The organism is Nocardia sp. CA-120079, from assembly GCF_050955745.1.
In the GTDB taxonomy this organism is placed as follows: domain Bacteria; phylum Actinomycetota; class Actinomycetes; order Mycobacteriales; family Mycobacteriaceae; genus Nocardia.
Genome location: NZ_CP192088.1, coordinates 8,296,677 through 8,354,347 on the forward strand (window position 1 = coordinate 8,296,677; position 57,671 = coordinate 8,354,347).

Annotated in this window: 53 protein-coding genes and 2 tRNA genes (2 of these 55 cut by a window edge); 18 read left to right on the forward strand and 37 right to left on the reverse strand. The window is 65.3% G+C overall.

Translation table 11 applies throughout. The features are described 5' to 3' along the window. The 19 genes from ACQPYR_RS37750 to argS all read right to left on the reverse strand — a co-directional run. Nucleotides 1-794: the 5' portion of a F0F1 ATP synthase subunit gamma gene (locus ACQPYR_RS37750; RefSeq protein WP_327095760.1), read on the reverse strand. Its footprint begins 178 nt before the window's first position; 794 of the gene's 972 nt are visible here — the first part of the coding sequence; its start codon is at nt 792-794; its stop codon lies off the left edge, out of view. Between the two features lie 131 nt (nt 795-925). After that, a complete protein-coding gene (atpA, locus tag ACQPYR_RS37755) occupies nt 926-2,563 on the reverse strand; it encodes a F0F1 ATP synthase subunit alpha (RefSeq protein ID WP_063047770.1) in 1,638 nt (545 codons plus the stop codon). Between the two features lie 67 nt (nt 2,564-2,630). Next, nucleotides 2,631-3,440, reverse strand: a complete 810-nt coding sequence (locus ACQPYR_RS37760) for a F0F1 ATP synthase subunit delta (protein WP_063047769.1) — start codon at nt 3,438-3,440, stop codon at nt 2,631-2,633. A gap of 19 nt (nt 3,441-3,459) precedes the next feature. Continuing rightward, a complete protein-coding gene (locus ACQPYR_RS37765) occupies nt 3,460-4,020 on the reverse strand; it encodes a F0F1 ATP synthase subunit B (protein WP_364393234.1) in 561 nt (186 codons plus the stop codon). Nucleotides 4,021-4,027: 7 nt separating this feature from the next. Continuing rightward, on the reverse strand, nt 4,028-4,276 hold the full coding sequence (locus ACQPYR_RS37770; protein ID WP_063047767.1) for an ATP synthase F0 subunit C: 249 nt from the start codon (nt 4,274-4,276) through the stop codon (nt 4,028-4,030). Between the two features lie 72 nt (nt 4,277-4,348). Beyond that, complete coding sequence (gene atpB, locus ACQPYR_RS37775) at nt 4,349-5,197, reverse strand: F0F1 ATP synthase subunit A (protein WP_387294043.1); 849 nt, start codon at nt 5,195-5,197, stop codon at nt 4,349-4,351. A gap of 243 nt (nt 5,198-5,440) precedes the next feature. Next, the gene (locus ACQPYR_RS37780; protein ID WP_433624121.1) at nt 5,441-5,896 is read right to left on the reverse strand and encodes a hypothetical protein; all 456 of its coding nucleotides are present in this window, start codon (nt 5,894-5,896) and stop codon (nt 5,441-5,443) included. Nucleotides 5,897-5,999: 103 nt separating this feature from the next. Beyond that, nucleotides 6,000-7,142, reverse strand: a complete 1,143-nt coding sequence (locus ACQPYR_RS37785; RefSeq protein WP_040687108.1) for a glycosyltransferase family 4 protein — start codon at nt 7,140-7,142, stop codon at nt 6,000-6,002. 40 nt (nt 7,143-7,182) lie between these two features. Then, the gene (locus ACQPYR_RS37790) at nt 7,183-7,848 is read right to left on the reverse strand and encodes an L-threonylcarbamoyladenylate synthase (RefSeq protein WP_433624123.1); all 666 of its coding nucleotides are present in this window, start codon (nt 7,846-7,848) and stop codon (nt 7,183-7,185) included. A gap of 72 nt (nt 7,849-7,920) precedes the next feature. Next, nucleotides 7,921-8,793 (reverse strand): peptide chain release factor N(5)-glutamine methyltransferase, encoded by an 873-nt coding sequence (prmC, locus tag ACQPYR_RS37795; protein ID WP_433624125.1) that lies wholly within the window; start codon nt 8,791-8,793, stop codon nt 7,921-7,923. Nucleotides 8,794-8,941: 148 nt separating this feature from the next. After that, the gene (prfA, locus tag ACQPYR_RS37800; RefSeq protein ID WP_433624127.1) at nt 8,942-10,012 is read right to left on the reverse strand and encodes a peptide chain release factor 1; all 1,071 of its coding nucleotides are present in this window, start codon (nt 10,010-10,012) and stop codon (nt 8,942-8,944) included. Nucleotides 10,013-10,096: 84 nt separating this feature from the next. Then, the gene (rpmE, locus tag ACQPYR_RS37805) at nt 10,097-10,327 is read right to left on the reverse strand and encodes a 50S ribosomal protein L31 (RefSeq protein ID WP_387294037.1); all 231 of its coding nucleotides are present in this window, start codon (nt 10,325-10,327) and stop codon (nt 10,097-10,099) included. A 430-nt stretch (nt 10,328-10,757) separates the two neighbouring features. Further along, entirely contained in the window at nt 10,758-10,880 is a 123-nt protein-coding gene (locus ACQPYR_RS37810) for a hypothetical protein (RefSeq protein WP_433599478.1), read from the reverse strand. A 76-nt stretch (nt 10,881-10,956) separates the two neighbouring features. Beyond that, the gene (gene rho, locus ACQPYR_RS37815) at nt 10,957-12,993 is read right to left on the reverse strand and encodes a transcription termination factor Rho (protein ID WP_433624130.1); all 2,037 of its coding nucleotides are present in this window, start codon (nt 12,991-12,993) and stop codon (nt 10,957-10,959) included. Nucleotides 12,994-13,338: 345 nt separating this feature from the next. Beyond that, nucleotides 13,339-14,295: a homoserine kinase gene (gene thrB / locus ACQPYR_RS37820; RefSeq protein WP_433624132.1), complete on the reverse strand. Its 957-nt coding sequence runs from the start codon at nt 14,293-14,295 to the stop codon at nt 13,339-13,341. A 25-nt stretch (nt 14,296-14,320) separates the two neighbouring features. Continuing rightward, a complete protein-coding gene (thrC, locus tag ACQPYR_RS37825) occupies nt 14,321-15,415 on the reverse strand; it encodes a threonine synthase (RefSeq protein ID WP_433624134.1) in 1,095 nt (364 codons plus the stop codon). Continuing rightward, nucleotides 15,412-16,767, reverse strand: coding sequence for a homoserine dehydrogenase (locus tag ACQPYR_RS37830; protein WP_433624136.1), 1,356 nt, complete (start codon nt 16,765-16,767; stop codon nt 15,412-15,414). Before ACQPYR_RS37830 ends, thrC begins: the two co-directional genes overlap by 4 nt. Then, the gene (gene lysA / locus ACQPYR_RS37835) at nt 16,764-18,185 is read right to left on the reverse strand and encodes a diaminopimelate decarboxylase (protein WP_433624138.1); all 1,422 of its coding nucleotides are present in this window, start codon (nt 18,183-18,185) and stop codon (nt 16,764-16,766) included. The genes ACQPYR_RS37830 and lysA overlap by 4 nt, the downstream gene beginning before the upstream one ends. 79 nt (nt 18,186-18,264) lie before the next feature. Continuing rightward, nucleotides 18,265-19,923, reverse strand: coding sequence for an arginine--tRNA ligase (gene argS / locus ACQPYR_RS37840; RefSeq protein ID WP_433624140.1), 1,659 nt, complete (start codon nt 19,921-19,923; stop codon nt 18,265-18,267). Between the two features lie 111 nt (nt 19,924-20,034). Between argS and ACQPYR_RS37845 the strand changes: the two genes are divergently transcribed. The 3 genes from ACQPYR_RS37845 to ACQPYR_RS37855 all read left to right on the forward strand — a co-directional run bounded on the left by ACQPYR_RS37845 (nt 20,035) and on the right by ACQPYR_RS37855 (nt 21,871). Then, nucleotides 20,035-20,943 carry a DUF3105 domain-containing protein gene (locus ACQPYR_RS37845; protein ID WP_433624142.1) on the forward strand — a complete coding sequence of 303 codons (909 nt, stop codon included), beginning with the start codon at nt 20,035-20,037 and terminating at the stop codon, nt 20,941-20,943. Beyond that, nucleotides 20,944-21,669: a DUF305 domain-containing protein gene (locus ACQPYR_RS37850; protein ID WP_433624144.1), complete on the forward strand. Its 726-nt coding sequence runs from the start codon at nt 20,944-20,946 to the stop codon at nt 21,667-21,669. It begins immediately after the preceding gene. Between the two features lie 126 nt (nt 21,670-21,795). Next, nucleotides 21,796-21,871 (forward strand) — tRNA-Arg (locus ACQPYR_RS37855). A gap of 769 nt (nt 21,872-22,640) precedes the next feature. Here ACQPYR_RS37855 and ACQPYR_RS37860 read toward each other — a convergent pair. Then, a complete protein-coding gene (locus tag ACQPYR_RS37860) occupies nt 22,641-23,390 on the reverse strand; it encodes a GntR family transcriptional regulator (RefSeq protein WP_433624146.1) in 750 nt (249 codons plus the stop codon). Nucleotides 23,391-24,402: 1,012 nt separating this feature from the next. Between ACQPYR_RS37860 and ACQPYR_RS37865 the strand changes: the two genes are divergently transcribed. The 4 genes from ACQPYR_RS37865 to ACQPYR_RS37880 are packed head-to-tail and all read left to right on the forward strand — an operon-like array spanning nt 24,403 to nt 27,924. Then, nucleotides 24,403-25,419 carry a helix-turn-helix domain-containing protein gene (locus ACQPYR_RS37865; RefSeq protein WP_433624148.1) on the forward strand — a complete coding sequence of 339 codons (1,017 nt, stop codon included), beginning with the start codon at nt 24,403-24,405 and terminating at the stop codon, nt 25,417-25,419. Further along, entirely contained in the window at nt 25,416-26,129 is a 714-nt protein-coding gene (locus ACQPYR_RS37870; protein ID WP_433624150.1) for a hypothetical protein, read from the forward strand. The genes ACQPYR_RS37865 and ACQPYR_RS37870 overlap by 4 nt, the downstream gene beginning before the upstream one ends. Then, entirely contained in the window at nt 26,126-26,791 is a 666-nt protein-coding gene (locus ACQPYR_RS37875) for a helix-turn-helix domain-containing protein (RefSeq protein ID WP_433624152.1), read from the forward strand. Before ACQPYR_RS37870 ends, ACQPYR_RS37875 begins: the two co-directional genes overlap by 4 nt. Continuing rightward, nucleotides 26,791-27,924 carry a tyrosine-type recombinase/integrase gene (locus ACQPYR_RS37880; RefSeq protein WP_433624154.1) on the forward strand — a complete coding sequence of 378 codons (1,134 nt, stop codon included), beginning with the start codon at nt 26,791-26,793 and terminating at the stop codon, nt 27,922-27,924. Before ACQPYR_RS37875 ends, ACQPYR_RS37880 begins: the two co-directional genes overlap by 1 nt. A 649-nt stretch (nt 27,925-28,573) precedes the next feature. On the opposite strand, the gene ACQPYR_RS37885 is transcribed toward ACQPYR_RS37880, so the two are convergent. The 3 genes from ACQPYR_RS37885 to ACQPYR_RS37895 all read right to left on the reverse strand — a co-directional run bounded on the left by ACQPYR_RS37885 (nt 28,574) and on the right by ACQPYR_RS37895 (nt 31,076). Further along, on the reverse strand, nt 28,574-29,323 hold the full coding sequence (locus ACQPYR_RS37885) for a nucleotidyl transferase AbiEii/AbiGii toxin family protein (protein ID WP_433624156.1): 750 nt from the start codon (nt 29,321-29,323) through the stop codon (nt 28,574-28,576). Continuing rightward, complete coding sequence (locus tag ACQPYR_RS37890) at nt 29,323-29,961, reverse strand: type IV toxin-antitoxin system AbiEi family antitoxin domain-containing protein (RefSeq protein WP_433635351.1); 639 nt, start codon at nt 29,959-29,961, stop codon at nt 29,323-29,325. The genes ACQPYR_RS37885 and ACQPYR_RS37890 overlap by 1 nt, the downstream gene beginning before the upstream one ends. Before the next feature lie 302 nt (nt 29,962-30,263). Beyond that, entirely contained in the window at nt 30,264-31,076 is an 813-nt protein-coding gene (locus tag ACQPYR_RS37895) for a helix-turn-helix domain-containing protein (protein ID WP_433624157.1), read from the reverse strand. A gap of 102 nt (nt 31,077-31,178) precedes the next feature. On the opposite strand from ACQPYR_RS37895, the gene ACQPYR_RS37900 reads away from it, so the two are divergent. The 6 genes from ACQPYR_RS37900 (at nt 31,179) to ACQPYR_RS37925 (ending at nt 38,266) form a co-directional block, all read left to right on the forward strand. Continuing rightward, on the forward strand, nt 31,179-32,111 hold the full coding sequence (locus ACQPYR_RS37900; protein WP_433624159.1) for an alpha/beta fold hydrolase: 933 nt from the start codon (nt 31,179-31,181) through the stop codon (nt 32,109-32,111). Nucleotides 32,112-32,467: 356 nt separating this feature from the next. Continuing rightward, nucleotides 32,468-33,103: an Rv0361 family membrane protein gene (locus ACQPYR_RS37905; RefSeq protein ID WP_433624161.1), complete on the forward strand. Its 636-nt coding sequence runs from the start codon at nt 32,468-32,470 to the stop codon at nt 33,101-33,103. 14 nt (nt 33,104-33,117) lie between these two features. Next, entirely contained in the window at nt 33,118-34,518 is a 1,401-nt protein-coding gene (locus ACQPYR_RS37910; protein WP_433624163.1) for a metallophosphoesterase, read from the forward strand. A 126-nt stretch (nt 34,519-34,644) separates the two neighbouring features. Beyond that, complete coding sequence (locus ACQPYR_RS37915) at nt 34,645-35,664, forward strand: iron ABC transporter substrate-binding protein (protein ID WP_433624165.1); 1,020 nt, start codon at nt 34,645-34,647, stop codon at nt 35,662-35,664. A 2-nt stretch (nt 35,665-35,666) separates the two neighbouring features. Then, a complete protein-coding gene (locus tag ACQPYR_RS37920; RefSeq protein WP_433624167.1) occupies nt 35,667-37,220 on the forward strand; it encodes an ABC transporter permease in 1,554 nt (517 codons plus the stop codon). Next, nucleotides 37,217-38,266: an ABC transporter ATP-binding protein gene (locus tag ACQPYR_RS37925; RefSeq protein ID WP_433624169.1), complete on the forward strand. Its 1,050-nt coding sequence runs from the start codon at nt 37,217-37,219 to the stop codon at nt 38,264-38,266. Before ACQPYR_RS37920 ends, ACQPYR_RS37925 begins: the two co-directional genes overlap by 4 nt. Before the next feature lie 66 nt (nt 38,267-38,332). Here ACQPYR_RS37925 and ACQPYR_RS37930 read toward each other — a convergent pair. Further along, nucleotides 38,333-38,407, reverse strand: a tRNA-Cys gene (locus ACQPYR_RS37930). A 158-nt stretch (nt 38,408-38,565) separates the two neighbouring features. On the opposite strand from ACQPYR_RS37930, the gene ACQPYR_RS37935 reads away from it, so the two are divergent. Both ACQPYR_RS37935 and ACQPYR_RS37940 read left to right on the forward strand, forming a co-directional pair. Then, nucleotides 38,566-39,114, forward strand: a complete 549-nt coding sequence (locus ACQPYR_RS37935) for a MarR family winged helix-turn-helix transcriptional regulator (protein ID WP_433635352.1) — start codon at nt 38,566-38,568, stop codon at nt 39,112-39,114. Between the two features lie 119 nt (nt 39,115-39,233). Next, nucleotides 39,234-40,301: an Hsp70 family protein gene (locus tag ACQPYR_RS37940; RefSeq protein WP_433624171.1), complete on the forward strand. Its 1,068-nt coding sequence runs from the start codon at nt 39,234-39,236 to the stop codon at nt 40,299-40,301. A 54-nt stretch (nt 40,302-40,355) separates the two neighbouring features. Here the strand turns inward: ACQPYR_RS37940 and ACQPYR_RS37945 are convergent, their stop codons facing one another. The 10 genes from ACQPYR_RS37945 to ACQPYR_RS37990 form a co-directional block, all read right to left on the reverse strand. Next, entirely contained in the window at nt 40,356-41,183 is an 828-nt protein-coding gene (locus ACQPYR_RS37945) for an enoyl-CoA hydratase (protein WP_433624173.1), read from the reverse strand. A gap of 3 nt (nt 41,184-41,186) precedes the next feature. Further along, a complete protein-coding gene (gene mmsB / locus ACQPYR_RS37950; RefSeq protein ID WP_433624175.1) occupies nt 41,187-42,083 on the reverse strand; it encodes a 3-hydroxyisobutyrate dehydrogenase in 897 nt (298 codons plus the stop codon). Next, a complete protein-coding gene (locus tag ACQPYR_RS37955) occupies nt 42,080-43,159 on the reverse strand; it encodes an enoyl-CoA hydratase/isomerase family protein (RefSeq protein WP_433624177.1) in 1,080 nt (359 codons plus the stop codon). Before ACQPYR_RS37955 ends, mmsB begins: the two co-directional genes overlap by 4 nt. Further along, the gene (locus ACQPYR_RS37960) at nt 43,156-44,295 is read right to left on the reverse strand and encodes an acyl-CoA dehydrogenase family protein (protein ID WP_433624179.1); all 1,140 of its coding nucleotides are present in this window, start codon (nt 44,293-44,295) and stop codon (nt 43,156-43,158) included. Before ACQPYR_RS37960 ends, ACQPYR_RS37955 begins: the two co-directional genes overlap by 4 nt. Before the next feature lie 28 nt (nt 44,296-44,323). Further along, nucleotides 44,324-45,823, reverse strand: coding sequence for a CoA-acylating methylmalonate-semialdehyde dehydrogenase (locus ACQPYR_RS37965; RefSeq protein WP_433635353.1), 1,500 nt, complete (start codon nt 45,821-45,823; stop codon nt 44,324-44,326). 215 nt (nt 45,824-46,038) lie between these two features. Further along, nucleotides 46,039-47,004 (reverse strand): DUF2157 domain-containing protein, encoded by a 966-nt coding sequence (locus ACQPYR_RS37970; protein ID WP_433624181.1) that lies wholly within the window; start codon nt 47,002-47,004, stop codon nt 46,039-46,041. Between the two features lie 44 nt (nt 47,005-47,048). Then, nucleotides 47,049-47,975, reverse strand: coding sequence for a hypothetical protein (locus ACQPYR_RS37975; RefSeq protein WP_433624183.1), 927 nt, complete (start codon nt 47,973-47,975; stop codon nt 47,049-47,051). A 22-nt stretch (nt 47,976-47,997) separates the two neighbouring features. Further along, complete coding sequence (locus tag ACQPYR_RS37980; protein WP_433624185.1) at nt 47,998-48,837, reverse strand: hypothetical protein; 840 nt, start codon at nt 48,835-48,837, stop codon at nt 47,998-48,000. 190 nt (nt 48,838-49,027) lie between these two features. Then, a complete protein-coding gene (locus tag ACQPYR_RS37985) occupies nt 49,028-50,083 on the reverse strand; it encodes a hypothetical protein (protein WP_433624187.1) in 1,056 nt (351 codons plus the stop codon). Next, nucleotides 50,080-51,063, reverse strand: a complete 984-nt coding sequence (locus tag ACQPYR_RS37990; RefSeq protein WP_433624189.1) for a hypothetical protein — start codon at nt 51,061-51,063, stop codon at nt 50,080-50,082. The genes ACQPYR_RS37985 and ACQPYR_RS37990 overlap by 4 nt, the downstream gene beginning before the upstream one ends. 242 nt (nt 51,064-51,305) lie before the next feature. On the opposite strand from ACQPYR_RS37990, the gene icmF reads away from it, so the two are divergent. Next, nucleotides 51,306-54,524, forward strand: coding sequence for a fused isobutyryl-CoA mutase/GTPase IcmF (icmF, locus tag ACQPYR_RS37995; protein WP_433624191.1), 3,219 nt, complete (start codon nt 51,306-51,308; stop codon nt 54,522-54,524). 14 nt (nt 54,525-54,538) lie between these two features. Here the strand turns inward: icmF and ACQPYR_RS38000 are convergent, their stop codons facing one another. Then, nucleotides 54,539-54,940, reverse strand: a complete 402-nt coding sequence (locus ACQPYR_RS38000; RefSeq protein WP_433624193.1) for a Dabb family protein — start codon at nt 54,938-54,940, stop codon at nt 54,539-54,541. A 100-nt stretch (nt 54,941-55,040) separates the two neighbouring features. Here ACQPYR_RS38000 and ACQPYR_RS38005 point away from each other — a divergent pair, with 100 nt between their 5' ends. Both ACQPYR_RS38005 and ACQPYR_RS38010 read left to right on the forward strand, forming a co-directional pair. Beyond that, entirely contained in the window at nt 55,041-55,670 is a 630-nt protein-coding gene (locus ACQPYR_RS38005; RefSeq protein WP_433624195.1) for a TetR/AcrR family transcriptional regulator, read from the forward strand. Between the two features lie 73 nt (nt 55,671-55,743). Beyond that, entirely contained in the window at nt 55,744-56,817 is a 1,074-nt protein-coding gene (locus ACQPYR_RS38010) for an amidohydrolase family protein (RefSeq protein ID WP_433624197.1), read from the forward strand. A gap of 64 nt (nt 56,818-56,881) precedes the next feature. Here ACQPYR_RS38010 and ACQPYR_RS38015 read toward each other — a convergent pair whose 3' ends face one another. Together ACQPYR_RS38015 and ACQPYR_RS38020 are read right to left on the reverse strand one after the other, a co-directional pair. Further along, nucleotides 56,882-57,643 carry a helical backbone metal receptor gene (locus ACQPYR_RS38015; RefSeq protein WP_433624199.1) on the reverse strand — a complete coding sequence of 254 codons (762 nt, stop codon included), beginning with the start codon at nt 57,641-57,643 and terminating at the stop codon, nt 56,882-56,884. Further along, nucleotides 57,640-57,671: the final stretch of a hypothetical protein gene (locus ACQPYR_RS38020; RefSeq protein WP_433624201.1), read on the reverse strand. Its footprint extends 127 nt past the window's final position; 32 of the gene's 159 nt are visible here — the last part of the coding sequence; its start codon lies beyond the right edge, outside the window; it ends in the stop codon at nt 57,640-57,642. The genes ACQPYR_RS38015 and ACQPYR_RS38020 overlap by 4 nt, the downstream gene beginning before the upstream one ends.

Below are 57,671 nucleotides of genomic sequence, written 5' to 3' on the forward strand. Positions count from 1 at the left end.
GCTGCCTCGAGCAACGATGAGTAGATGCGCGTGTTGATGTACTTGGGCAGCAGCGCCGCCAGCAGCACATCGGCATCGGGCTCGAACTCGTACTGCGCGGTGAGTTCCGCGGTCGGCGAGTCGGTGAAGCTGTCCTCACCCATGTCGTAGTCTTCGTCGACATAGCTGACCTGGATCGGCGCCAGGCGACGCACCTCGGGGGTCTGGGTCAGCATCGAGACGAAACGGGTGTACACGATGTGCAACTCGTCGACGCCCTCGATATTGCCCACCCCGTTCGGGGCCGGAACCTCAGCCTCGGAGCCCGCCATGAATGCGTCCACCAGGTGGTGGCATGCGGCCGTGGCATCGTTGTACTTCGGCTGCTGGGAGAACCCGGTCCACGCGTTGACCACCGGCCGATTCCGGAAGGTGTAGTACGTGAGGCCCTTATTGCCCATCACGTACAGCACCGGCTCCTTGCCCTCGCCACGCAGGGTGACCATGAGCTCCTCGGCACGCTTGAGCACGTTGGAGTTGTAGCCACCACACATGCCGCTGTCACTGGTGATCACCAGGACGGCGGCGCGGCGCGGGTTGGCCCGCTCGGTCAGCAGCGGGTGCGACAGATTCGTCGACGCACTCGCGAGTTCACCGAGGACCTTGGTGATCTCCTCGGCAAACGGCTTCGCGGCCGCAACCCTGGCCTGGGCCTTGGAGATTCGCGAGGTCGCGATCAGCTCCTGGGCCTTGGTGATCTTCTTGATCGAACTCACACCACGAATGCGGGAGCGCAATTCACGCAAGCTTGCCATCAGCGGTTCACACTCCCTTCATTCGACGGTGTCGGATTGCAGCATTCACGGGGCACTGGGTGGTCACGCAAGCTACCGCCTCCGTGCCCGTCGCTCATGCTGCGGATCGAATAACGCATCAGCGGGCTCGATTACTTCTCGACGTGCTTGCGGGTCACCGACAGCGATTCGACCTCTTCGTGGTCGAGCTCACCGGCGGCGGCCTCGTTCACGACGCGCGAGCCGTCGGAAGCGAGGAAGCCCTGCTTGAACTTGTCGGTGGCCGCCTTGATGGCATCGCCGTTCTCGTTGTCGAGGACCTTGCCGCCCTGGATCGACTTGAAGGCGTCGGCCGCACTGCGGTGCAGATCCTCGAGCAGTTCCGCGTTGAAGCGACGGATGTCGGCAACCGGAACCGAGTCGAAGTAGCCGGCGTCGACCAGGAAGATCGAGACGATCTGGTCCTCGACGGGAACCGGCGAGTACTGGTCCTGCTTGAGCAACTCGACCCAGCGGGCACCGCGCTCCAGCTGTGCGAGCGAGGCGGCGTCGAGGTCGGAGGCGAAGGCGGAGAACGCCTCCAGCTCGCGGTACTGCGCCATTTCCAGACGCAGCGAACCGGCGACCTTCTTCATGCCCTTGGTCTGGGCGGCGCCACCGACACGGGAGACCGAGGTACCGACGTTGATCGCCGGACGGACACCCTTGTTGAACAGGTCGGACTCGAGGAAGACCTGGCCGTCGGTGATGGAGATGACGTTGGTCGGGATGAACGCCGAGATGTCGTTGGCCTTGGTCTCGATGATCGGCAGACCCGTCATCGAGCCGGCGCCCATCTCGTCGGACAGCTTCGCGCAACGCTCCAGCAGACGCGAGTGCAGGTAGAAGACGTCACCCGGGTAGGCCTCGCGGCCTGGCGGACGACGCAGCAGCAGCGAGATGGCGCGGTACGCTTCGGCCTGCTTGGTCAGGTCGTCGAACACGATCAGGACGTGCTTGCCCTGGTACATCCAGTGCTGACCGATCGCCGAACCGGTGTAGGGCGCAAGCCATTTGAAGCCGGCCGAGTCCGAGGCAGGGGCCGCGACGATGGTGGTGTACTCCATCGCACCGTGCGATTCCAGCGCGGTCTTCACGCCCGCGATGGTGGAACCTTTCTGGCCGATCGCGACGTAGATGCAGCGAACCTGCTTGGTCGGGTCGCCGGTCTCCCAGTTCGCCTTCTGCGCCAGGATCGCGTCGATGCAGACCGCGGTCTTACCGGTCTTGCGGTCGCCGATGATCAGCTGACGCTGACCACGACCGATGGCGGTCAGGGCGTCGATGGCGGTGATACCGGTGGCCAGCGGCTCCTCGACCGGCTGACGCTGCAGCACGGTCGCGGCCTGCAGCTCCAGCACGCGCTGCTCTTCGGCCTCGATCTCGCCCAGGCCGTCGATCGGCTGGCCGAGCGGGTTGACCACGCGGCCGAGGAACTTGTCACCGACGGGGACCGAAAGCACGTCGCCGGTGCGGCGAACCTGCTGGCCCTCTTCGATTTCCGCGAACTCGCCGAGGATAACCGCACCGATCTCACGGTCCTCGAGGTTCAGCGCGACGCCGAGCACACCACCCGGGAATTCGAGCAGTTCATTGGCCATCGCCGAGGGCAGGCCGCTGACGTGCGCGATGCCGTCACTGCAGTCGGTGACAACACCGACTTCTTCGATGGAGGTTTCCGGGGTGTAGCTCTGGGTGTAGCTCTCGATCGCGCTACGGATCTCATCGGTGGAGATCGTCAGCTCCGCCATAGTCTTCCTGCTCTCGCTGTCTGGTGTGGATGTCGGGGGAGGTGGGCCGTCAGGCCAGAGCGCTGCGCTATGAGGCCAAGGCCCGACGCAGCCGTTCCAAGCGGCCGGTGGCGCTGCCGTCGATCAGGTCGTCGCCGACCTGTACCACGACGCCGGTCAGCAGACTCGGATCGACCTGCACGTGCACCGTGACCGGCTTGCCGTAGATGCGCTGCAACGACGCCCCGAGATGGTCGCGCTGCTGGTCGGTCAGCGCGACCGCGGCACGCACATGCGCGACGATCTGATCGCGCCGCGCGGCCGCGAGATCGGACAGCTCGCCGAACGCGCCGCCGATATTCGTCGACCGGGTGACCACCTGATCCGCCAGGGTCTGGGTGATGGTCTCGGTCTTGCCCGCGAGCAGCCGGTCGATCAGTTCGCGCTTGGCCGCTGCGGGCTTCGCGCGATCCGAAAGCGCCTGCTCCAGTTCGGGATTGTCGCCGATGATCCGGCCCAGCCGGAACAATTCGTCCTCGACCGCCCCGAGTCGTCCGCTGTCGGCGGCGGACTCCAGCAACGCCTCCTGGCCGAGCAACACCAGGGTGTCGACCAAATCGGCGGTGCGCGACCAGTTCTGGGCCACCGCGGTGGTCAGCACCGCCAGGGTGGCGGGGCTGACCTTGCCGCTGAAGACCCGCTCGCTGAGTTCGGCGCGCGCCGAGCCGGGCACCGACACGTCCGCGAGCGCAACACGCAGCGAACGCTGGTCATCCAGCACGGCGACAACGGCGAACAGTTCCGACCCCGTCGTGGCCGCAACACTGTCGCTTCCGGTCAGAGCGGCCCGAAGTGCCTCCCGTGCCCGGGAGCTTGCCTCGCGGCTCGCTGCGTACATGCTTCTCACTTTCGCGTCGCTACCTTCCGACCCCGATGCCGGCATCCGACTGATCGAGTTCGGACAGGAACCGGTCGATCGATGCCGCTTGCTTAGCTTCGTCCGAAACCGACTGTCCGATAATCTTTTCGGCCAAATCGACGGCAGTTTTGCCGACTTCGGCGCGCAGCTCGGTCAGGATCTGCTGGCGCTGTGCTTCCAGCTGGCTGTGACCGGCAGCGACGATGCGGTCGCTTTCGGCCTGTGCTTCCGCGCGCATCTGCGCGAGGATCTGCTGGCCCTGGGTGCGTGCGTCCTCACGGATGCGCGCGGCCTCGAGCCGGGCGTCAGCCAACTGCTGCTGGTACTGCTGCAGCGTCAGCTGGGCTTCTTCCTGCGCGGCCTCGGCCCGCTGAATTCCACCCTCGATCTTGTCCGCACGTTCATCCAACACCTTGATAAGGCGGGGGATGACGTACTTGTAGAAAATGGCGCCGACGATCGCAATGCAGACCACCGACCAGACGATGTCGTAGGTCTCGGGGATGAGGGGATTGATGTCCTCCCCTGTCTCCGCCGCAAGCATAGAAAGCGTGCTCATAGCAATCTCAGAAGATGAAGCCGGCCACAAGGCCGATCAGGGCGAGGGCCTCGGTGAACGCGATACCGAGGAACATGTTGGTGCGGATGGTGCCCTGGAGCTCGGGCTGCCGGGCGATGCCCTCGATGGCCTTACCGACCACGATGCCGACGCCGATGCCGGGGCCGATGGCGGCGAGACCGTAGCCGATGGCGCCGAAGCCCTTGAACTTCTCGGTGGTGGTGGCGGCTTCCTGGGCCAGGTACGCGAGGCTCATGAGTCTTCCATTCCCTTTCTTTTGCTCACCCGCCGGTCGGCGTGGTGCAGCAGATATCCGGTAGTTGTGCGGTCAGTGCGAATCGGCGTGTTGTGCGAGTCCGATGTAAACGGCGGTCAGCAGCGCGAAAACGTAGGCCTGCAGGAAGATGACCAGCATTTCGAACAGCGTGAACCCGAGTCCGGCCAGCAGCGAGAACGGCGAGAACACCTTCATCCAGGCCGCGGCGTCGAACAGGAAGAACCAGGTGGCGCTGAAGAACAGCACCAGCATGATGTGGCCGGCCAGCATATTCGCCATGAGTCGGACGGTCAGCGTGAACGGACGCAGGATGAACGTCGAGACGAACTCGATCGGAATCAGCAACACGTGCAATGCGGGCGGAACATTCGGAACGACGATGCTGCTGCGCATGTAGGTGACGAACCCGTATTTCTTGATACCCACGAAGTTGAATGCGAGGTACGCGATGAGGGCCAGCACCAGCGGCATGCCGATTCGGGCGTTCGACGAGATGTTCAGCCCCGGAATGATGCCGGAGAAGTTGAGGAAGAGAACCGCGAAGAAGATCGTCGCGATCAATGGGAAGTACTTGCGACCGGATTCCTTGCCGAGCACCTCGTCACAGATCTGATCCTTGACGAAGACCAAACCGGTTTCGGCGATGTTCTGCAGACCACGCGGGACGATGCGAGGATTGCGGAATGCCAGCACCATGACGAGTACCAATGCGGCGGTCATCACCAGCCGGATCAGCATCAAACGGTCGAGTTCGAACGGCGTACCCTCGAACAGCACGGCTGGAGGGAAGAAGTCGGACAGCGATGGCGCGTGGAACTCGCCCGCCAAAGTGGTGACGCTCAGCGTTCTCTCCCGTGTTCGGGCCGCGGGTACGGTCATTCCCGCGGTTCGATCGGACATTGACGATCAATTGGGTCGACTAGGTCGGCTCGAAAATTCGTCAGCAGCTGTGCGGCATCCCGCCCGGGCGTCTGTACGTAGTGTCGGCGACATTCGTCGACATGCAGAACCGGAACCCCTCGGAGCCCGGCACGGCAGTAAGCATAGCGGCAGTTGGCGGGATCTCGGCGATCCCCCCTTGCTTGGTCGCTTGCTTACCAACACTTTACCAAGTTATCTACGACAGCGTGTAGGTGGGGGCGATTATTGCTGCGCAGAGGGCAAATCGGACTCACCGGTCGGTACGTTTACGTACGGAACCTTCTGCCGCAGAACGCCATACGTCTCCGCGCCGAGCACGATGAGCAAGGACCCGACCACGGTCAGGAACAGCGCCATCCGATCGTAGAAGTCGAACCGCTGCAGCACCGCGATCACGATCATCGCGACCAGCAGCTTGCCCACCCAACTCACCAGCATGACCAGGCCCGCGGTGCTCGCCGGCAGCTTCGCGCCGAACAGCACCACGGCCGCCGTGGTGAGAATGAAGCCGCCGCCGATGGCCGCGCCGAGCAGTGCGCCCCAGAGTCCGGACAGGCCCGCGACGGCCGAGGCGATGGCCACCGAAACCACCACCAACACGGCCAAACCGATCACGCCGTAGCGCAGCGCCGCCTTCAGCGGGGCGTCAGGACCGGGGACAGGGTTGATGAGACTCACGACTGCGCCTCGCTGACGCTCGGCTCCGTCGTTCCTCTGGACGCTGTGTTTATGGTTCGCTCGCTTCGCTCCCGCACGACCCGAACTTTACCTGGGCCTTGCTTTACGAATCCGCGGGCTCCTTGCGCCGCAGGCCCGGTATGGCGGTCACCACCAGCGCGAAAACCAGCCCACCCGCCATCATCAGCACCACAATCCGGCGATCATGGATCAGCGAAGTGCCGACGGCGCCGAAGGCGAGCACACCGACCCATAAATAGATCACCAGCACAACGCGACGGTGTGAATGTCCGATCTGCAACAGCCGGTGATGCAAGTGCATTTTGTCCGGTGTCGAGAAACTCACACCGGCCCGAACCCGGCGCACGATCGCCAACAGCAGATCCAATACCGGAATGAACATCACCGCACCGACGAGCAGCAGCGGCGAAAGCAGACCGACGATGTCGCGAGGTCCGTAGCCCGCCAAATTGATTCGGCCCGAGGCACCCGTCGACACCGCGGCCAACATGAGCCCGATCAACATCGAACCGGAATCACCCATGAATATCCGGGCGGGCGAAAAGTTGTGTGGCAGAAATCCCATGCAGGCGCCCGCGAGCGCGGCGGCGAGCAGGGCAGGCGGATAGGTGTCGACCGAACCACCCTGGCTGTAGAGCAAGCCGACGGTGAATACGAAGACCGCGCCCGCGCAGATCAGGCCCAATCCAGCCGCGAGACCGTCGAGTCCGTCGACGAAATTCATCGCGTTGACCAGCGTCACAGTGATGCCGACCGTGACAAGGCCGCCCTGCAGCGCGTCCAGCACCACTGTCGTGTCGTTGAACGGGTTGTAGATGACGTACCAGCTCAGGCCCATCACCGCCATCACGCCGGCGGCGGTGACCTGACCCGCGAATTTGGTCAGCGCGTCCAGGCCCCAGCGGTCGTCGACGATGCCGACGAGCACGATGAGGGTGGCTGCCACCAGTACCGCCGGAATATCCGGCGCGTAATCGAAGCCCCTTCGCAGCGCGGGCAATTGGTGCGCGAACAGCACCGCCGCGACCACCCCGACGTACATGCCGACGCCGCCCATTCGCGGAATAGGTTTGACGTGCACATCGCGCTCGCGCGGCACCGCCACCGCACCGAAGGCGATGGCGAGCACCCGGATTCCACCGGTGGCCAGGAAGGTCACCGTGCCAGAGATGAGAAGCACGAGCAGCAGCTCGCGCAAAGGAACTACCGCACCCGAACCGATCATCCGTTTATCTGATCCGCCATCTGATCACTGCGTCCCGAGGTCACCGCGTCGCGACGCTGGTCAGCGCCTCCGCGGACATTCCGAGCACATCGGCGATATCGCCGACCGGTACCGCGCCCGCGCGCAGGATCCGCGGCTGATCGGCGGTGAGGTCGACGATGGTCGACGCGACCGCATGTTCGGCCGGGCCACCGTCGAGATAGACGCCGACCAGATCGCCGAGCTGATCGCGCGCCTCGGCGGCGGTCTTGGCGGGTGGCTGTCCGGAGACATTGGCGCTGGAGACCGCAAGGGGGCCGACCTCGCGCAGCAGTTCCAGCGCAACCGGGTGCAGCGGCATCCGGAGCATAACCGTGCCGCGGGTGTCACCGAGGTCCCAGGCGAGCGAAGGCGCCTGCTGCACAACGAGACTCAACCCACCAGGCCAGAATGCCCGGATCAGCTCGCGGGCTTGCGGGCGCACCGAGAACACCAGACCGTCGATGGTGTGCCACGAGCCGACCAGCACCGGTACCGGCATATCGCGACCACGCCGCTTGGCGGCGAGCAGATCGCTCACCGCGGTGGAATCGAACGCGTCCGCGGCCAGACCGTACAAGGTATCGGTCGGCAGTACGACCAGCCGGCCGGATTTCAGGGCACTGGTGGCCGCGGTCAGTCCGGCGGCGCGCGAGTCGGGATCCGCGCAGTCGTAGACGGTACTCACGGCCACCATCCTGTCACGCGTGCCACTCGATGCCACCATCGGCGGGGTTGGTTCGATCCGATGGTCGCCGGGTCAAGCACGAGTCGCGGCGACGAAGCGGGGCTTACCCGCGAGGTCCGGATGCTCGACGATGTCGGTGAAGTCACCCTGTTCGGCCAGCAGAGCGGCGAGATCGGAGCCGTTGGTGTCATCGTGTTCGATGGCGCAGGAGCCGCCGGGACGCAGCAGACGAGTGATGGTGGGAATCATCCGGCGGATGACATCCAGCCCGTCCGGACCGCCGAAGAGGGCCAGATGCGGATCGTGATCGGCGACCTCGGGATCGAGTTCGGCGCCTTCGGGAATGTAGGGCGGATTGGCGACGACGAGATCGCCCGCACCGTTCAATTCGGTGAGCAGATTCGGATCGGTGACATCGTCGGCGTACAGGGTGATCGGGGTGTCGCCCTCGGCGATGCGCAGATCGGCATTGCGGCGTGCCCATTGCAGGGCCGCGGGATCGATTTCGATCGCGTGCACGTCCGCATCAGGGCGGGCCTGGGCAATGGCGAGTGCCAGCGCGCCGGAGCCGGTGCACAGATCGACGACGATGGGCGTGTGATCGTGCGGCAGTGCCTCCAATTGCGCCAATGCCCAGGCGAACAGCAACTCGGTCTCGGGACGCGGCACGAAGACGCCGGGCCCGACCGCGAGTTCGATCTGGCCGATCGCCGCGGTGCCGGTCAGGTGCTGCAGGGGAATTCGCTGTGCGCGGCGGTGCACCAGGGCTCGATACTCCTCGAGCAGCTCCGGTGCGACCAGTGGGGTCAGCGCTAACCGGGTCCGATCGACACCGAGTAGATGTGCGGCCAAATACTCGGCGTCGGCCTGGGGACTGTGGACGCCCGCCGTCCGCAAGGTTTCGACCGCCTGGTTGATGGCGGGTCGCAATGCCACACGGGTCATGGCTTATCCGCCTCTCCGCGTATTTCGTCGGTTGTAGGTACCCACTGGCGTCGCGCGCCGGCGGTTGCTCACCGGGGGCGCGTACCCGCGGAGTTGCCCATGTTCATACCAAATCGGTCGACGCGACGGGTACGGCGTAGAACTGCGATTATTCTGCGGCCATTCGGGCTTCGCGATCCGCCTTGCCCAGGGCATCCAGGAGTGCGTCCATATCACCGTCGAGTACGGCGTCGAGGTTGTGCGCCTTGAAGCCGATGCGGTGATCGGTGATGCGGTTTTCCGGGAAGTTGTAGGTGCGGATCCGCTCGGAGCGGTCCACGGTGCGGATCTGGGAGGCCCTGCCTGCCGCGGCTTCCTGATCGGCCTGCTCCTCGGCGAGCGCCTGCAGTCGAGCCGCGAGCACCTGCATGGCACGGGCCTTGTTCTGCAGCTGGGAGCGCTCGTTCTGGCAGGTCACCACAATGCCCGAGGGCAGGTGGGTGATGCGGACCGCGGAGTCGGTGGTGTTGACGCCCTGGCCCCCCTTCCCGGAGGAGCGGTAGACGTCGATGCGCAGATCCGATTCGTCGATCTGCACCGCTTCGACCTCGTCGGGCTCCGGGTAGATCAGTACACCGGCCGCCGAGGTGTGGATGCGGCCCTGCGATTCGGTCACCGGAACCCGCTGGACGCGATGCACGCCGCCCTCGAATTTGAAGCGGGACCAGACACCGTCGCGCGCGGCGTCGCGACTCTTGATGGAGATGGTCGCGTCCTTGTAGCCGCCCAGGTCGGAGATGTTCACATCGAGAATCTCGACCTTCCACCCATGCCGCTCGGCATACCGGACGTACATGCGGGCCAGATCCGAGGCGAACAGCGCCGATTCCTCGCCGCCCTCACCGGATTTCACCTCGAGCACCACATCGTCGCCATCGTGCGGGTCGCGCGGGGCCAGCAGATCCGCGAGGATCTGCTCCAGTTCGGTGACCTGTTGTTCCAAGTCCGGCACCTCGGCGGCGAAGGAAGCGTCGTCGGCCGCAAGTTCCTGCGCGGCGGCGAGATCCTCACGGGCGGACTTCAGCTTGTTGTAGGTGGCCATGATCGGGGCCAGCTCGGCGAACCGTTTGCCGACCCGGCGCGCGGCACCCGGATCGTTGTGCAGCGCCGGATCGGCGAGCTGCGTCTCCAGGCCCGCGTGCTCGGCCAGAATGTCATCGATCGCGGACGGTTGCGTCACGGTGCTTCCTCTCGTTATCCGTACTGGCCACACAAAAGCGCCGACGCCCGGCCTGCAGTGCAGGACCGGGCGTCGGCGGGGAAGCTACTTTGCGTCGGCCTTCTTGCCGGCACGCTTGCCGTAGCGGGCCTCGAAGCGGGCCACGCGACCACCGGTGTCGAGGATCTTCTGCTTGCCGGTGTAGAACGGGTGGCACTGCGAGCAGACCTCGACGGTGATGTGTCCCGACTCCTTGGTGCTGCGAGTCTGGAAGGTGTTGCCGCAACCACAGACGACAGTGGTCTCGACATACGACGGGTGAATTCCTGCCTTCATGGGTGTCCTCTCGATATTGGCCGCCGGGTCGCCCGCGCAGATCGCGAGGACGTGAACCGGAGCCGACTTAGGCGGGAGGCCTGCTCGTCGGAGCAGACGCAACGACCGCTCAGTATGCCAGAACGGTGGTTACGCTCCCAAAACACCCCAGACCCCCGGTTTGTTCCCGCCCCCTAGGTAGTCCCCGAGCCCTGTTGCCAATTGAACTACTGGCACGCGTTGATCGTGTTCTTACGGAACCCTTAATACAGGTAGTCAACTACTCGTGGATACGAACACCAATGTTCATAGAGTTTTAGGCCTGATGCACATCGGCGTGCCGAGACAGAAGGGAGAACACTGTGAACAGCCGCGTTGCTCTGGCGGTCTTCGTTTCGTTGATTCTCACTGTCGCGGTCGGCTGGTCAACCACTCCGGATCGCCCGGACACCTACGCGTACACGAAACCCACTGCCGCACAGTTCGACCCGGCCACTACCGCCGCGAACAGCGGTAGCCCGGCCGCCACGACCGCGATCATCCTGGCCTTCATGATCGCGGGCGCGGCAGGCATAGGTCTGGCATTCTTCAGCCCGAGAACGCCGAAGGGGAAAGCACGGGGACTCCGCCTCCGCGGAGTCCCCGTTCACTCATTCGTCCAGCGCGCCCGGCGCGGTCTTGCTGACCTGCATCAGGAACTCGAGGTTGTTCTTGGACTTCTTCAGACGGTCGATCAGCAGATCGATCGCCTGGTGCGAGTCCAGGCCGGACAGTACGCGACGCAGCTTGTGCAGCACCGCCGCCTCGTCGGGGCTGAGCAGTAGCTCGTCCTTACGAGTACCGGACGGGTTGACGTCGACGGCCGGGAACACGCGCCGTTCCGCGATCTTGCGGTCCAGCTTGAGCTCGGCGTTACCGGTGCCCTTGAACTCCTCGAAGATCACCGTGTCACCGGTCGAGCCGGTCTCGACCATGGCGGTCGCGATGATGGTGAGCGAGCCGCCGTTCTCGATATTGCGCGCCGCGCCGAGGAACCGCTTGGGCGGGTACAGCGCGGTCGAGTCGACACCACCGGAGAGGATGCGGCCCGATGCCGGCGAGGAGTTGTTGTATGCGCGACCCAATCGGGTGATCGAGTCGAGCAGCACCACAACGTCTTTGCCCATTTCCACCAGGCGCTTGGCGCGCTCGATGGCCAGTTCGGCGACCGAGGTGTGATCTGACGGCGGACGATCGAAGGTCGAGGCGATGACCTCGCCCTTCACCGAACGCTGCATATCGGTGACCTCTTCCGGACGCTCGTCGACCAGCACAACCATGAGGTACACCTCCGGGTTGTTGATGGCGATGGCGTTCGCGATGTCCTGCATGATCGTCGTCTTACCGGCCTTGGGCGGGGAGACGATCAGGGCGCGCTGGCCCTTACCGATCGGCATGATCAGGTCGATGACGCGGGTGGTCAGCTTGTTCGGCTGGGTCTCCAGGCGCAGACGCTGGTTCGGGTACAGCGGGGTGAGCTTGCTGAACTCGGGCCGCCGCTTGGCCGCGTCGACCTCACCGCCGTTCACCGTGTCCAAGCGCACCAGCGGATCGAACTTCTGGCGCTGGTTGCTCTGCTCACCGTCGCGCGGGGCGCGCACCGCACCGGTGATCGCGTCACCGCGGCGCAGGCCGTTCTTGCGGACCAGGTTCATCGAGACGTAGACGTCGTTCGGTCCGGCCAGGTAGCCGGAGGTGCGCACAAAGGCGTAGTTGTCCAGCACGTCGAGGATGCCCGCGACCGGCTGCAGGACATCGTCCTCGCGGATCTCGAGCTCGCGGGCCTCACCGCCGCCGGTGCCACCCTCGCGGTCGCGACCACGACGACGTTCCCGGAACCGGCGTCCACGCCGTCCGCGACCGCTCTCGTCCTCGTCACCGCCACGGTTGGCCTCGCCGCGGCCGCCGCCTTCGCCTCCGCGACCGCTGTTGGCACTGCCGTTCTGGTTGCGGTCGCCGCCCTGGCTGCGCTCGCGGCGGCGTTCGCCCTGCTCCTGCTCCTGCTTGGGCTCGTCACCACGGGCCTCGCCCGCGGCGGCATCGCTACCGGCGCGCGCCTGGTCGCGACCGCGACGCTGCCTGCCGCGACCGCGCTGACCGCCCTCGCGACCGGAATCCTCGGTGGTCTCCGCCGGCGCGGCCTCGGCCTGGGTCTGATCGGACTTCGACTCGGCAGACTTCTCGGCGGCCTTCGGCGCTGCGTCGGCGACGGCCTCCTTCGCGACAGCCTGTTTCGCCGGAGCGTCCTTGGCCTGGGCTTCCTTCGCCGGAGCGGGAGCATCCTTCGCCGGGGCGGAAGCGGCGGGCGTCACGTCGAGGGTGCCCTGCTCGGCCTTCGCCGGCGCCGCCTTGGCGGCGTCCGCATCGGACTTCACCTCGCCTCGCGCGGACTTTTCCGCCTTCGCCGACTTCCCGGCCTGATTTTCCTTGATGGCGGCGATCAAATCGCCCTTGCGCATTCCAGAGGTGCCTCGGATACCGAGCTCCCCCGCGAGCGCGCGCAATTGCGGCAACAGCATTCCAGTCAGCCCCGATCGTGCGACGTCGGTTTGTTCGCTCATCTTCGAAATCTGTCCGGAGTCACTTTCGCGGTCCCCTGTCGGGTTGGAATCCACCCCGGGTGTCGCGAGCAGGTCCGTATCTGTCACGGAAATCCTTTCCTTCCCTCGATTGCCGTGTGCTGTTTCGAGGGTTTCGTCCCGCAGTCCGTGCGTTCTGCCGGACTCGGATGCGAGGGCCGAGCACAAAGCTCGGACCGGCGCTTTTTGCCGTATCACCTGCCCCGCCGGACCGGCGGCTTCGCCACCAATTCCCGAAAGGTGGGAGAGATCATTCCAGTTGCGCAGCTACGCAGCACCCCCATGGCCTGGAGGCTCGAGCCTGGAGCCTGCTGGAGCGATTGCCCTGATGAAGCACCGGCGTCTGATGCGCACGATGTACGGACGTGCTCAGGATAGCTGGCAACCTGGAACATCGGCAAGGCAGACTCGCCGTCAGTGGACCTGGACGCCTTCTGCGAGTCCCGGCTCGACCACGCGGAGCCCGTCGATGGCCGCGAGTTGGCGGAGTTCGGCAGGGAATTCGCTGGTACCCAAGGCCAGCACGGTCGGTCCCGCACCGGATACCGTGGCCGCGATCCCGGCCGCACGCAGCCTGGCGATCCATTCGGTGGTCAGCGGCAGTGCGGGCGCGCGCTGGGGCTGATGCAGACGATCGGCCGTCGCGGGCAGGAGCAGGTCGGTACGTTGCGTCAGGGCGACCACCGCGAGCGCGGCGCGGCTGACATTGAACGCGGCATCGCCATGCGGCACGACCTCCGGCAACAGGCCGCGAGTATGCGCGGTCGAGGAGCGCTCTTCGGGAATCAGCACCACCGGACGCAGCGTGGGATGCGGATCGAGGCGCACCGCACGGTAGACGCGGCCGTGATCGAGCGCCACGGCACCATCGTCGGCGGCGTCGGCAGCGGTTTCGGTCCAGGACACCACGATTCCGCCGAGCACGCTGGCCGCGGCATTATCGGGGTGACCTTCGAATTCCGATGCGAGCTGGACCAATTGGTCACTGCCGATGGCCAATGCCGGATCCAATTTCGCGGCGAGCCCGCAGCCCGCGGCGAGACCGCCGACGACCGCCGAGGCCGACGAACCGAGACCACGCGAATGCGGAATTACGTTGCGGCACACCACATCGAGACCATCGGCCCAGACGCCGGCCGCCTCCAGGCCGCGCTCGATCGCGCGCACCACGAGATGTGAAGGGCCCCATGGCACATCGTCGGCGCCCTCGCCCTCCACTCGGATGGTAAGGCCGGAATCGGTAGTGCGCACCTCGATCTCGTCGTAGATGCCCAAAGCCATACCGAGCGAATCGAATCCGGGGCCGAGATTGGCGCTGGACGCGGGCACCCGCGCGGTCACGGACAGACCGGCGGGCAGCGTCCTCGTCATCAGTTGGCTTTCGCGCGAATTCAACTCAGGCCAGCTCGAGTTCGTGGGCGACCGCGATCGGGTCGACCGGAATCGCCTGCACCTGCGGCATTCCCGCGAGCGCGTTGTCCGGATCCTTGAGGCCGTTGCCGGTCACCGTGCACACGACGGTCAGCCCGGAATCCAGCCATCCCTCCTTGCGCGCGGCGAGCAGGCCGGCGATGCTGGCCGCCGACGCGGGCTCGACGAAAACTCCCTCGGTCGCGGCGACCAGTCGGTACGCCTCCAGGATCTCCTCGTCGGTGGCGGCGCGGAAGGCGCCACCGGACTGCTCCTTGGCCTCCACCGCGCCGTTCCAGGACGCGGGCGCGCCGATCCGGATGGCGGTCGCGATGGTCTCGGGATCCTTGACCGGGGCACCGTTGACCAGCGGCGCAGCGCCTGCGGCCTGCACACCGAGCATGCGCGGCAGGCCGGTGGTGATGCCGTCGGCGTAGTACTCGCGGTAACCGCGCCAGTAGGCGGTGATATTGCCCGCATTGCCCACCGGAAGGGCGTGCACATCGGGCGCCTTGCCGAGCACATCGCAGATCTCGAACGAAGCGGTCTTCTGGCCCTCGATACGGGCCGGATTCACCGAATTCACCAGACCGACGGTCGGGAATTCCGCGGTGACCTTGCGCGCCAGCTCGAGACAGTCGTCGAAATTACCGTCGACCTGGATGATCTTGGCGCCGAGCATGACGGCCTGGGCCAGCTTGCCCATGGCGATCTTGCCCTGCGGAATCAGCACCGCGCAGCTCATCCCGGCCCGGGTCGCGTAGGCGGCCGCCGATGCCGAGGTGTTGCCGGTGGACGCGCACAGCACGGCCTTCTGCCCGCGGTACTTCGCGTCGGTGATGGCCATGGTCATGCCGCGGTCCTTGAAGGATCCGGTCGGATTCAGGCCCTCGACCTTGAGATACACATCACAGCCGGTGAGGTGCGAGAGGTGCGGTGCGGGCACCAGCGGGGTGCCGCCCTCGTACAGGGTGACCGGGTCCCAGTCGGCGGCACCCGCCAGGCGATCACGGTAGGCGGCGATCAGGCCGGGCCACCGCGAGTGCACTCCCGCCTGCGGCGCAACCCCAGTCGTATTCATTCGTTGGTGCCTTCCAATCTCAGAACGCTGGTCACAGATGTGACGGATTCCATTTCCGCCAGGGCGGCGACGGTGTCCGCGAGCGCCGACTCCGACGCGTGGTGGGTGACCACGACCAGGCGCGCACCCTCGCCGTGTCCTTCCTGACGGACCGTGGAAATGCTCACCTCGTGGTTGGCGAATTCGCCCGCCACCTTGGCCAGCACCCCGGGTCGGTCCGCGACCTGCAGGTTCACGTGGTACCGCGTGGGCGTATCGCCGATCGGCGCGATCGGTAGCTCAGCATAAACCGACTCGCCCGGAGCACGGCCACCGAAGAACTTATTGCGCGCCGCCATCACCAGATCGCCGAGCACCGCCGACGCCGTCGGAGCGCCGCCCGCGCCCTGGCCGTAGAACATCAGCCGACCGGCGTTCTCCGCCTCGACGACCACCGCGTTGAATGCGCCGGTGACCGCGGCAAGGGGGTGCTTGCGCGGTATGAGGGCCGGGTAGACGCGCACCGAGACGCGCTCCTTGCCGCCCTCCTCCGGGCTCGGTTCGCCTGGACCCGCGGCCACCCGCTCGCAGATGGCGAGCAGTTTGACCGTGCAGTCCAGTGCGGAGGCGGTCTCGAGATCCTCGGCGGTGATCTTGGAAATGCCCTCGCGGTACACATCGGCCGCGGTCACGCGGGTGTGGAAGGCCAGCGAGGCCAGGATCGCGGCCTTGGCGGCGGCGTCGTAGCCCTCGACGTCGGCGGTCGGATCGGCCTCCGCGTAGCCGAGGCGGGTGGCCTCTTTCAGGGTGATCTCGTAGTCCGCACCGGTCTCGTCCATCGCGGAGAGGATGAAGTTGGTGGTGCCGTTGACGATGCCGACGACCTTGTTCACCCGGTCACCGGACAGCGACTGGATCAGCGGGCGTACCACCGGGATCGCGCCGGCGACGGCGGCCTCGAAATACAGATCGGCGCGGTGGTGCTCGGCGGCGGCGGCGAGTTCGCCGGTGTAGTCGGCCAGCAGTGCCTTATTGGCGGTCACCACGGATTTGCCCGCGTTGAGTGCGGCCAGAATGAGGCGGCGGGCCGGATCGATGCCGCCGATGACCTCGACCACCAGATCGACATCCTCGCGGGCGACCAGCGCATCCGCGTCGGTGGTCAGCAATTCGGCCGGGATGCCGCGGTCGGCGTCCAGGTTGCGCACGGCGACACCGCGCAGCACCACCGGCGCGCCGACGCGCGCACGCAGGTCATCGGCGTGGTCGCGCAGAATGCGCACCACCTCGGTGCCGACATTGCCCATCCCGAGGACCGCGACTCCGATCGGACGATCGGTCCCCCATACGCCGAACTTCGCAGCGTCCGTCATGATTCCACCTCCAGGCTGAGCAGATCCGCCACCGTTTCCCGGCGCAGAATGAGTCGCGGCACACCGCCTCGCACCGCGACGACCGCCGGCCGAGTCAGCTGGTTGTACCGGCTGGACATCGAGTAGCAGTACGCGCCGGTCGCGGCGACGGCGACCAGGTCGCCGGGGCCGACATCGGCGGGCATCCAGGTATCGCGGATGACGATATCCCCACTCTCGCAATGCTTTCCGACGACCCGGGCGACCACGGGCGCGGCGTCGGAGGAGCGCGAAACCAGGCGGCAGTCATAGTCGGCCTGATATAGCGCGGGGCGGATGTTGTCGCTCATGCCGCCGTCGACGCTGACGTAGCGCCTGCGCAGTCCGGCATCGAGCGAGACGTCCTTGATGGTGCCGACCTCGTAGAGGGTGACGGTGCCCGGTCCGGCGATGGCGCGGCCGGGTTCGACGGCGATCTTCGGCTCGGGCAGTCCGGCACGGCTCGCCTCGGTGGCGACAAGCTTGCGCAGGCTCGCGGCGAATTCGTCGAGCGGCGGTGGGTCGTCGTGGGGCAGGTACGAAATGCCAAGTCCGCCACCGAGATCCAGGGTGGCGATCTGCGCGGTGCGCTCGATGCCGAACTTGTCGATGGCCTCGCGCAGCAGGCCGAGCATGCGGCGCGCGGCGATCTCGAAACCATCGATTTCGAAGATCTGCGAACCGATGTGGCTGTGCAGACCGACGAGTCGGAGATTATCGGCCTCGAAGACACGTGCGAGCGCCTCCATCGCATCGCCGCCCGCGATCGAGAAGCCGAACTTCTGATCCTCGTGTGCGGTCGAAATGTATTCGTGGGTATGGGCTTCCACACCGACGGTGACGCGGACGAGCACATCCTGAACGACTCCGGCGCGGCCCGCGATGGCCTCCAGGCGCTCGATCTCGATCAGCGAGTCGACCACCACATGCCCGACACCCGCATCGACCGCGGCCCCCAGCTCGGCGACCGATTTATTGTTGCCGTGCAATGCGATTCGGTTCGCGGGGAAGCCCGCGTGCAGCGCGACGGCCAGTTCGCCGCCGGAGCAGACATCGAGAGAAAGGCCCTCGTCGCGAATCCAGCGGGCGATCTCGCCGCACAGAAATGCCTTGGAGGCGTAGTGAACTCGCGCGTCCGGGCCGAAGGCGGCGACCATATCGCGGCAGCGGGAACGAAAGTCGTCCTCGTCGACCACGAACAAGGGCGTGCCGAACTTCTCGGCGAGCTCGTGCACCGGCACATCGGCCAGGTGCACGACACCCTCGGCATCGCGAGAAGCGTTGCGCGGCCATACATTCGCGGGGAGATCGATCATCTGTCTCGGATCGCTCGGACGCTCCGCGAGACTGGGTGCGTGTGGAATATCTGCATGCCGCGGACCGGCGGGATGGACGCTCACGACTCCACCTCGCTGACGCTCGGCTCCGCCGTGACCGTCCGAGACGCGGTGTCTATGGTTCGCTCGCTGTGCTCGCTCACTACATTCGCTCCGGTGCACTAACGCCGAGCAGCTCGAGGCCGTTGCTCAGCACCTGACGGGTGGCATTGGCCAGGGCCAGCCTGGCGGCATTGGTCGGCGTGACGGGTTCGTCGCCGAGGGGCAGTACGCGCAGGTTCTTGTTGGTCTGGAACCGGTGGTAGGCACCGGCCAGTTCCTCCAGATACCGCGCGACGCGGTGCGGTTCGCGCAGGCTCGCGGCGCTGGCGACGGCACGCGGGTATTCGCCGATGGTGCGGATGAGTTCACCCTCTTCATCCGCGGTGAGCAGACCGAAATCCGGTGTCACCGTGTCGTATTCGAATTCGGCGGCGTTGCGCGCGATGGACGCGGTCCTGGCGTGCGCGTATTGCACGTAGTAGACCGGGTTCTCGTTGCTCTGGCTGGTCCACAGGTTCAGGTCGATATCGATGCTCGAGTTCACCGAGCTGCGCACCAGCGAGTACCGGGAGGCGTCGACGCCGATGGCCTCGACCAGATCGTCGAGGGTCACCACGGTGCCTGCACGCTTGGACATTCGCACGGCCACACCGTCTTTGACGAGATTCACCATCTGTCCGATGAGCACCTCGACGGTGGCCGGATCATCGCCGAAGGCGGCCGCGGCGGCCTTCAAACGTCCGATATAGCCGTGATGGTCCGCACCGAGCATGTAGATGCACAGATCGAAACCGCGCGAACGTTTGTTCTGGAAGTAGGCGATATCACCGGCGATATAGGCGGCATTGCCGTCGCTCTTGAGAACGACGCGGTCCTGATCGTCACCGTATTCGGAGCTGGCGATCCACCAGGCGCCGTCCTTTTCGTAGAGGTCGCCGGAATTCTTGAGCTTGGTGACCGCCTGTTCGACCGCACCGGATTCGAATAGCGAACTCTCGTTGAAGTACACATCGAAATCGGTGCCGAATTCGTGCAGCGATTCCTTGATATGGGCGAACATCAACTCGACGCCCTCGGCACGGAAAAGTTCGAGCTGCTCGTTTTCTGGCAGCGTCGACGCCTCGGGGTGCGCGGCCACGATCTCGGCGGCGATCTCGCCGATGTATTCACCCGCGTAGCCGTTTTCCGGGGTCGGCGCGCCGGTAGCGGCGGCGACCAGGGATTTGGCGAAGCGGTCGATCTGCGCGCCGTGGTCGTTGAAGTAGTACTCGCGGGTCACGTCGGCGCCCTGCGCGGCCAGAATGCGGCCGAGCGCATCACCGACGGAGGCCCAGCGGGTGCCGCCGAGATGCACCGGACCGGTCGGATTGGCCGACACGAATTCCAGATTTATCCGGGTGCCCTTCAGGGTGTCCGAGGTGCCGTAGGCCGCGCCCGCGGTCGATACCTGCTGCAGGATCGCGCCCTGCGCGGAGGCGGCGAGCCGGATATTGAGGAAGCCGGGACCTGCGACCTCTGCGGTATCGATGGCGTCCGTGGTAGCCAGCGCCTCGGCCAGCCAGGTCGCCAACTCGCGCGGATTCGTTCCGGCCTTCTTACCTACCTGCATGGCCACATTCGTGGCATAGTCGCCATGTTCCGGATTACGGGGGCGCTCCACGTTGACCTCGTCGGGCAGGACCGCAGGGTCCAGTCCACGTTCGACAAGCACCTTCGCCGCGGTCGCGCGAAGGAGATCTGCAAGGTCAGCTGGAGTCACGAGTCTCTATCCTATGGTCTGGGCAGGTGTACGCCTCGAGTGGGCACCTCGGCGGAGCCCTCCGCAACCACCCAGCACCGTGGATCAATACGTGGAAAGAGCACAGCGAGCATGCCGAGCAGCACGAGCGCCAAATCGGCCAAGGCCGTCCGGGCCGCAGGGAAGGTCGCACCGTCGCGGAAAAAAGGCGGCGGCAAGGTTCCGATGGGCAAGGGCCCGTTGAAGAAGCGCCAGATCCCCTGGTTGGTCATCGGAGCCGCCGTGGTGATCATCGCATTGATCGGTGCGCTCGCGTTCAGCCTGGTGCCGAAGTATCGGGACAAGGCCGAACTCGAGAAATTCACGCCGAGTGCACAGAAGAAGGATCCATCGGATCAGATCGCCGGAGTGACCAAGAAGGACTACCCGGCGGGACTGCACGTCGCGGGTACGCAGCGCGTCGCGTACGACCAGACCCCGCCGTTCGGCGGTCCGCACGATCAGGTCTGGGCGAACTGCATGGGCGTGGTCTACAGCAAGCCGGTCCGGGTCGAGAACGCGGTGCATTCGCTCGAGCACGGTGCGGTGTGGATCGCCTACAACCCGGACAAGGTCGACGCGGCGGGCATCGACACGCTGAAGCAGAAGGTCGAAGGTAAGCCCTTCACGTTGATGTCGCCGTTCCCCGGACTTTCCTCGGCGATATCGCTGCAGTCCTGGGGGCATCAGCTGAAGCTGGACAGCGCCGACGACAAGCGGGTCAACCAGTTCATCACCGCCTTGCGCGCGAACCAATACGCCTACCCCGAGGTGGGCGCGAGCTGCTCGAACCCCGCGTTCGACGCGAACAACCCGACACCGTACGACCCGACCCCGCCCGGACCGGATGCGGTGCCGATGGACGGTAAGGGCCTGTCGCAGGACCGGACCGAACTCGGCGGGGTCTCGGGTGGTCTGCCCGGTATGCCGAACATTCCGGGTGTGCCGAATATCCCGGGCGTGCCCGGCGGAATTCCGACCCTGCCGACGGAAGGCCAGTAGATGCCCGTGGATACCGAGATCGAGCCTGACGTGGCGAGCGATTCCACGGGTTTGGCCGCACAGGCACGGCGGCAGCGCACTCCGCTGCTGGTGCTCGGCGCGATCGGCATCCTGCTGATCGGTTTCGCGGTCGGCGTGCTGGCCCGGCTGCCGCTGGACAGCAATAGCGAACCCGATCCCGGCACAGTCGATATCGGATTCAGCCAGGACATGTCGGCACACCACGCGCAGGCCGTCGAAATGGCCGGTATCGCGCTGATCGCTTCCACCGATAACGATGTGCGCAGGCTGGCCTACGACATTCTGACCACCCAGCAGGAACAGATCGGCCGGATGCAGGGCTGGCTGCAGATGTGGGGTAAACCGAACCAGAATGTGGACGGCTATATGGGCTGGATGACCGAACAGCCGGGCCATTCGCATTCCGGTGCTACCACCGACCACGCGATGTCGGGACCATCGGCGTCCATGCCGGGCATGGCGACCACCGCGGAAGTAACCGCGCTGCGCCAGGCCACCGGTCCCACGCTGGACACGATGTTCCTGCAGCTGATGCTGCGCCATCATCAGGGCGGACTCTCGATGACCGAATACGCCGCCCAGCACGCCGAAACCACCGCGGTGCGCACACTCGCGGCCGCCATGGCGACCACTCAGCAGGGCGAAGCACAGCTCATCACCACCATGCTGACCGCCCGCAACGCGAAACCACTGCCGCAGAACTGATCGATCGCATCGGGCCGGGTACCGAAACTCCCCGGCCCGACACACTTTTTGGCGGACGCCCCGCAATGCGATACGCTTGGCCCCGCCCGAACGGCCGCCCCCACCGGCACCGTTCGAAACTATCCCGCCCTCGTAGCTCAGGGGATAGAGCGTCTGCCTCCGGAGCAGAAGGCCGCAGGTTCGAATCCTGCCGAGGGCACCAAAGGCCATCTACCAAAATCACTGGTAGATGGCCTTTTTCATGGCCGGACCATACGTCTAATCGAGTGTCCGCGATTATCCGTGATATGCCGCCTTCGACCGATGCAAAGTGCACGTGGGGTGCACGCCGAGGCACATGTTCCCCGGTGCGTATCGCACGGTTGTTGCACGGGCGCGGCCCGACGACGGGACCGCACGCACGCTGGTCTACGGCGGCACTCCAGCGACTTCTCGAGTGTGATTTGTCTCAGGATTGTCCCGGGATTGTCCCGGGATTGTCCCGGGACGCGTTAGTCCTGTCGAATCCAGGACACTCCCCCTCGATATCACGTTGACCTGCACCTTCGGTGCAGGCTCTCCCCTCACCCGCTCCCGATTCTCTATGGCTTCGCTGTTCATAGAGAATCGGGAGCGGGTGAGGGGAGAGCCAGTGGTAGTCAAGTCTGTGGATTTTGTGATGAGTTGAGATGTGGTGTGGGGGACCATAAAGAGGGGTTAGGTAGGTTGTTGCGTCAGGCGCGGATGTTGCGTTTAGAGCATCGGGTGGTCCAGTCGAGTGCGTAGGCGACAGTTTCAAGCACGCAAGTGCGAAATACAGGAGCCAGGTAGCGCGCGTACAGATAGTCCGGAGGAACTGGTGACCACAACAGGGAGGTTGGCGTTAGCCGGTTTGATGCCTAGCCATCAAACCGGTGTGTCCAGTTTTCTAGACGCATGATGCGTCATGGTGAACGGTCGGCGAGAGCCGAGCACTCGGCTCCCTTTGCCTATCACACGGTTGTGATCGGGTACTCGTTCACGATCACGGTTCTTTCAGCGGGCCAGACGTTCTCAGCAACCTCAAGAACGGTGCCGTCTTCGGCTGTCGCGCAATGAACGACGTGAACTACGGGTGAGCCAGGGGCAAGCTCCAGTACCGCCAATTCGTCGGCGGTAGCCAGCCGAGCTATCAGGCGGTCCCGAGCCCTTGCGTACCGCTTCCCCGATAGTTCCTCTATGCAGAGGAACAGCGCCTTGGGTACGACCGTGGGTTCTTCCAGGTACGTCCCGGCCGCGAACTCCATTGGTATGTAGCTCGCTCCAATCTCTTCCGGGCGGCCGGTGTCTTTGTCGAACAGGTGCCGGCGGCGCACCACAACCTGCGTCGTGCCCTCCGGGAACAGATCCGCAACATGGATGGGAAGTGGCTCAACACCTGCAGCAACGATCTCGTGTCGCAGGTGTGGGGTGAGCAGCTTCTGGTCCGCTCTCGCCCGCCCATAGTGCCGCCAGCCCGATCGTTGTAGACGATTTGTCTCCTTGACGAACGACCCGATCCCCTGACGGGACTGAATAAGTCCTTCCGAGCGAAGCACGCCGAGGGCCTGACGGACTGTCGGCAGGCTGACGTTATACCGTTCGGCCAGTTGAGGTTCGGTAGGCAACTGCTGGCCCGGACCCAGTACGCCCTCTGCGATCTCGCGCCGCAGCAGATACGCGATTTGCCGATATTTCGGAGCATATGCGCTGGTGTTGTCCACGTGTGCCCTATCTCTGCGCGGGTTCGCATCCACTCAGATTCTAAGTCTTCACGAAGACTTGACCTCCTTTAGCCCTCATGCTCTACTGTTAACCGTAGTCTTAATGAAGACTTGAAGACTACGGGCCGCAGTCGTCTAGCGGGGCCAAAAAAAGCTCCCCGGTGATTAGCCGTCACCGGGGAGCCGAGACCGAAGCAGTTACCCGCTGCTTCAGCATTCATCCACTTCAGATGGGATAGGAGTCCCTGAAGCATGTCCAGTGTAGAACGATCCGGCGATGCCTCGAATGGGTCAGCTCGTCGGCAGCCAGGCCACCCCACGGATAGGCCGGGCAGGCCTGGGGTTGGGGAGCCGGGCACTGTACTGAAATCGCTTCTGCGGGAGCGGCACCTCCAGACAGTCACGGCATTCAATCGCGAATACGACCGACTCGCGAGGAAAGTCGGCGCCGACGACCTGGTCGGCCACGGCCCCAAGAAGGCGCAGTTCTATCGATGGCTCTCTGGGAATATATCGAGCCTGCCCTATCCGGATCACTGCCGGATGTTGGAGCTGATGTTTCCTGGTACCTCGGTTGAAGAGTTGTTCACACCGTCGACAGTCCAGCCGCAGCGGCCCGCACCGAGCGTTCCGGAACGAGGAGCGGTACACGACCACGGATTCCGCATCGGCGCTCGAATCAGGAACCGTGCAGCTGTCGAACAAGCCAAGGCTCAAGCCCGAACCGAACCGGTATGCCCCGCAACGGATATCGGCGCTCGGATGCGCGGGTTGATGAGCTGGGTAGACATGACCACTCCCCTGAAAGAGCGCGACATCCACGCCGGTCATGAATCCGCACGGAATCGCGACACCTACAGCCGTGGGCACGGCGTGGAACGCAGCCGATGAACGCCCGACTCGCATATGGCCACTCAGTGTCCTGTTCTTTGGCCTTTTTTTGGCCACTCGGTTCCGGTGTCCTTGGGGGACAACGTAATTCGTCTGCTCATGCACGAAGGGAGGCCACTCGATGACTACGACCGGCGCGCAACTGGCCGAGCGTGACAGACGCATCAGGGATCTGCGCGACCTCGGAGCCACCTACCAGCAGATCGCACGCCAATTGCACATCTCGGCCCGAAAGGTCGAAACCGTCCTCGGCGAAGCCGCAACACTGCACGAATCCGGTCTCACAGTCCGGGAAATCGCGGCCCGGCTCGGGCTCCCACGTGCGTCGGCGCATCGGCTGATCACCGATCGGTCCGAGCCGTCGCTGTCTGCCAGATACACGGTCGCGGCAACGGCTTTGGTGGACATGTACGGGATGCAGATCGACGTGCTGGGTTGGTTCCTCGATCTTCCGCGCACCACGGTCTACACCCTGGTCAAGCAGATGCGCAAAGACCGCGTCGTGCAGGCGAAGCTGCAAGAGGTGCAGGCAGGGGCGAAATGGGTTGTGCCGACCGGGGAAACCGCGGCGTCGTATCTGGGTTGGCGGCCGTACACGGTGTGGACGGTTCCGGTCAATCACTGCGAGCACTATCGCGCGGTCGCCCAGGCCCGCGTCATGCTGAACGGCTCGGACCTGACCAGCTGGGTATCCGAACGCCGCCTGCGCCATGACGCCGAAGTCGAGGCCCGCCGATCCCGTTCCCGCACAACCACACTCGGGCACATCCACGACGGCCGATTCCACGGCGTCGTTGACGGTACCTACGGATGGTGGGCGATCGAAGTCGAACTGACTTCCAAGAGCCCAGCCAACATGGACAAGGCCCTGCGCGGTGCGATCTACGCCGCCCGCGACGCCCGACCCGAACCCATGATCGGAATCCTGTACCTCTACCGGGGTCGGGATGTGGAGAGCACCATCACCGCCGCCGCCAAACGGCTCCCGGTCGCATTCGACGAGGTGGAATGCGACCTGGTGCTGCGCGACTTCGACCGCGACTGGAACCGCTTCCTCACCCACCGGAATGCCCTGCGCGACGCCAAGAAGACCGCGCCCGGCACCACTTTTCCGACCGCTTCCAAGGACCTGCCATGACCATCCACGCCCGCGACGACGAAGACGACTACTTCTATGCGACCGGACGCGAGTCCCGCGCCATCTACGCGCTGGTGCAGCACCGCGCCATGCAACCCGATGTGCTGGCCGATTTCCTCGGCACCGGCCGCAACCATGTCTACGAGATGCTCACTCGGCTGCACAACGGCGGAATGGTGCACCCGCTGACAAAGATCTCCGCCGGGCCGAAATGGATCGTGCCGACCCGTAAGGCCGTGGCGCAGGTGTTCGGGCACTCGATGCCGGACTGGCAGCCCTCCCGCTTGTGGTCTGCTCGTGGCCGCGCCATCGCGCAAGTCCGGATCGCGTTGGGCGCAACTGGGTGGAGTGACTGGGAATCCGAACGCGAACTGCACTACGACAATGACCATCGCGGCACGTACCCCTACGACGGACGACTGATCCTCGGCGGTGCGCTGGTGGCGGTCAAGGTCGACACCTCCAACTACACACCGCCGAGCAAACTCGCCGAAATCCTGGTGCGCACCATCCGTGCCGCCGCCGACCCGGGCTCCGGTCTGCTGTACGTCTGCGCAGGAGACACCAAACCAGAAACTGTGGTGCGCACCGTCGACGAACTCACCCGACGGGGTGTCCTCGACAACGGTGCGCTGAAGGTCGCGGCCGTCGATTTCGACGACCTCACCGACCCGGCTATCCCGGTGCTCACCCCGTGGGGTGTCGCATGAGCGAACCACTACGCACCGAAGCTGTTACAGCAGGCGACATGGTACGGACCGCGTGTGACGGCCACCGACACGGCAGTGCACGGCAGGCGATACTTGCCGCCACCGACCACCCAGCCGCGAATATCAGCAGCTCAGACACCCAATCGCGTGACTGGTGGACCGAAACCGCCATTTCGGATCAGTCCGGAGCCGACGCCGACCCCACCAACCGTGAGAGGTCAAGAGACACCGCTTGCACCGAGGGCAGCAACGTGCGCACCACACGCCGCACCGGATGCGCGATCGGCGCGAACCATGTGACACCTGCTGGTGCGCAATGCGACACCCTGCGCGCCGGATGTGACAGCAGCGCACCGGACGCACCGCCCGCTGGTGCGCAGCGCACCACTACCCGAACCACCGCACCACAACGAAACGGAGACACCACCATGAACGGGGGCGACGATCGCACCAGAGCCCAATATCTGAGCGTTCCGCAAGCAGCCGGTTACTTGGGAACGACCGAGCGATTCATGCGTCGCCTGGTCGCTGAGCGCCGCATTGTGTTCTACAAGGTCGGTCGGCATGTCCGATTCTCGATCAACGATCTCGAAGCCTTCGCCCAGGCCGGACGCGTAGAGCCGGTCACCGTTAGCTGGCACGGCGGCCAGGTGAGTGCCTGATGGCTCGGAACTCCAAACGCCGCCGTTTCGGCAAGATTCGGCAACTCTCTTCCGGCCGCTGGCAAGCCTCGTTCATCGGACCGACCGGGCAGCGCCAGAACGCTCCCTATACCTTCCGCACCCAAACCGACGCGGATCGATGGTTGGTCAATGTCGAGTCCGATATCAGCAAGGGGGTGTGGATCGATGGCAATCTCGGTCGGCAGAAGTTCGGCGACTATGCCGAGGCGTACCTCCAGAACAATCCGAACATCGGTGAGAAATGGGCCGAGGACTGTCGGCGGAACATGCGGCTGCACATGGTCGATCTGCTCGGCCTGCCGTTGGTTGCAATCACGGGACCCGTGGTCCGCAGCTGGCACGCCAAAGCCCTCGCGGGCAAGGGTGGTCGCACGGCTATCGCCCAGTCGTATCGTTTCGGTCGAACAGTGATGAACTGCGCGATTCGTGACAACGCGATCCGCAGCAACCCGTTCAACATCAAGGGCGCCGGAGCGGACAAAGCCGGAGAGCGGTCTATCGCCACGGTTGCCGAAGTTGCGCAGCTGGTCGAACAGGTCACTCCGCGGTACCGGGCAGCTGTGCTGTTGGCCGCTTGGTGCGGACTTCGCCGCGGGGAGATATGCGGGCTCGCCGTCTCGGACCTCAACCTCAACACGAATGAGGTTTGGGTACGGCGCAACCGGGTTGAACTGCTGGAGTCATCCAGGAAGTTCGACAAGGATCCTAAGACACCGGCGGGGAAGCGCCCGGTGTCGATCCCGCCACATCTGCGGCCGTATCTCGTTGAGCACCTGGAGAAGTGGGCAGGCAAGAAATGGCTCTTCGTGGGCCGCGACGGAGGCCGGATGCGCGGCGACGCCATCCGTAAGGCGTTCACCCGCGCACGAAGCAGGGTCGGCGTGAAAGTCACCTTCCACGACCTCCGGCACACTGGGCAGACCCTCGCCGCTTCAACAGGTGCCAGCCTGGCCGACCTCAAGAAGCGGCTTGGCCACGCCTCCGACTCAGCAGCCTCGCGATACCTTCATGCTGTCGACGGCCGAGACAAGGAGATCGCAGCCGCTATGAGCAAGCTGGCCGCCCAAGGCACCGCCGCACCGCTTCCCCAGTCGATCGTCGTGAAGAACTGATGCGCAGGTATCGGCCTAGACCGATAGGGCACGGAGGGGGCGCGCACCCCCCTCCGCAAGTCTCTGACCTGCGGAAGGAGTAACCGCCTCCGGAGCAGAAGGCCGCAGGTTCGAATCCTGCCGAGGGCACCAACCTGCCATCGCGTTTCCGCAGGTCAGCGCCGTTTTTTGTTTTGCAGGTTCGATTCCTCGAGGACGCTATCGCGGTTCGGCTTCGGTTCGGCTCATACCCGCAGGTCAAAACGGCTGTCTGGTCCGAACCTCTCGGCTCCGGTTCCGCCGCCACGTCAGCAGGAGGGCGTCCTCGTGGATCTCGGAGTCGAGGGCAAAGACGCAGCGCTTCTGCGCGCCCAGTGATCGAGCTTGGTGACTTCTCCCGGCAAACACATGGGGCAGGCTATGGCACGCTGGCGCGCCGACCGAAGCTCGACTACCCGTACGCCAGCCCCTTGACCACAGCGCTCGGCAAGTCGGCTGTCCGCATCCAGTACGCCGCAGTCACGGCGACAGTGGTAGACACCATGCCGCCATGGCGATCGGAGCGACAGACCGTAAGGCGTTCGAACCCGTCTTGTCCCCATGACTACAGGCTATGGATCCATCTCGCCGACGCACGAGTCTTATTCCCGATGCTGATCGGACGCACCGGTCATTCGACAACTCGCTCCCAGGCGTCTCGAACGACGGCCAGCGCAGTCTCAGCCGTAATCACCAGCCGGGTCTGCCCGGCCAATTGTGTGTTCCAGTCGTCTTCGCCCGGTGCACGATCGAACAATTGCGGGCTGGGGAACCGGTTTGTCGGACCATATCTCCTGTACAACGCTCCCGCAGCACTGTCGATCGCGCCGATGCCGCTCAGTGCCCAAAGGTCCCAGAGGTCGCGTGATGCGCGCCGGTCGTGCCATGTCACCGTCTTCCCCGCAGCAAAGGCCGACAAAGTGGGAACGAACAGCTCGGCCGGCGGCACGTCGCTGTAACGCTGCTCTAGACGGCGGAGTTCGGTAGGCCACACCGTTCGCCCGCGTGCCGACAGCAATTGAAGCTTGACGGACACACCGGACGCGGAGCGAAGGTTGGCCACCCCCGTGTCCGAGACATCACTCAGCGACGGCGCCCATTCCAGCCGACCGTAGCTCCGCGCGACAGATCGCGGCAAAGCTGCGTCGAGCTCGGCAGCCAGTACTGTTCGGTTGTCCAACGCAACCAGATCGATGTCTTCACTGAGCCTGCCACCCACCAGATGGGTACGGGCAAGAGCAGTTCCACCGATGAAGTGCAACCGGTGACCGAACCCTCGGCTGACTGCCGCCAGCAGATGGGAGATCAGATAGTCACGCTCGACCTGCTCCGCAGAAACTCCGAATTGAATTGCGACACTGTCACGTTCGTCGACGCTCATTACTCCGCCCAACTTTCCGCACGTCGAAGCGCTACCCCCAGACGCTGATCAGTAGCGAGCTGTGCGAGTCTCGCCGAATCACACCGGCGGTAGAGCGTCTCGACCGCCGAACGAACCTCGGCCTCGGCATTGCCCAGCTCCGGGCGCCGGGCAAGATCGAGCACCGTCTGTTCCGGAGTAGTGACCAGCGCTGGACCCAGTGAAGTTTCGATACGCTCGGCGTCGAGAGCGTCGGTATCTCGGCGGACGAACCGAACCCGTGCCGAACGGTCGGTCAGTGCGATCGGCCGATGCTGACTCGGAACCGCGACAACCGCAGTCGCCAATGCACGAGGTACGGCTCCCAGCAGGCGGGCAGCGCTGATGCCCATGACGACGATCTGATCCGCCCCGTAAATCGATGACGCGATACCCGCGGCCGCCGCCTCGAGACCGGGCAGCCAGGTCCGGCCGACGTAGTCCGGGGGGACGATGACGTAGTAGCCATGAGCGATGCGGTGCAGCACTCCCCGATCGACGAGCCGCGCGATCTCGGGCCGCGGTTGGGCGTAGATATCGGCCAAGTCCTGGGGCCGCACAGTTCGAAGCGGTGCCCGCCAAAGCTCACTGGGCAGCGGTGTACTGCGACGCCCGGTCACCAGCACCACCTCCGGAACTATGCATATTGTTGGCTATTACCCAACGAAATGCATACTACCCCGGAAATGGCCACCGCCCCGTCCACCGCCCGGGTTTGGCGGCGACCCGTGGTTGCGTCAACTCAGTGTCACGAGTTGTCACAACCTCACCCGATGTCTTCGCCGCAGCATCCAGAGCTTCGACCTGTGAATGGGTATAGATCCTCGCTGTCACGCTGGCGTCGGCGTGCCCGACCCATGCCGCAATCACCGCGGCGACCCCACCGGGAGTGTGGGCGGTAGTGCTCGAAGGTCGTGCCCGATTACCTCGCCGTGGTCGACGGCCAGGCTCGGTCGTCGATTGTGAGCCAGGGTTCGGTGGCTGCGGAGGTGGGGGGTGTGCCGGTGAATTCGCGGATGTCGCGGTGGAGGTGGGATTGGTCGGCGTAGCCGGTTTCGGCTGCCACGCGGGAGGGGGAGTGTCCTTGGACGAGGCGGTGGACGGCGTGGTCGAAGCGGACCAGTTTGGCGGCGCGTTTGGGGGTCAGGCCGATTTGGGTGCCGAAGCGTGACCACAGTCGTTGGCGGCTCCAGCCCAGCTCGGCGGCGAGGTGCTCGACGCGGAATCGGCCGCGGCTGAGCTTGATTCGGCGCCATGCCCAGGCGACCTCCGGGTCGACGCGGTGGTCGTGCCGGGACCGCGCGGACAGCGCGGTGTCGACCAGGGCGAATCGGTCGGGCCAGCTCGGTGTCTCGTGCAGGCGCTCGCACAGCCTCCCTGCCTCGCGACCCCAGAGGTCGTCCAGGCCGACGATGGTTCCGCCCAGCTCGGTGGGCGCGAAGCCGAGGATGGCTTGGGCGACAATCGGTTCCAGACGGATCTGGACGCATTCGACGGCGTCGACGCGGACCGGAAGCGCGGTGCCCGCGAGGCCGAGGGTCAGGCTGCCCGAATGGCTGCGGCCCGTCGAGTCGCGGACCTCGAAGCTGCACTCGCCGCATTCGACGATCACCGTGACCGCCGGATGCGGAATGACACGAACCTGCTCGGGGCCGTCCCCGTGAACATGAAATCCGGCCATGTCGACGCCGCGCAGGGCGGGTGGCCGCGCCGGTCGCGCGATATCCCAAGGCACACGTCGATTGTATGAGTGGCCGCGAACGCTGACATTTCTTCAATACGTGACCCGCTGTCGTGTCCGAATGTGGTGGCGTCCCAACCAATCGAAGGAGAAACCGTGGACGAAACCACTGCCGCCGCAAGACCGAATCGGTGGCGGCATATCGGGATGCTGATCGTCACCGGCCTGGTCGCCGTGCTCACCGGCAATACGACCGGCGCAGCGAATGCCGAGACCGACGATTCGCACGAGCACATGGTGCAGCTGCCGGGCGGCGACATCCATGTCGTTGCCGACGGAACACCCGGCGCTCGCGCGCTGGTGCTGCTGCACGGGCTGGGCGCCTCGACCGCCTACTGGGATCCGGTGCTGCCCGCCTTGCGGGACCAGTACGTCGTGCGCATCGACCTGCTCGGCCACGGCAAGTCCGATAAACCCGACAGCGGCTACAGCACGTCCGAACAGGCGAGCCGAGTCGGGGCCGTGCTCGACCAGCTGGGCGTGCGCCGGGCGATCGTCGTCGGGCATTCCTCCGGCGGCTACGTGGCCACCTCGCTGGCCGAACAGCGCCACGACCTGGTGTCGGCGATCATGGTGATCGACTCCGGACCCCGCCTGGACGCCGTCACCGATAACGGTCCGGTCGGCAACCTGCTGTTCGTTCCGGCGATCGGGCAGCCGCTGTGGCCGCTGCTCCCGGACGTCGTGCTCCGGCAAGCCATGAGCTCCGCGTTCACCCGGGACGTGCAGATCCCCGACCGGTTCGTCGCCGACCTGCGCGGCATGACCTACCGCAGTCTCACCGCGACCTCCACCGCCTCGGATGACTACCTGCGGGAACGGACCGAACCGGACCGGCTCACCGACCTCGGCGTGCCGGCCATGGTGCTCTACGGCTCTCAGGACAAGCGTTGGCAGCCGAACTCTTTCGAGGAATACCGCCGCGTCCCGGGCATTCGGATCGAGAGCCTCGACTGTGGCCACACGCCCATGGTCGAAGCGCCCGACAGCACCGGCGCACTCATCCGTGACTTCGCCGGTCAGCACTGAATCCCCGCCGGCCGACCGGTCTTTCGCGGAACTCAGTTCTGGTAGTGCGCGGTGATCGACGGGGTGTCCGGGACTGCTCGGCAGGTGAGCACGTAGTTGTCGGCCACCTCGTCATCGGTGCGGCGTCGTTGCTGTGCATGATCGCGTGTCCGCCGGTGACCTCGGCGATACGCGTTGCGCAGTTACCGGATTCGCAGGAGAAGGGCGGGTGAATCCGGCAGGAGTCGAAGGTAGGGGTGGCGCGGTTGCGGTCCGCGCACAATCGTGTGTCGCCGTGAGCTGATCGGTGTTCCGGTCGTGGCGGTCCGAGTTGCCGTAATCTCACACACAGTTGGGGTGAGCGGGAGGACGCGACGATGACATATCCGCCGGGTGGGCAGCCGCCGTTCGGGGCGCCGCAGGGGCAGCCGCAGCAGCCGTATGGCTATCCGCAGCAGGGTGGTCCGGGGTATCCGCAGCAGGGTGGTCCTGGATATGGACCGCAGCAGGGGTATCCGCCGCCTGGCGGTTATCAGCAGCCGGGGTATCCGCCGCCGAAGAAGCGCAGGACCGGGCTGATCATCGGCCTGTTGGTACTGGTGCTCGTCATCGCGGGTGCGGTCGCCGCGGGCGTGGTGCTGACTGTGCAGGGCAAGACGCCGCTGGCCTCGGACGAGAAGAAGATCCAGGCGGCCATCCACGACTTCTACGACACGCTCGAGTCGAACGGTTTCGCCGCCGCGGCGGGCAAGGCATGCGCGGCCGACCGTGCCGAGTTCGACACGCTGACCGATGAGCAGAAGAAGGAATTCGATTTCGCCAAGATCGAGGTCAGCATCGACAAGATCGATGACATCGTCGTCACCGGCGACCGTGCGACGGCCCGGATCACCGGCAAACTCACGCTGACCGTCCCGGGTGAGACGCCGGATACCGATACGGGAACCACCGAACACCTGCGCAAGGAAGACGGGAAGTGGAAGATCTGCTCGGCGGAGTCGGGTAAGAACTGACGTAATCTCGTCGGATGAGCTGCTGCGGACCGTCGCGCCGGACCTTCCTCAGCGCCGTCGGGCTGGCCGCGCTCGCGAGCCTCGCGGACCCGGGTTCGGTTCGGGCTCAGCCGAATCCGCTTTTCGCGACCGATCTGGAGGTCGTCACGGTCACCGATCGATCGGTGATTCTCACCTGGACGACGGTGGCCCCTGATCCGAGCGGCCGACTGCTGCCGGTCGACACGGCCGCCGAAGTGCGCCTCGGTCCGGCCGACTCAGCACTGACCACCGTCTATGCCGAGGACGAGCCCACCCCGTTCCACTATGCGCAGATCGACGGTCTGGAACCAGGCCGTCCCTACCGATTCGAGGCATGGTCGAACGGCGTCCGTGCTGTCCCCGCGCTCTCGCTGACCACTCGCATCCCCGGAAGTCCGGAATCCACCGGCGAATTCACCACCCTGACACCACCGCCCGGTCGTCCGCTGCGCACCGTCGCACTAGCCAATGACGTGCACTACGGCGAGCAGGTCAGCGGCCTCGTCGTCGACAACCTGCCGCCGGGTTTCCGGCAGGAGCCCGGCCTGCCGCCCTACCCGGAGGTGATGCTCGCGGCCATGCTCGATGATCTGCGCCGCCCCGACCGCGCCGCCGACGTCCTGCTCATGGCGGGCGATCTCACCGCCGAGGCGACGCCGGAGCAATCGCGTTCGGTTCGCAGGCACCTGGACTCCTGGGGCGCGCAGGGCCGCGACTACCTCTCCGTGCGCGGCAATCACGACCGTCCGCACATGGGCTCGGAATATCGGGGCTGCATTCCCGCGCCCGCGGATCATTACGATTGCTGGGCAGAGCATTTCAATCCGCGCCAGCAACTGATCGAGCACGAGTTGGGCGGCCTGCGGCTGCTGGGACTGGACACCAGCGAACTCGACGGTTCGGGCGGCAGCATCGAACGCCCGCAATTCGACCGGCTCGGCGAACTGCTTCGCGCTGATCCGGACCGCCCGACGCTGGTCTTCGGCCATCACCCGGTGACCATCGAATCCGGTCTGACCAATACCGCCGGACCGGGTTTCGTCCTCAACCGCCCGGACAGCATCGAACTCCAGACGCTCTACGAGCGCGCGCCCGGGGTATTCCTGCAGCACAGTGGCCATACCCACCGAAACCGTCGCACCCGCCCCGACACCGGAGCCGCGGTGGAATTCCTGGAGGTCGCCGCCGTCAAGGAGTATCCGGGCGGCTACAGCCTGCTGCGCCTGTACGAGGGCGGGTACATGATCAACTTCTACAAGACACGCACCGCGGCCGCCCGCCGCTGGAGTGCGACCACCCGCGGCGAATACTTCGGCCTGCTGCCGGATTACACGCTCGGCACCTTCGCCGACCGCAATCACGTTGTGCTGCGGGACTTCTCGGGTCTGTCCTGACCGGCAGACAAACGCACATCCGCCGCAGCCGTACCGATACCATCGCCGCAGTTCGGACGCGGTATCTTGCTTAGGTAAGCCTCATCATATGAAGTGAAACCTTGCACGCGTCGGAAGGACTCGAACATGTCGATCAGATGGAAAGCGATTTCCGCAGCGCTGGCCGTCGCTGTCGCGGCGCTCGGCGTGACGGCCTGTTCGAATTCCTCGGACGACAAGAACGAGATCACCGTCTACAACGCCCAGCACGAATCGCTGACCAAGGAATGGGTGGACGCGTTCACCAAGGAGACCGGCATCAAGGTCACACTGCGCCAGGGCGGTGACACCGCACTGGGCAACCAATTGGTCGCCGAGGGCGCGGCGTCCCCCGCCGATGTCTTCCTCACCGAGAACTCCCCCGCGATGGCGCTGGTGGAGAACGCCGGACTCTTCGCCGATGTCGACAAGAAGACCCTGGACCAGGTGCCCGCGCAGTTCCGCCCGTCCACCGGGAAGTGGACCGGAATCGCCGCCCGATCAACGGTTTTCGTCTACAACAAGGACAAGATCGCGGCCGATCAACTGCCCGCGTCGCTGCTCGATCTGGCGCAGCCACAGTGGAAGGGCCGCTGGGGCGCGGGCGTTTCCGGCGCCGACTTCCAGGCCATCGTGGCGGCCTTGCTCGCGCTCAAGGGCGAGGAGGCCACCAAGGCGTGGCTCAAGGGGATGAAGGACAATGCCACGGCATTCCCGAACAATGTCGCCACTATGAAGGCGGTCGACTCCGGTCAACCCGACGGCGGCGTGATCTACCACTACTACTGGTACCGCGACCAGGCCAACACCAAGGAGAGCAGCAGCCACACCGGACTGCACTACTTCAAGAACCAGGATCCGGGCGCCTTCGTCTCGGTTTCCGGTGGCGGCGTGCTGAAGTCGAGTAAGAAGCAGGAGTCGGCGCAGAAGTTCCTGGAGTTCATCACCGCCAAGGCCGGCCAGGAGATCCTGCGCGACGGCACCTCGTTGGAGTACCCGGTCGCCAGTGATGTCGCGGCCAATCCGGCGCTGCCGCCACTCGCCTCGCTGCAGGCGCCCGCCGTCGATCCGAGCAAGCTCGATGCCAAGAAGGTGACGGCGCTGATGACCGAGGCAGGTCTGCTCTAGCCATGGCCGTCCGGACCGCTGTCGCCGCACCCCGGGTCGGAAGACCAGGGCCACTCGTCACGACCGTCGCGCTGCTATTGGTGGCGGCGACGTTCGTGCCGCTCGGCTACATCGTGTCCACCGTTTTCTCCACCGGTCTGCACGAGGCGGCGGAATTGGTTTTCCGCCCGAGGGTCGGTGATCTGCTGCGCAATACGGTCGGGCTGGTAATCGTCACCGTCCCGATCTGTGTGGTGCTGGGGGTCGGGCTGGCCTGGGTGGTGGAGCGGACGAATGTGCCGGGCGCGGCGTGGTGGGGGCCGGTATTCGCGGCACCGCTCGCCGTGCCGGCGTTCGTGAACAGCTACGGCTGGGTCAGCGTTTTCCCGACCATGCACGGGCTGTGGGCGGGCGTGGTGATCTCCACGATGTCGTATTTCCCGCTGGTGTATCTGCCCGCGGCGGCCACACTGCGCCGCCTCGATCCGGCGGTGGAGGAATCGGCGCGGGCGCTGGGTTCGGGTCCGGTCGCGGTCTTCACCCGAATCGTCCTGCCGCAGTTGCGATTGGCGATTCTCGGCGGCGGACTGCTCATCTCGCTGCATCTGCTCGCCGAATACGGCGCGTTCGTGATGATTCGGTTCGACACCTTCACGACCGCGATCTTCGAGCAGTATCAATCCAGCTTCGCCGGTCCGGCAGGCAGCATGCTGGCCGGTGTGCTGGTGCTGTGCTGCCTGGTGTTGCTGGCGGCCGAGGCGGGCGCGCGCGGCAAGGCGCGTTACGCCAGGATCGGCAGCGGTGCGCCCCGGGCGGCTGTCCGGATTGCGCTGGGGCCCAGCACCATTCCGGTTCTGGCCGCATTGGCCGCAGTGGTCGTCGGCTCGATCGGCGTGCCGCTGTGGACCATCGTGCGCTGGCTACGCATCGGCGGTGCGCAAGTCTGGGATTACACCGAGATCGGCACGGCACTCGGACAGACCATCGCCCTTGCGACGATGGCCGCGCTGCTCACCACACTGTGCGCGTTCCCGGTGGCCTGGATCGCGGTGCGCTCGACATCGGCCTTCGCCCGAATGGTAGAGGGCGCCAACTACATTACGAGTTCGCTGCCGGGCATCGTGATCGCGCTGGCCATGGTGACGGTCACGATTCGGTGGGCGCCGCCGCTCTATCAGACGGTGACCATGGTCGTGGCCGCCTATGTGCTGATGTTTCTGCCGCGGGCGCTGGTCAGCGTGCGGGCCGGGCTGGCGCAGGTGCCGGTCGGGCTGGAGGAAGTGTCGCGCTCGCTCGGTCAGTCGGGGCCGGTCACCTTCGTGCGCGTCACGCTGCGGTTGACCGCGCCCGCCGCGGCCTCGGCCGGTGCGCTGGTATTCGTTGCGGTGGCGACCGAATTGACCGCGACATTGCTGTTGGCGCCCAGCGGAACTCGCACACTGGCTATGCGATTCTGGTCGCTCTCGGGCGAATTGGACTATGCCGCGGCCGCGCCCTATGCACTCATCATGATCGTCGCGGCCGTGCCGGTGACGTATCTGCTGTTCACCCAATCCAGGAAGGCGGCCGGGTTATGAGTCGGCTTGTCGTGGCGGACGTTTCGAAGACATTCGGCCACCACCGGGTACTCGGCGGGATCGATCTCGAAGTGCCGAACGGCAGTTCGACCGCGGTGGTCGGCTCATCGGGGTGCGGAAAGACCACGCTCTTGCGGGTGATCGCCGGATTCGAGGCGCCGGACACGGGTTCGGTCGCGATCGGCACCGAAACCGTGACCCGCGACCGGTTTTCGGTGCCGCCGCAGCGGCGCAATGTCGGGTACGTCGCGCAGGACGGTGCGCTGTTCCCGCATCTGACCGTCGGCCAGAACATCGCCTACGGTCTGCACAATGGATTCTGCGGGCTGCGACGCGGTCGGAATCGGGTGAACGAGCTGCTGGAGATGGTCTCGCTCGATCCGTCCTACGCCGAGCGCCGCCCCCATCAGTTATCCGGCGGCCAGCAGCAGCGCGTCGCGCTCGCGCGTGCGCTCGCCCGCAAACCCAATGTGATGCTGCTCGACGAGCCGTTCAGCGCACTCGATGCCGGGCTGCGAGCCACCACCAGGCAGGCCGTTGCCGAGACACTGCGGGCGGCGGGCATGACCAGCATCTTGGTCACCCACGACCAGGAGGAAGCGCTCTGCTTCGCCGAACAGGTCGCGGTCATGCGTGAGGGGGTATTCACCCAGGTCGGCGCACCGGAACAGGTCTACGCCGCGCCCACCGATCTGTTCACCGCCAAATTCCTCGGCGATTGCGTACTGCTCGACGCGATGGTCGACGGCGATGTGGCCAAATGCGCGCTCGGCCGGGTTCCGGTGCAGAAGTCCGCGCCAACCGGGTCGACGACCATCATGATTCGTCCGGAACAGCTTGTGGCGCAGGTGGTTTCGGATAGCGAAGCGAGTAGCGGGATCGTGCACGAGGTGGAGTTCCGCGGGGCGGATGTGATGCTGACCATCGCGCTGGACGGCGATGTCGATCCGGTGCGGGTACGCCGGGCCAGCGTTGCGGCGCCGACCGCGGGCGAGCGCGTCCGTCTGGAGGTGCTCGGGAACGCCGTGGCCTTCGAACCGGCCTGAACCACGGACACCCGACCCGGCGGTGGCGTATCACCGGGTCGGGCACCCATGGCGCACCCTCACCTTTGGAGCGAGCGGCGGGAATTGAACCCGCGTAAACGGCTTTGCAGACCGTTGCCTCAACCACTCAGCCACGCCCGCCTCGCGATGAATATTGCCGTCGCCGGATCGGAATGCCCACGTTTGCGCTCAGTGTGATCCGAACCGATGACGCTCGACTCTTCGGAATGCGACTTCTGCGGCGCTCACCGATCGGGAGAAGATTCGGAGCGGCGGCGGAACGTGGAATGATCAAGACCATGTCGCGGCCACGCCCACTTCCGATTGATCCGATCGAGGAGGCCCATCGTCAATGGGTCGGCCACGGCTGGGGCGATTTCGCCGATGGAATGGCGACGGTGACCTCGCTGGTTCGCGCCCAGCAAATCGTGATGGCCCGAGTGGACGAGGCCCTGAAACCGACCGGTCTGACATTCTCTCGATACGAACTCCTCATGCTGCTTGCTTTCAGCAAGACGGGCGCACTGCCCATGGCGAAGGCCAGTGCGCGACTGCAGGTGCACCCGACCAGCGTGACGAATACCGTCGATCGACTCGAAGCAGCCGAGCTCGTCGAGCGGGTGCCACACCCTAGCGATCGACGTGCCACTTTGATCGAAATAACCTCCGCGGGAAGGAAATTGGTTGCCGAGGCGACCGAGGAACTCAACGCGAAAGTGTTCGCGATTCCCGGCCTTCCGCCGGACCGGCTGCACACGCTGCTGCAGTTGCTCGCGGAATTCCGCCATGCCGCAGGGGACTTCGACACCGGCGATGAACCGGCCCGATGGTCGGCGCACGAACAGTAGCCAAACAGCCGGACCGGTCGGTCTTTACACCGTGCGGACGACCGTGCGGTAACGGTCTGGCATCCAACTAGCGAATTTCCCGCCCCGTCTTCTTGGCAGCGGAGGCGAAAGGGTCCACCATGGAATCCATGGTGCTGGTCTTGGGGGTATCGGCGGGCGCTGGTGGTGCCCGCGCGATGCTGACGCATTCCGATCAGCCGCATCTCCCCCCGATCGATCGATGCCAGGTGCCGCGGCGGGCGGGCGGTGGGGTCGAGGAAGCGGTCTTCGAGGCGATCCGCCAGATGCGCGTGGCCGCCGACCGGCGCGACGAGCTCATTACCGGAACCGCCGTGACCTGCCGCTGCCCGCTGCACGCCGACGCCATCCGCACCACCGCGGGCCGCACCCGGCTCACCATCGTCGACGAACCGCTGGCCCAGCTGCGCTACCTGCGCTTCACCGGCTGCCTGCCCACCACCGGCTCGGTCATCCTCTACGACCTCGGCAGTTCCGGTCTGACCATCACCCACGCCGACTGCCGCACCGACACCATCCTGTCCAGCAAACGCAGCACCGTACTCGGCGGCGACGGCTACGACGCACTGCTGTGCTGGCAATTGGCCCGCGGCGGTGTACTCACCGACAAACTGACCAGCCGCAGGCATCGCGAAGAACTCAGCAGCGCCCGGGTAATTACCGCGACGGACACCAGTTCCGGCGGACGCGCCGTGGTCACCCGCAGCGACCTCGCCGAACTGTGCGCCGCGGGCATCCACCACTCCGCATCGTTCGTCCGCCAACTGATCGAGGAGACCGGCGTCCAACCGGAAGCTCTGATCTTGCTGGGCGGCTGCACCCGCAACCCCGATATCCGCGACGAATTGTCCGAAGTGATCGAACTGCCGGTCATCTACGACGAGGAGCCCGAATACGTTTCGGCCCGCGGGGCGGTATTGCTCGCCGCGGAACGTCCCACCGGCGACGTGCGCATGGCGCGCTCACGCAGCGGAGCACTGACCGGTTCACTGGTGCCGACCACCACCGGCCGCCGCAAACTCATTGCCGCCGTTGCGGTTACGATCGCCTTGGGCGCGACCATCGCCGGACTGCTCGCCATGGACCACATCTCCGCCCAGCCACCCGGTGGCGTCAACGCGCCGACCCCCGTCGAAGTCGCGGAAATCCCGGCGACGTCCTTCAACTGAACACCTGTGCCCGGCCGAGATTCACTCGACCGGGCACAGTGCTACCCATCGGCGCTAGCTGTTGGTGAACTTCGCCGGACGCTTCTCGACGAAGGCGCTCATGCCTTCCTTCTGATCGTCGATTGCGAAGAGCGAGTGGAAGACTCGGCGTTCGAAGCGCAGGCCCTCGGCGAGGGTGGTTTCGAAAGAGCGGTCCACGGCTTCCTTGGCGATCATGGTGACCGGCAGCGACATCGAGGCGATGGTCTCGGCGACCTCGAGTGCGGTGTCGAGCAGTTCGGCGGCGGGCACTATGCGGGATACGAGGCCGGCGCGCTCGGCCTCCTCCGCATCCATATTGCGGCCGGTCAGCACCAGATCCATGGCCTTGGCCTTGCCGACGGCGCGGGTCAGGCGCTGTGAGCCGCCGATGCCCGGGATGACGCCGAGCTTGATTTCGGGCTGGCCGAATTTCGCGTTGTCCGCGGCGAGCAGGATGTCGCAGATCATGGCCAGCTCACAGCCACCGCCCAGGGCATAACCTGCGACGGCGGCGATGGTGGGCTTGCGGAACTGCGCCAGCCGGTCCCAGCGGGCGAAGTAGTCGTTCATGAACATGTCCATGTACGACTTGGGCTGCATCTCCTTGATATCGGCACCGGCCGCGAAGGCCCGCTCCGAACCGGTGATGACGATGGCGCCGATCGCGTCATCGTGCTCGAGTTCGTCGAGCGCGACGATGACATCGTCGAGGACCTGCGCGTTCAGCGCGTTCAGCGCCTTCGGGCGGTTCAGCGTGATCCAGCCGACCCGGCCCTTGCGCTCCAGCAGAATCGTCTCGAAGTCGCGCCCTCCCGTCGCCCGACCACCACCCCCCACGGAATCGCTTCGCGATGCATCCATATTTCAGACACCCTCTTGATCGGAACGGTCACGGATATCGGTGACGATAGCGGAGAAGTCCTTGCCACCCTGCGACTGGTTGAACCGGGTGTAGATCTCGGCGGCGAGCATGCCGAGCCGGCCGTCGACGTCGTTATCGCGCAGGGCATTCGCGGCCAGACCCAGGTCCTTGGTCATCAACGCGGTGGCGAAACCGGGCTGGTAATCGTTGTTCGCGGGGCTGGTCGGCACCGGACCCGGAACCGGACAGTAGCTGGTCAGCGCCCAACTCTGGCCGGATGCGGTCGAGACCACATCGAAGAACGACTGGTGGCTCAGGCCCAGCTTCTCGCCGAGCACCAGGGCCTCGGACAGGCCGATCATCGAGATGCCGAGCAGCATGTTGTTGCAGATCTTCGCGGCCTGGCCGACACCGGAGCCACCGCAGTGCACGACCTTGCCGCCCATTACCTGCAGCACGTCGAGCGCATCGGCGAAGTCGGCCTCGGTGCCGCCGACCATGAAGGTCAGCGTGCCCGCCGCGGCACCCGCGACACCACCGGAGACCGGGGCGTCGAGTGCACGATGACCCGCGCCGACGGCGTTGGCGGCGGCCGCTTTGGCGTCGGCGACATCGATGGTGGAGCAATCGATGAACAGAGTGCCCGGATCCGCGGCGGAGAGCAGATCGGCGTAGACGTCGAGGACGAGCTTGCCATTGGGCAGCATGGTGATCACGACATCGCGGCCCGCAGCCGCCGCAGTGGCCGAATCCACCACGGTGGCACCGTCTTTGCGTGCCTGCTCCTGTGCCGCGGGGACAGGATCGAAGGCGAGCACCTCATATCCGGCCTGCACCAAGTTCGCTGCCATCGGGCCGCCCATATGACCGAGGCCGAGGAAACCGATCTTCTTCGTCACTTGTTTGCCTCCAAACCCAATTCCTTATCGCCCAATTCGACGAAGTACGCCTCGACTTGCTCCGCGGTGACACCGGCGAGCGTCGCGGGCGACCACTGCGGGTTGCGGTCCTTGTCGATCACCTGCGCGCGGATGCCTTCGACCAGATCGTGCGAGGCCAGCGCGGCGATGGACACCCGATACTCCTCGTTCAGCACCGCCTCGAGGCTCCGCGCGGCACGGGCGGCACGCAGCGAACGCAACGTCACCTTCAGTGCCACAGGCGATTTGGCGAGCAGTTCAGTCGCCGCCTTGGCGGCCTCCGGCGAACCGTGCGACCGCAACCGATCGACGATCTCCTCAACGGAATCGGCGCTGTAGCAGGCGTCGATCCAGTCCTGCTGGGCGACCAGCTCGGATTCCGGCGCGTCCGTGGCGAATTTGGCAATCGCGATCTCCGCGGACTCGGTCCGCAGCGTTTCCAGCAGTGCCGGAATATGTTCCGATGCCACGTAGTAATCGGCGAAACCCGCGGCAATGGCGTCACCGGCGCTCATACGCGCGGTGGTCAGTGCGACGTGTGTGCCGATTTCGCCCGGCGTGCGGGCGAGCAGGTAGGTGCCACCGACATCCGGAATGAAGCCGATGCCGACCTCCGGCATGCCGATCTTGGAGCGCTCGGTGACGATCCGGTGGCTGCCGTGGCCGGAAAGACCGACGCCGCCGCCCATCACGATGCCGTCCATGACCACCACATAGGGCTTCGGATAGCGGCCGATCAGGGCATTGAGGATGTACTCGTCGCGCCAGAACACACCGGTGGCCGAATCCGCATTGGCGGCACCGCCCGGGGAGCCCCCCAGCAATGCGGACGCGTCACTGTGGATGGCGACGATATCGCCGCCCGCGCAGAGCCCGCGCTCCCCCGCACCGGTGACGACGACGGTGCGTACCTCGTCGTCATCGGCCCACACCTGCAGTGCCGCGGAAATGGCAAGGGCCATTGGATGATTCAGCGCATTGATGGCCTTGGGCCGGTTCAGCATGATCAGACCGAGTCCGTCGCGCTTATCGATGAGAACTTCGGATTCCGTCATGCTGCTCCTACCACCGAGCGGGCGACGACCACCCGCATGATTTCGTTGGTGCCCTCCAGAATCTGGTGCACCCGAAGATCGCGAACGATCTTTTCCACACCGTATTCGGCCAGGTACCCGTAGCCGCCGTGCATCTGCAGTGCCTTATTCGCAACCTCGAATCCGGCGTCGGTCGTGAATCGTTTTGCCATGGCGCACAATTCGACCTTGTCGTCGGCATCGGCATCCAGTGCGGCCGCGGCCCGCCACAGCAGGGTCCGCGCCGCCTCCAGTGCGGTACGCATATCCGCGAGCTGGAATTGCAATGCCGGGTTGTCCAGCAGTCGGCTGTTGAACGCCTTGCGCTGTGCCAGGTAGGTCACGGATTTCTCGAGCGCCGCCTGGCCGCCGCCCAACGAGCAGGCGGCGATATTGAGTCGCCCGCCGTTGAGCCCGTTCATGGCGATGCGGAAGCCATTGCCCTCGACGCCCAGCATATTCGCGGCGGGCACCCTGGCGTTGTCCATGATCACCTGACGAGTGGGCTGGGCATTCCAACCCATCTTCTTCTCGTTGGCGCCGAAGGAAATCCCCGGGGTATCGGCCGGAACAATGAATGCCGAAATCCCACGCGCACCCGCATCGCCGGTGCGCGCCATGATGACGTACACATCGGTGCTGCCCGCTCCGGAGATGAATTGCTTTACCCCGGTGAGCAAGTAGTCGTCACCGTCGCGAACGGCCTTGGTGCTCAAGGCCGCCGCATCCGATCCGACACCCGGCTCGGTGAGCGCGTAGCTGCCGAGCCATTCCATCGAGGTCAGCCGGGGCAGCCAATGGTTGCGCTGCTCGGCATTGCCGTAGTTGTCGATCATCCACCCAACCATGTTGTGGATGGAGATATACGCCGCGATAGCCGGGCAGCCGGTGGCCAGTTGTTCGAAGATGCGCACGGCATCGAGCCTGCGCAGTCCGGACCCACCGACGTCCTCGCCGATATAGATGCCACCCATGCCGAGCGAACCCGCCTTGCGCAGCACATCCACTGGAAAGTGTTTCTGCTCGTCCCATTCCAGGGCGTTCGGGGCGAGGTATTCGTCGGCGAAGTCGCGCGCCATTTCGGTAATGGCGCGCTCGTCGTCATTCAGTGCGAACACGATCGTCGACCTCCCGTCCGTGGTCCATTCAGTCCATCGTCGGAATGACGAAGTGGTTGCTGTCCTTCAGCCCGGAAGGCCAGCGCTGGGTGACGGTCTTGGTCTTGGTGTAGAAGCGAATCGAATCCGGACCGTGCTGGTTCAGATCGCCGAAACCGGAGCGCTTCCAACCGCCGAAGGTGTGGTACGCGATCGGTACCGGAATCGGCACATTGATGCCGACCATGCCGACCTGCACGCGGGCGGCGAAATCCCGTGCGGTATCGCCGTCGCGGGTGAAGATCGCGACGCCGTTGCCGTATTCGTGCTCGTTGGGCAGGGCCAGCGCTTCGTCGTAATCCTTGGCCCGCACGATCGCGAGCACCGGGCCGAAGATCTCTTCCTGGTAGATCCGCATTTCCGGGGTGACATTGTCGAAAAGCGTCGCGCCGGTGAAGTACCCACCTTCGCCGCCGTCGACCTCGAGGCCGCGCCCGTCGATCACCAGCTCGGCCCCCTCATCGACGCCGATCTGGACGTAGTTCTCGACCCGGCCGAGCGCATCCTTGGTGACCAGCGGGCCGAAATCGGCACCGGCATCGTCGGAGCGCCCGACATTCAGTTTGGCGATCCGCTCGATCAGCTTCTCGCGCAGGCGGTTCGCGGTCTCCTGGCCGACCGGGACAGCAACCGAGATGGCCATACAGCGCTCGCCCGCCGAGCCGTAGCCCGCGCCGATGAGCTGGTCGGCGACATCGTCGAGGTCGGCGTCCGGCATCACGATCGCGTGGTTCTTGGCACCGCCGAAGCACTGTGCGCGTTTGCCATTCGCGGTCGCGGTCTCGTAGATGTACTGCGCGATCGGGGTGGAGCCGACGAAGCCGACGGCCTTGACGGTCGGCGAGTGCAGGATCGCGTCGACGGCTTCCTTATCGCCGTTGACCACGTTGAACACCCCCGCGGGCAGACCCGCCTCGAGGAAAAGCTCGGCCAGCCGCAGCGGCACCGAGGGGTCGCGCTCGGATGGCTTGAGCACGAACGCGTTTCCGCAGGCCAGCGCCGGACCGGCCTTCCACAGCGGAATCATGGCCGGGAAGTTGAACGGGGTAATGCCCGCGACCACACCGAGCGGCTGACGCATCGAGTAGACGTCGATTCCGGTGCCCGCGCTCTCGGTGTACTCCCCCTTGAGCAGATGCGGAATACCCGCCGCGAATTCGATGACCTCGATACCGCGCTGGATATCACCCCTGGCGTCGGGGATGGTCTTGCCGTGTTCGGCAGACAGCAGCGCCGCAAGGGAATCCATCTCGTCCTGCACAAGCGTCAGGAACTTCATCAGCACCCGGGCCCGCTTCTGCGGGTTGAACGCGGCCCACGCCTGCTGCGCCTCGGCCGCATTCGCGATGACGGCATCGACCTCGGCCTTACTGGCCAGCGGCACCCGTGCCTGCACCTGGCCGGTATTCGGATCGAAGACATCGGCGAAGTTGCCCGAGGCCCCGGCGACATGCTGCCCGCCGATGTAATGAGTGAGTTCGCGAACCATGCCAGTCCTGTTCTCGTAGTGGACGCCGCGCATCGCGCGATTTACGGTCATCCTATAGTTGGACGTCCAAGTAAATACAGGCGGATGGGCGGACTGTGATTCATCCCACGGCAACCGCCGAGCAATCAGCCGGACGGACCCAGTCGGCAGCCACCCGGCCCGACGCTGCTGCGCGCTCAGCCTTGGTGCGCAGCAGCGGAGTGCGGGTCAGCCCGTCAGTCGGCGGGCTTTGAGGAGCGAGTGAGCAGGAACGCGCCGATGGCGAGCACCACCGCGCTGACAATCACGATCCCGACCATTACCCCGACTTCGCCATCGAAGCGACTGGTGACCGCCATGCCGACGGCGAGCGCGACCGTCACGCTGCCGCCGATCACCAGCACCGCCGAACGTTGCGTCGCATACAGGACAAAGCAAACGACGGCTACCAGCGCGGTGAGCACGAAGCCCCATTGGTCCGGGCTACCGTCGACAGTCACCGCGCCCGAGTCCGCGATGAGGATCGCGATGACATATCCCGACCAGTTTTCGACGAACAAGCCGAATCTGGTGACCGCGAACCAGAGCCCGCCGAGGCCGAGTAGCCCGAGGCCGACCCAGACCTCGTCGACATCGAAGACCTCGTCGAGCACTACCAAGATCAGAACAACGCTGTACCAGGCCACGGCGAAGATGCCGATAACCGATGGCAACGCAAGGTAACCGAGTACCGCCACAACGAGACCCGCGCCGCATGCGCAGACCAAGGCGGTGTCGGAGTCGCCGGATTCGAAGACCGATCCGACCGTCACGGCGACCGATACGGACGCGAGGGCGAAGAGCACTGCAGCGAGCCGCGAGCGGGACGTATGCGCACCTCTGGTGCGCGTGAACAATCCGGCGGTGCCACCGGCCAGCGCGATCCCCCCGAGGGCGAGACCGATGGACACCAGCCCGAAGATGACGATGCGGCCGGTCCGCTGCAGGTCGTCCCAGGAGGACGTGAGTAATAGGGCGAGCGCGCCCAACATCGAACCGGCGCCGATGTAGGCGGCGATCTCGGCTAATAGCCTGCCCGGTGACTCGGGCTTCGTCCGCTCCGCCACCAGCGCCTTCGCAACCGCGTCGCGCTGGGCTTCGGTCAATACACCTTCGTCGACCAACCGCCGCAGGGCCGCCCCCGACCGATCTCGGATCCCCATGTATCGAGTATGACCACCGCGTCGGCAATCTGCTCCATGCCGATTCAGTGCTGCGGGCCGAGTTCCACCACCGTGCCAGGGTGCGCGAGTGAGGCCACCTGAATCGGTCCGCCCTTGGCCTGTTCGATGAGCTGGCCCTGCCAGGCGACGAAGCAGGAGGCGATTTCGCTGTTGTAGATATTGGTCAGAACCGGGGTGAGTGCCTTGGCCAGGTCGCCCTCGGCGGCGATGAGCTGATCGCGGTAGGGGCCGTAGTAGGGCAGGATCGCTTGCAGCACAACCGCTTCTACCCCCTGCACCTGGGTGATCAACGGATCGATCAGCGGCTGGTATCGGGCGATCACCGGTGCGATTTCGGCGAGGACGGGTCCGACCAATTGCAGTATCGGCTGGTAGACCGAGCCGAGGGCGAAGGCCTCGGAGGAGAACGGGCCGGCCAGCGGCGCGAGGCCGATGAGGGAGGCGAGGCCGCCCTGTTGTTTCGGTGCGGGCCAGCCGAGTGGGCAGGCGGGTTGGGTGTTGACGGCGGGGGTCGCGAACGGGCTGCCCCCGCCGAGCGGGATCGACGTTGCCGGTCCGGTGCCCGGCGAACCACCTAGTGGGACCGGGCCAGCCGGGCCGGATTCGCCTGGGGCATTAGCTGCCGGGGTGTTGCTGGCCGGACCGATGGCGACGGCGGCGGATACACCTGCCGCGCCGAGCGGAACCGCTGCGGCAGGGGGTGGAGCGGGGTCACCGGCCGCGGGTGGAGCGGCGGCACCGGGCTCGGCAGGCACGGCTGTCGACGCAGGCACCTGAGGGGCCGCGGATCGGCCCGCGGCCGGTTGTTCCTGCTGGACCACAACCGCGGCGACCTCATCGTCATCGCGAACCGTCAGTGCGGTCACCGCGACGGCGCTACCGATCACGGTCAGCGCGGCGACCGCCCGGATGGCACTGGCTACCCCCGGCCGTGTGGTGCGAGAAGTCATCGAACCGTACTCCTGTTCGTATCTAATGTGTCGGCGCCGCAGGCGATGTCGTGAGGGCCGAGGACGCAGGCGGTGCTCCCGGTGCGGCCGAGTCGGGTTCGAAGACGCCTTCGAGGTGCCAGACACCGGTGAAACCATTGAACGGACCGCCGACGATCGAACTGGTCCACTGCAGGGTGAATTCGCGAGTGGCCGGGTCATAGGTTCCTGTGGCGGGTGGGCCTTGGGCCGCATCGGATTTCGGCCGATCGAACCACTGCTGACCGACCCAGTCCCACACCTTCTGCACCTGCTCGGTCCCGGCCACCTGCGCGCCCTGTTTCTCCGGTGGCTTCGGCGCACCCTGGTTGAACTCCTGGTCGTTCCAGGAGGCGGCCCACGCGGACAGATTCGCGGTCAGTTTCCCGCCGTCGTTCACCACCGACGGTGGCGCTACCGCGCGCTGGGTCTGCGGATCGACCGGATTGGTGGAGATGCCGAATTCGACCGCGAAGAACTTGGTGGGCTTGGTAATCGATGCGGATAACGAATGCCCCTGTGCGAAGCCCGGTTTGGGCTCGCTCTGGTACCCGCCGGTGCGCAGACCGCCCGCGGTGCCCGGCTCGAGCAGTGTGGTCGTGCCGCCCTGCGCCGGAGAGTCGCCATTGGGCATATAGGGGCCGCGCTCGGGCGTACCACCCGGCTGCACCATCCGGAACCAAGTGCCGGTCACGGTGTCACCGGCGACTGAACCCGGTGTGAAGCGCAGTAATCCGACCAGTTGCTCTGGACCTGATGACTCCGGGGCGTCACCATCGGAGCAACCCGACAGCACCGTAAGCGCGGCGAATGCGGCCGCGACGATCCTCGCGCGTGCCTTCACAGCCGGCCACCGCCTGCCATCGGCTCACTCGGCGAACCGAATTCGGTGACGGCCGCGACAATTACCGCATCGCGCATCCCGGTCTCGACGGTCGGTGCCTCGACAGTGGTCCAAGCCCCGACACTGTTTTCGCACCACCGCGAGATCCGATCGACGCTTGCGGTGCACCAGTGTCGGACAGCATGCGAGTTCATTTCGACTCACCACCAATCGCATTCGTGCGGTGTGCGGAATCTCCACCTTGTCGCGGGATACTGATCCCCGCGCAGATCAAAACCGAAATCCCTGGGACGATGTAGCACCAGCCGATACCCCGAAAGGCGGCGAATCCGAACCGCTTGGTCGAATCATTGAGTGCGACAACGGCTTCGAAATTCACGACATTGTCGTTCATGGCACCGATCAATGCCGCGAAGCGGGATGTCATCGGCTGCCAGCGCGATTCGAGCGCGGTAATGCCGGTCAGATCGGCATCCGGGTGGGCGGTACGGACCGCACCGGTGTATCGACTGTCGAGTTCGCCGTCGGCCGCGACGAGCGTGACGAAGTAGCCCTGCATCTTTCGCACCTCATCGTGGGTGAGAATCGGCCGGAATCCATCGATCAGTGGTTGCGCCGCTGGGGCGGCCGGAAACAGCTGGCCGACAATAGGTGTCGCGATCAACGCGAGTCCGGCGAGTGCCGCCACAGCGCGCCATAGCACAGCTCGCTGTCCGGCCTGTGCTCGGCGAAAACCGAATACTCCCGCGGCGATCAGGAACGTGCCCGGCAGTGCGAGCAGCCAAGGCAATGACCCGAATGACGGTGCAGCGGCGAGCTTTTCGTAATTGCCGCGGTTCGCATCGATCGCGTCGATCATTGTGGACATATCGGATCGAATGCCCGGGTAGTCACGAACGAACTTTTCCACCCGGTCGTAGCTCCCCGGCTGTTGACCAGCCGACTGCAGCGCCAGCACATTGATCCTGGCGTCCTCGAGCACCTGCAGATCGGATCGATAGCCATCGATACTCGACTGCGTCACGTACGGCGCGAACGAATCGATCATGGCCTCCCCCTTGACCGCTCGCGGGAACATCCCCGTGACAATGGGCGCGAGGACCAGCAGCGCGCCCATCACGATCAGCAGCACGAACGGCCACCGCCGCCCCGGTGGCGGCGGTGCAACATCCGGATTCGAGACGAATTCCGAATATGCGGGCAGCCCGGAGTTCTGCGACACGGTGTCGGTCGGAGCGGGAGTCATTGCCGGTTCCGGCCCGCTATGCGGTCCGCATTGAAGAACACTCCGGCCGCGAGGATGGCGAGCACGAGCAGAGCCGGCACCAGCCATACCGGATCGCGGTGTTCGCGTGGAACTTCGACGGTCTTGGTCGCGAGCACGGCATCGGCGTGAGACGGCTGTGCCTGCGCGATCGGCGCGGATTCGGCAACCGGCGCAACGTCCGCAGGAGTCGGCGCACTCGGCGCGGGCGCAGCGGCAGGCGCGGCCGGAGCTGCAGGCACGGCGGGTGGCGATGGTGCGGCCGCCGGAGTCGCCCGCGGCACCGCACCTCCGCGATATTGCCCTGCCAGATGCCAGAGCCCGGTGAAATTGTTGAACGGTCCGCCGACGATCTGACTGGTCCACTCGATCACGAAATTGCCCGCGCCATCGATGCTCCCGGAGATCGGACTCGTCTTTCCGGGCAGCCCGCCGCCCGGCTTGGGCGAACCCTGATTGAAGACCTGGTTGTTCCAGGTAACCCCGAGGCTGCTCAAATCGCCCGACAACTGCGCGCCATCGGCGAACAGCTGCGGCAGCCCGGTGACACCGCCGGTCTGCGGATCGGTCGGGTTGGTCGCGGTGGCGAAATCGACGCCGTAGAAGCGGACCGGCGTGGTCACCCGACCCGACTGGGCATTGCCCGCCGCGTCGAAGGCTGCCGCGGGTTGCGGTTGGTAGCTGCCACTCACCACACCGCCATCACTGCCCGCGGATAGCGGTGTCACCGTCTGGTCGCTGCAATGCGAATCGCTGTTCTGCAGATACGGTCCACCGGCATCGCCGGTAGGCAGGATCATCCGGAAGAAGCTGCCGGTCACCGCGCCGTTCGCGCACACCCCGGGGCCCAGCGCGAACAGGCCGTTCAGCGGCGCGGGTTCGGCGGATGCGGGCGGTGCGACAATCGCCGACAGGCCGAGGGCGGCGAACACGGCGAACAGCCGATACGGGTTCGTTCCCATGGATCGTCCTTGGATTGGGTGCGGTTCTGCCAGCGGAAATGTTCGCTATTCAGCAGCTGCCTCCATCGGAACTCGAGTCGGGTTGGATGTCGCGGGTTGCGGTCACGGTGAGCGGAATCCCCTGGCAATCATTCGGCCAACAATCCGGGCGCGGTTCACCTGGCGCTGTGACTGCCACCACCGTAAGATTAGTTTGACGTCCTAGTATCGGGCGCCAAACAGGATCTCCCCCGGAGGACCCCGTGGCCGACAGCACCGCGCTCCACACGCCCACCCATCCCGTCCGATTCGTGACCTCGGCCGCGCTCTTCGACGGGCACGATGCGGCGATCAACATCATGCGACGGATCCTGCAGACGCAGGGCGCCGAGGTCATCCACCTCGGACACAATCGCGCGGTCAGTGAGGTCGTGGACGCGGTGCTCACCGAGGATGCCCAGGGCGTCGCGGTGAGTTCGTATCAGGGCGGACATGTCGAGTACTTCGAATACCTCGCCGACGCATTGAAAAAGGCCGGCGCCGGCCATGTCCGGATCTTCGGCGGTGGCGGCGGGGTGATCGTCGCCGAGGAGATCGCGCGTCTCGCCGAATCCGGGGTGACCATCTTCTCCCCCGAAGACGGCCAGCGACTCGGCCTGCCCGGCATGATCAATCAGCTGATCCGCGCCTGCGATTTCGATCTCGCCGCCGAGCCGCCGGTGCTGGACGCGGTACTCGCCGGTGAACGGGCCGCGCTCGCCCGCGCGATCACCTGCCTACAGCAGGACACGCTGTCGGAGTCCGATCGCCAGACCCTGGCCTCGGCCGCCGCCGCGCGCACGGTGCCGGTGCTCGGCATCACCGGCACGGGTGGTTCCGGAAAGTCTTCCCTCACCGATGAATTGGTGCGCCGTCTGCGCTCCGATCAGCAGGACAAGTTGCGCGTCGCGATTCTCGCAGTGGATCCGACCCGGCGACGCGGCGGCGGTGCGCTGCTCGGCGACCGCATCCGGATGAACGCCCTCGACAGCGATCACATCTTCTTCCGCTCACTGGCCACCCGCGGCGGCCATGAGCTGCCGCAGAATATCGACACCATCGTGACCGCCTGCAAAGCCGCGGGCTACGACCTGGTCATCCTGGAAACTCCCGGCATCGGCCAGGGCGATGCCGCGGTCACCGACCACGTCGACGTCTCGATGTATGTGATGACACCGGAATTCGGCGCGGCCTCCCAGCTGGAGAAGATCGACATGCTGGATTACGCGGATGTGGTGGCGATCAATAAGTTCGAGCGGCGCGGCGCCGAGGATGCACTGCGTGATGTCTCGCGACAGTTGATTCGCAATCGCGAGGAATTCAGCAAATCTCCCGACGAGATGCCGGTATTCGGTACCAGTGCAGCCACTTTCAACGATGACGGTGTGACCGCGCTCTACCAGCACCTCACCGGATTGCTCGCCGAGCACGGTCTGCACCTGGAGCCCGGGGTACTTCCGAAGGTGGAAACCCGCTCCTCCACCAGGTTCGCACAGATCATCCCGCCCGCTCGGGTGCGCTACCTCGCCGAGATCGCCGATACAGTCCGCGACTATCACGCCGATACGGCTGCCCAAATCGTCGCGGCACAGCGCCTGCAGCGGCTCGAGCAGGTGGCGGCCGAGCTGCCCGATGACATCGCGGTGGCCGAACTCGCCGAAAAGGCTCGCGACGCACTGCATGCCGACAATGCCGAACTGCTCGCGGGTTGGCCCGAACTGGCCGACTCCTACCGAGGCGATGAGCAGGTGGTTCGGGTTCGTGATCGGGAGATCCATACTCCGCTGCGCCGGGAGACGCTGTCCGGCAATTCCATTCCGCGCGTCGCGCTGCCGCGCTTCACCGATCACGGTGAGCTGCTGCGGTTCCTGCGCTCGGAGAACCTGCCCGGACGGTTCCCGTTCACCGCGGGCGTCTTCGCGTTCAAACGCGATAACGAGGATCCGGCGCGGATGTTCGCCGGTGAGGGCGATCCGTTCCGCACCAACCGGCGCTTCAAGGTGCTCAGCGAACACGCCGAGGCAACACGGCTTTCCACCGCTTTCGATTCGGTGACGCTCTACGGTCACGATCCCGCCGAGCGCCCGGATATCTACGGCAAGGTCGGCACATCCGGTGTCTCGATCGCCTCGCTCGACGATATGAAGGCGCTCTACGACGGCTTCGACCTGATCGCGCCGACCACCTCGGTATCGATGACCATCAATGGCCCGGCACCGACCATCCTGGCCTACTTCCTCAATACCGCCATCGACCAAGCGCTGGCACGGTTCTCGACCGCCGAAGGCCGCGAACCAACCGCCGAGGAGGCCGCCGATATCACGGCACGCACGCTGGCGACAGTGCGCGGCACCGTGCAGGCCGACATCCTCAAGGAGGATCAGGGCCAGAACACCTGCATCTTCTCGACCGAGTTCAGCCTGCGCATGATGGCCGATATCCAGGAATGGTTCGTGCGCAAGGGTGTTCGCAACTTCTACTCGGTCTCGATTTCGGGCTATCACATCGCCGAGGCCGGTGCTAATCCGATCAGTCAGCTGGCCTTCACCCTCGCCAACGGATTCACTTATGTCGAGGCATATCTCGCACGCGGCATGCAGATCGATGACTTCGCACCGAATCTGTCGTTCTTCTTCTCCAACGGCATGGATCCGGAATATTCGGTGATCGGCCGGGTGGCGCGACGCATTTGGGCCGTTGCCATGCGAGATCGCTACGGCGCCAACGAGCGTTCGCAGAAGTTGAAGTACCACGTGCAGACCTCGGGCCGTTCGCTGCACGCACAGGAGATGAGCTTCAACGACATTCGCACCACCCTGCAGGCGCTCATCGCCATCTACGACAACTGCAACAGCCTGCACACCAACGCCTATGACGAGGCGGTGACCACACCAACCGAGGAATCGGTGCGCCGCGCGCTGGCCATTCAGCTCATCATCAACCGCGAGTGGGGCATCGCGATGAACGAAAACCCGCTCCAAGGCAGTTTTCTCATCGATGAACTCACCGATCTCGTCGAGGAGGCCGTGCTCGCCGAATTCGATCGCATCAGCGAGCGCGGCGGGGTCCTCGGGGCCATGGAGACCGGCTACCAGCGGGGCAAGATCCAAGACGAATCCATGCGCTACGAGCACCGCAAACACGATGGCTCGCTGCCGATCATCGGCGTCAATACCTTCCGCAACCCGCACGGCGAACCACATCGGGTCATCGAATTGGCTCGCGGCACCGAAGCGGAGAAGCAGTCACAGCTGCAGCGCGTACGCCAGTTCCAGAACGACCATCGCGATGCCGCCCATGCCGCCCTCGCCCGCCTGGACGCGGTGGCCCGCACCGACGACAACATCTTCGAGGTCCTGATGGACGCCGCCCGGGTCTGCACCCTGCAACAGATCACCGACGCCTTCTTCACCGTCGGCGGCCAATACCGCCGCAACGTGTGAATTAGGTTGGTCCGTCAGAAGATTCGCACCTCCGGAATCGAATCCATCTGACGCGCCCACTCCGGATACTTCGCCAACTTGGCGTTGTGCAGGGCCATGATCTTGTCGCGAAGTTCGGGATCCGGCTCATCCGATACATCGGGACCGATGGCGATCTTCTGGAAGTGCGGGACGATCTGCGGATCACCGGCCAGGTGGACCGGATCGTGCAGGTAGCGCTGCATCGCATCGAGATCCTCGATGCCCACGCAATAGGCATGGGTCAGCCCTTCGCTCACGTCGCCCAGATTCTGGCCGACGGTCGCGAACGACACCGATTCGACTGAGGCGGTGCGCTTCATCAGCGCGAGTACCTCGGCCTTCTGCGCCTCGGTGGTCTCTTCGCGGAAGCCGAAGCGCAACAGATGAACGATCATGGATTCCTCCTAGTTTGAACCAACGAGTTCAATCTAGATAACTGACTGGTAGATGCACAAGAGTGAACCCACAAGTTCAACCGGGCGCTAATATGCAGGGGTGACGGGTACGACGGCGGCGCGCGGGCGCATCGATAAGCGGCAGGCGATCCTGGACGTCGCATTCACCGTCTTCGCGCGGCGCGGCTACGACAAGGCCTGTGTGCAGGAGATCGCGGACGAGGCGGGCGTCGCGAAACCGACGGTCTACAACCACCTCAATGACAAGCAGACCCTGTTCCGGCACGCCGTGCTGGCCGCCGCCGATACGGTGGCCGCCGAAACCCTCGCGATCGTCGATCGCCTGCGCGAGCCGGGCGATGATCTGCCCGTCGCCCTCACCACGACGGCGCGCGCGCTGCTCGCGGAATGCTCGGGCGAGCGCGCCCGTTCGCTGCGCGCGCTGACCTATGCGCAGCTCGCCGCCTTTCCGGATCTGGCCGACACCGTGCTGGAGCGCACCTCGCGACACATTGCCGAGGCGCTGGCCGATCGACTTGCGCGACTCGCTCTGGCGGGCCGGCTGCGGACCAACGATCCGGCGCAGGCCGCCGAACAGCTGCTCGCCCTGCTCACCGCGCCGCTGGAGGCCCGGTCGCGGCTCGGCACTCGCGAGGTGAGCGACGCCGAGCAGGCCGATATCGCCGATGCGGCGGTGCGGACATTCCTGTCCGCATACGGTTCGCGCTGAACCCGAACACGCCTGCCCGCGCGCGTGTGACAATCGCGATGTCAGGGCCTTCAGCGTGGTTGGGACGGCGGACATGGATCTCTCGAATATCCGGATTATCGACAGCCATATTCATCAGTGGGATCCGTTCCGCACGCCGCGCGAATTCAGCCAGACGGCGAAGTTGCTCCGGATGCTGCCCATTCCGATCGATTGGGCCAAGCGGGTGGCACCGCGCCGGGATCGGGAATTCGTCGGGGATCCGACCGCCTATGCGAATCCATATCTACCCGCGAATTACCGCGCGGATGCCGACGGTGTCCAGGTCGAGTCGATCGTGCATATCGAGGTCGGATGGACCGGAAAGGACACGCTGGCCGGGGCCGACGAGACGAAGTGGGTGGCCGGGCTGCCATTCGGCGGCGACCATCCGGCACTCGGCGCAATCATCGGGAATGCCGATCCGGCGGCACCGGATTTCGCGGCGCTACTCGATGCCCATGTGGCCGGATCGCCGCTGGTGCGCGGCATTCGCGCGCATGTCGCACACCATCCCGATCCGGATGTCCGGCCCTATACCGAGCACGAGAGCGCACTCACCACCAAGGAATTCCTCAACGGTTTCGCGGCACTTGCCGAGCGCGGGTTGTCCTTCGAGGCCTGGGTGTATTCGCATGCGCTACCCGATGTGACGGCGCTTGCCGAACGTTATCCGGAAGTCCCGATCGTGCTCGACCATCTCGCCACGCCCGCAGGGATTTTCGGCCCGGTCGGCAAACACACCGGAACGAATCCGAGTCTGCGCCGGGAACTATTCATCCGCTGGCGCGACGATCTCACCGCGCTCGCCGAAAACCCCAATGTGGTCGCGAAAGTCAGCGGCTTGATGATGCCGATCCTCGGCCACCCGGTACCACCACGTGGCACGTCGACACCGATTCCGGTGCTGCTGGATCGAATTCGCCCGCTCGTCGCACATGCCTACGAAGTCTTCGGCGCGGACCGCCTGCTGTGGGGCTCCAATTTCCCGGTGGACAAACCGATTACGAGCATCGCCGACAGCGCCGAGCTCATTGCCACCGCAGTCGCCGAGCACAGCGCCGGACGCGATGAGCTCGAGCAGATCTTCCGAACCAACGCCCAACGGACCTACCGAATCGAATCCTGAACCGGGGCGAAGCGCGGGAGCAAGGTTCGCGGCCCAGAGATCGGACCCGGCTGGTACCGCTCGATCAAGGGACGAAGGCTTCGGCGATTTGGCGGGTCAGGGTGTCGCGGGCGCTGGCCAGGGATGGGCCGTACCAGGTGAGACTGCGGCCTTCGACCAAAGCGACAGACAAGCCGGGGAATGCCTCGGGACCATCGGATCTGGTGAATGCGTACGGCTCATCCGGGAGCAGGACGAGTTCTACATCGCGGGTCAGCTCGTCCTCGGAGACGTGCGGATAGCGCTCGGTGCGGTCGACGTGCACGAGCCGGAGGCCGAGGCGCGCCGCCAGGTCGCCGGTGAAGGTGTTGTGGCCGACGACCATCCAGGGGTTGCGCCAGATCGGAATGACCGTACTGCGCGTCGGCGCGGGAGCTGGTGCGGCCCAGGATATTTCGGCCGCGACAAGCCAGTCCGGCATCGGACCGTGCAGCGCTTCGGTGAAGAGTCGGCGCAGCGAGGCGAAACCCTCTTCCAGCGTTTCGATTCTGGTGACCCACACCGGGATTCCCGCATCGCGCAGCCGCTCCACATCGATGCGGCGATTCTCCTCCTGATTGCACAGCACCAGATCCGGTGCCAGCTCGATGATTCGGCGCACATTCGGATTCTTGGTGCCGCGAACCCGCTCGACGTCCAGATCCGCGGGGTGCGTGCACCAATCCGTCACCGCGACAAGGACTTCGGGGCGACTCACCGCGACGGCCTCGGTCAGCGACGGAACCAGCGACACCACCCGATGCACCGGTCGGTCGATGCGCACGGTCGCGCCCAAATCGTCGATCATGACAGCACCCGGCGGCAGAGGACGCGCA

Excerpts from the sequence above, each read along its gene's own strand:
- atpA (WP_063047770.1), bottom strand. The coding sequence starts at position 2,563 with ATGGCGGAGCTGACGATCTCCACCGATGAGATCCGTAGCGCGATCGAG.
- ACQPYR_RS37760 (WP_063047769.1), bottom strand. The coding sequence starts at position 3,440 with ATGTACGCAGCGAGCCGCGAGGCAAGCTCCCGGGCACGGGAGGCACTT.
- ACQPYR_RS37765 (WP_364393234.1), bottom strand. The coding sequence starts at position 4,020 with ATGAGCACGCTTTCTATGCTTGCGGCGGAGACAGGGGAGGACATCAAT.
- ACQPYR_RS37770 (WP_063047767.1), bottom strand. The coding sequence starts at position 4,276 with ATGAGCCTCGCGTACCTGGCCCAGGAAGCCGCCACCACCACCGAGAAG.
- atpB (WP_387294043.1), bottom strand. The coding sequence starts at position 5,197 with ATGTCCGATCGAACCGCGGGAATGACCGTACCCGCGGCCCGAACACGG.
- ACQPYR_RS37785 (WP_040687108.1), bottom strand. The coding sequence starts at position 7,142 with ATGATCGGTTCGGGTGCGGTAGTTCCTTTGCGCGAGCTGCTGCTCGTG.
- prmC (WP_433624125.1), bottom strand. The coding sequence starts at position 8,793 with ATGACCCGTGTGGCATTGCGACCCGCCATCAACCAGGCGGTCGAAACC.
- rpmE (WP_387294037.1), bottom strand. The coding sequence starts at position 10,327 with ATGAAGGCAGGAATTCACCCGTCGTATGTCGAGACCACTGTCGTCTGT.
- ACQPYR_RS37810 (WP_433599478.1), bottom strand. The coding sequence starts at position 10,880 with ATGCCTGCCGCGCCCGCGATCATGAAGGCCAGGATGATCGCGGTCGTG.
- thrB (WP_433624132.1), bottom strand. The coding sequence starts at position 14,295 with ATGACGAGGACGCTGCCCGCCGGTCTGTCCGTGACCGCGCGGGTGCCC.
- thrC (WP_433624134.1), bottom strand. The coding sequence starts at position 15,415 with ATGAATACGACTGGGGTTGCGCCGCAGGCGGGAGTGCACTCGCGGTGG.
- ACQPYR_RS37830 (WP_433624136.1), bottom strand. The coding sequence starts at position 16,767 with ATGACGGACGCTGCGAAGTTCGGCGTATGGGGGACCGATCGTCCGATC.
- ACQPYR_RS37845 (WP_433624142.1), top strand. The coding sequence starts at position 20,035 with ATGCCGAGCAGCACGAGCGCCAAATCGGCCAAGGCCGTCCGGGCCGCA.
- ACQPYR_RS37850 (WP_433624144.1), top strand. The coding sequence starts at position 20,944 with ATGCCCGTGGATACCGAGATCGAGCCTGACGTGGCGAGCGATTCCACG.
- ACQPYR_RS37865 (WP_433624148.1), top strand. The coding sequence starts at position 24,403 with ATGACTACGACCGGCGCGCAACTGGCCGAGCGTGACAGACGCATCAGG.
- ACQPYR_RS37870 (WP_433624150.1), top strand. The coding sequence starts at position 25,416 with ATGACCATCCACGCCCGCGACGACGAAGACGACTACTTCTATGCGACC.
- ACQPYR_RS37875 (WP_433624152.1), top strand. The coding sequence starts at position 26,126 with ATGAGCGAACCACTACGCACCGAAGCTGTTACAGCAGGCGACATGGTA.
- ACQPYR_RS37880 (WP_433624154.1), top strand. The coding sequence starts at position 26,791 with ATGGCTCGGAACTCCAAACGCCGCCGTTTCGGCAAGATTCGGCAACTC.
- ACQPYR_RS37885 (WP_433624156.1), bottom strand. The coding sequence starts at position 29,323 with ATGAGCGTCGACGAACGTGACAGTGTCGCAATTCAATTCGGAGTTTCT.
- ACQPYR_RS37905 (WP_433624161.1), top strand. The coding sequence starts at position 32,468 with ATGACATATCCGCCGGGTGGGCAGCCGCCGTTCGGGGCGCCGCAGGGG.
- ACQPYR_RS37910 (WP_433624163.1), top strand. The coding sequence starts at position 33,118 with ATGAGCTGCTGCGGACCGTCGCGCCGGACCTTCCTCAGCGCCGTCGGG.
- ACQPYR_RS37915 (WP_433624165.1), top strand. The coding sequence starts at position 34,645 with ATGTCGATCAGATGGAAAGCGATTTCCGCAGCGCTGGCCGTCGCTGTC.
- ACQPYR_RS37920 (WP_433624167.1), top strand. The coding sequence starts at position 35,667 with ATGGCCGTCCGGACCGCTGTCGCCGCACCCCGGGTCGGAAGACCAGGG.
- ACQPYR_RS37925 (WP_433624169.1), top strand. The coding sequence starts at position 37,217 with ATGAGTCGGCTTGTCGTGGCGGACGTTTCGAAGACATTCGGCCACCAC.
- ACQPYR_RS37935 (WP_433635352.1), top strand. The coding sequence starts at position 38,566 with ATGTCGCGGCCACGCCCACTTCCGATTGATCCGATCGAGGAGGCCCAT.
- ACQPYR_RS37940 (WP_433624171.1), top strand. The coding sequence starts at position 39,234 with ATGGAATCCATGGTGCTGGTCTTGGGGGTATCGGCGGGCGCTGGTGGT.
- ACQPYR_RS37945 (WP_433624173.1), bottom strand. The coding sequence starts at position 41,183 with ATGGATGCATCGCGAAGCGATTCCGTGGGGGGTGGTGGTCGGGCGACG.
- ACQPYR_RS37955 (WP_433624177.1), bottom strand. The coding sequence starts at position 43,159 with ATGACGGAATCCGAAGTTCTCATCGATAAGCGCGACGGACTCGGTCTG.
- ACQPYR_RS37965 (WP_433635353.1), bottom strand. The coding sequence starts at position 45,823 with ATGGTTCGCGAACTCACTCATTACATCGGCGGGCAGCATGTCGCCGGG.
- ACQPYR_RS37970 (WP_433624181.1), bottom strand. The coding sequence starts at position 47,004 with ATGGGGATCCGAGATCGGTCGGGGGCGGCCCTGCGGCGGTTGGTCGAC.
- ACQPYR_RS37975 (WP_433624183.1), bottom strand. The coding sequence starts at position 47,975 with ATGACTTCTCGCACCACACGGCCGGGGGTAGCCAGTGCCATCCGGGCG.
- ACQPYR_RS37985 (WP_433624187.1), bottom strand. The coding sequence starts at position 50,083 with ATGACTCCCGCTCCGACCGACACCGTGTCGCAGAACTCCGGGCTGCCC.
- ACQPYR_RS37990 (WP_433624189.1), bottom strand. The coding sequence starts at position 51,063 with ATGGGAACGAACCCGTATCGGCTGTTCGCCGTGTTCGCCGCCCTCGGC.
- ACQPYR_RS38000 (WP_433624193.1), bottom strand. The coding sequence starts at position 54,940 with ATGATCGTTCATCTGTTGCGCTTCGGCTTCCGCGAAGAGACCACCGAG.
- ACQPYR_RS38010 (WP_433624197.1), top strand. The coding sequence starts at position 55,744 with ATGGATCTCTCGAATATCCGGATTATCGACAGCCATATTCATCAGTGG.
- ACQPYR_RS38015 (WP_433624199.1), bottom strand. The coding sequence starts at position 57,643 with ATGATCGACGATTTGGGCGCGACCGTGCGCATCGACCGACCGGTGCAT.